The 55,887-nt window shown below is 58.8% G+C and carries 55 protein-coding genes and 2 pseudogenes (1 of these 57 only partly in view); 33 read left to right on the forward strand and 24 right to left on the reverse strand.

Annotation, left to right across the window (positions count from 1 at the left end; translation table 11 throughout):
* From C9411_RS00005 to C9411_RS00020, 4 genes and pseudogenes are all read left to right on the forward strand, one after another.
* Positions 1–1,197: RHS repeat domain-containing protein (locus tag C9411_RS00005; RefSeq protein WP_146158845.1), on the forward strand; the 1,197-nt coding region annotated here is incomplete at its 5' end.
* Complete coding sequence (locus C9411_RS00010) at positions 1,197–1,886, forward strand: hypothetical protein (RefSeq protein ID WP_107226149.1); 690 nt, start codon at positions 1,197–1,199, stop codon at positions 1,884–1,886. The genes C9411_RS00005 and C9411_RS00010, both read left to right, overlap by 1 nt.
* Before the next feature lie 6 nt (positions 1,887–1,892).
* Positions 1,893–2,426 (forward strand): annotated as a pseudogene (locus C9411_RS00015) (RHS repeat-associated core domain-containing protein); the annotation flags it as partial.
* Positions 2,426–2,896, forward strand: coding sequence for an immunity 26/phosphotriesterase HocA family protein (locus tag C9411_RS00020; protein ID WP_107226150.1), 471 nt, complete (start codon positions 2,426–2,428; stop codon positions 2,894–2,896). The pseudogene C9411_RS00015 and the gene C9411_RS00020, both read left to right, overlap by 1 nt.
* Positions 2,897–3,251: 355 nt before the next feature.
* Here C9411_RS00020 and C9411_RS00025 read toward each other — a convergent pair whose 3' ends face one another.
* Positions 3,252–4,148: a PhzF family phenazine biosynthesis protein gene (locus C9411_RS00025; RefSeq protein WP_107226151.1), complete on the reverse strand. Its 897-nt coding sequence runs from the start codon at positions 4,146–4,148 to the stop codon at positions 3,252–3,254.
* Between the two features lie 54 nt (positions 4,149–4,202).
* Complete coding sequence (locus C9411_RS00030) at positions 4,203–5,120, reverse strand: DMT family transporter (protein WP_107226152.1); 918 nt, start codon at positions 5,118–5,120, stop codon at positions 4,203–4,205.
* Positions 5,121–5,301: 181 nt separating this feature from the next.
* Between C9411_RS00030 and C9411_RS00035 the strand changes: the two genes are divergently transcribed.
* The 4 genes from C9411_RS00035 to C9411_RS00050 all read left to right on the forward strand — a co-directional run bounded on the left by C9411_RS00035 (position 5,302) and on the right by C9411_RS00050 (position 7,887).
* Positions 5,302–6,171: a helix-turn-helix domain-containing protein gene (locus C9411_RS00035; protein WP_107226153.1), complete on the forward strand. Its 870-nt coding sequence runs from the start codon at positions 5,302–5,304 to the stop codon at positions 6,169–6,171.
* Between the two features lie 17 nt (positions 6,172–6,188).
* A complete protein-coding gene (locus tag C9411_RS00040; protein WP_107226154.1) occupies positions 6,189–6,623 on the forward strand; it encodes a glyoxalase in 435 nt (144 codons plus the stop codon).
* Between the two features lie 310 nt (positions 6,624–6,933).
* Positions 6,934–7,386, forward strand: coding sequence for a MoaF N-terminal domain-containing protein (locus C9411_RS00045; RefSeq protein WP_204275775.1), 453 nt, complete (start codon positions 6,934–6,936; stop codon positions 7,384–7,386).
* Between the two features lie 9 nt (positions 7,387–7,395).
* Entirely contained in the window at positions 7,396–7,887 is a 492-nt protein-coding gene (locus C9411_RS00050; RefSeq protein WP_107226155.1) for a nuclear transport factor 2 family protein, read from the forward strand.
* Between the two features lie 171 nt (positions 7,888–8,058).
* Here C9411_RS00050 and C9411_RS00055 read toward each other — a convergent pair whose 3' ends face one another.
* A complete protein-coding gene (locus tag C9411_RS00055; protein ID WP_063989820.1) occupies positions 8,059–9,258 on the reverse strand; it encodes a multidrug efflux MFS transporter in 1,200 nt (399 codons plus the stop codon).
* A gap of 251 nt (positions 9,259–9,509) precedes the next feature.
* Here C9411_RS00055 and C9411_RS00060 point away from each other — a divergent pair, with 251 nt between their 5' ends.
* Complete coding sequence (locus C9411_RS00060; protein WP_107226156.1) at positions 9,510–9,959, forward strand: MarR family winged helix-turn-helix transcriptional regulator; 450 nt, start codon at positions 9,510–9,512, stop codon at positions 9,957–9,959.
* A 37-nt stretch (positions 9,960–9,996) separates the two neighbouring features.
* On the opposite strand, the gene C9411_RS00065 is transcribed toward C9411_RS00060, so the two are convergent.
* Positions 9,997–10,278 (reverse strand): YjcB family protein, encoded by a 282-nt coding sequence (locus C9411_RS00065; protein ID WP_107226157.1) that lies wholly within the window; start codon positions 10,276–10,278, stop codon positions 9,997–9,999.
* A 294-nt stretch (positions 10,279–10,572) separates the two neighbouring features.
* Here C9411_RS00065 and mrdA point away from each other — a divergent pair, with 294 nt between their 5' ends.
* Complete coding sequence (mrdA, locus tag C9411_RS00070) at positions 10,573–12,498, forward strand: penicillin-binding protein 2 (RefSeq protein ID WP_107226158.1); 1,926 nt, start codon at positions 10,573–10,575, stop codon at positions 12,496–12,498.
* A gap of 107 nt (positions 12,499–12,605) precedes the next feature.
* Positions 12,606–14,324 carry a penicillin-binding transpeptidase domain-containing protein gene (locus C9411_RS00075; RefSeq protein WP_038875183.1) on the forward strand — a complete coding sequence of 573 codons (1,719 nt, stop codon included), beginning with the start codon at positions 12,606–12,608 and terminating at the stop codon, positions 14,322–14,324.
* 6 nt (positions 14,325–14,330) lie between these two features.
* On the opposite strand, the gene C9411_RS25920 is transcribed toward C9411_RS00075, so the two are convergent.
* Together C9411_RS25920 and C9411_RS00085 are read right to left on the reverse strand one after the other, a co-directional pair.
* Complete coding sequence (locus C9411_RS25920) at positions 14,331–14,498, reverse strand: hypothetical protein (RefSeq protein ID WP_233221844.1); 168 nt, start codon at positions 14,496–14,498, stop codon at positions 14,331–14,333.
* Entirely contained in the window at positions 14,456–15,694 is a 1,239-nt protein-coding gene (locus C9411_RS00085) for a hypothetical protein (RefSeq protein WP_107226159.1), read from the reverse strand. The genes C9411_RS25920 and C9411_RS00085 overlap by 43 nt, the downstream gene beginning before the upstream one ends.
* A gap of 414 nt (positions 15,695–16,108) precedes the next feature.
* Between C9411_RS00085 and C9411_RS00090 the strand changes: the two genes are divergently transcribed.
* A complete protein-coding gene (locus C9411_RS00090) occupies positions 16,109–17,656 on the forward strand; it encodes a methyl-accepting chemotaxis protein (RefSeq protein WP_199200113.1) in 1,548 nt (515 codons plus the stop codon).
* A 156-nt stretch (positions 17,657–17,812) separates the two neighbouring features.
* On the opposite strand, the gene osmB is transcribed toward C9411_RS00090, so the two are convergent.
* Complete coding sequence (gene osmB / locus C9411_RS00095) at positions 17,813–18,025, reverse strand: osmotically-inducible lipoprotein OsmB (RefSeq protein WP_004940700.1); 213 nt, start codon at positions 18,023–18,025, stop codon at positions 17,813–17,815.
* A 231-nt stretch (positions 18,026–18,256) separates the two neighbouring features.
* Between osmB and C9411_RS00100 the strand changes: the two genes are divergently transcribed.
* From C9411_RS00100 to C9411_RS00110, 3 genes are all read left to right on the forward strand, one after another.
* Positions 18,257–18,652 (forward strand): DUF427 domain-containing protein, encoded by a 396-nt coding sequence (locus C9411_RS00100; RefSeq protein ID WP_107226161.1) that lies wholly within the window; start codon positions 18,257–18,259, stop codon positions 18,650–18,652.
* Between the two features lie 131 nt (positions 18,653–18,783).
* On the forward strand, positions 18,784–19,254 hold the full coding sequence (locus C9411_RS00105) for an Rrf2 family transcriptional regulator (RefSeq protein ID WP_063989826.1): 471 nt from the start codon (positions 18,784–18,786) through the stop codon (positions 19,252–19,254).
* Positions 19,255–19,447: 193 nt separating this feature from the next.
* The gene (locus C9411_RS00110; protein ID WP_033643027.1) at positions 19,448–19,582 is read left to right on the forward strand and encodes an AcrZ family multidrug efflux pump-associated protein; all 135 of its coding nucleotides are present in this window, start codon (positions 19,448–19,450) and stop codon (positions 19,580–19,582) included.
* Positions 19,583–19,665: 83 nt separating this feature from the next.
* On the opposite strand, the gene C9411_RS00115 is transcribed toward C9411_RS00110, so the two are convergent.
* Positions 19,666–20,553, reverse strand: coding sequence for a LysR family transcriptional regulator (locus tag C9411_RS00115; RefSeq protein WP_063989827.1), 888 nt, complete (start codon positions 20,551–20,553; stop codon positions 19,666–19,668).
* Positions 20,554–20,674: 121 nt separating this feature from the next.
* Here C9411_RS00115 and C9411_RS00120 point away from each other — a divergent pair, with 121 nt between their 5' ends.
* Positions 20,675–21,841, forward strand: a complete 1,167-nt coding sequence (locus C9411_RS00120; protein WP_107226162.1) for a serine hydrolase — start codon at positions 20,675–20,677, stop codon at positions 21,839–21,841.
* The gene (locus C9411_RS00125) at positions 21,832–23,049 is read left to right on the forward strand and encodes an MFS transporter (RefSeq protein ID WP_063989829.1); all 1,218 of its coding nucleotides are present in this window, start codon (positions 21,832–21,834) and stop codon (positions 23,047–23,049) included. Before C9411_RS00120 ends, C9411_RS00125 begins: the two co-directional genes overlap by 10 nt.
* On the opposite strand, the gene C9411_RS00130 is transcribed toward C9411_RS00125, so the two are convergent.
* On the reverse strand, positions 22,976–23,851 hold the full coding sequence (locus tag C9411_RS00130) for an alpha/beta hydrolase (RefSeq protein ID WP_063989830.1): 876 nt from the start codon (positions 23,849–23,851) through the stop codon (positions 22,976–22,978). The genes C9411_RS00125 and C9411_RS00130 overlap by 74 nt on opposite strands.
* Positions 23,852–23,999: 148 nt before the next feature.
* On the opposite strand from C9411_RS00130, the gene C9411_RS00135 reads away from it, so the two are divergent.
* The 3 genes from C9411_RS00135 to C9411_RS00145 all read left to right on the forward strand — a co-directional run bounded on the left by C9411_RS00135 (position 24,000) and on the right by C9411_RS00145 (position 27,340).
* Entirely contained in the window at positions 24,000–24,749 is a 750-nt protein-coding gene (locus C9411_RS00135; RefSeq protein WP_107226163.1) for a DeoR/GlpR family DNA-binding transcription regulator, read from the forward strand.
* A 12-nt stretch (positions 24,750–24,761) separates the two neighbouring features.
* The gene (locus C9411_RS00140) at positions 24,762–25,829 is read left to right on the forward strand and encodes an oxidoreductase (protein ID WP_063989832.1); all 1,068 of its coding nucleotides are present in this window, start codon (positions 24,762–24,764) and stop codon (positions 25,827–25,829) included.
* A 113-nt stretch (positions 25,830–25,942) separates the two neighbouring features.
* Complete coding sequence (locus tag C9411_RS00145) at positions 25,943–27,340, forward strand: MFS transporter (RefSeq protein WP_107226164.1); 1,398 nt, start codon at positions 25,943–25,945, stop codon at positions 27,338–27,340.
* On the opposite strand, the gene C9411_RS00150 is transcribed toward C9411_RS00145, so the two are convergent.
* The 7 genes from C9411_RS00150 to C9411_RS00180 form a co-directional block, all read right to left on the reverse strand.
* Positions 27,325–27,864 (reverse strand): dihydrofolate reductase family protein, encoded by a 540-nt coding sequence (locus tag C9411_RS00150; RefSeq protein WP_175089927.1) that lies wholly within the window; start codon positions 27,862–27,864, stop codon positions 27,325–27,327. The two genes, C9411_RS00145 and C9411_RS00150, sit on opposite strands and share 16 nt — an antisense overlap.
* A complete protein-coding gene (locus tag C9411_RS00155) occupies positions 27,864–28,265 on the reverse strand; it encodes a VOC family protein (protein WP_107226166.1) in 402 nt (133 codons plus the stop codon). Before C9411_RS00155 ends, C9411_RS00150 begins: the two co-directional genes overlap by 1 nt.
* Before the next feature lie 141 nt (positions 28,266–28,406).
* Complete coding sequence (locus C9411_RS00160) at positions 28,407–28,601, reverse strand: ribbon-helix-helix protein, CopG family (protein WP_004928567.1); 195 nt, start codon at positions 28,599–28,601, stop codon at positions 28,407–28,409.
* An 80-nt stretch (positions 28,602–28,681) separates the two neighbouring features.
* Positions 28,682–29,470: a spermidine synthase gene (locus tag C9411_RS00165; RefSeq protein ID WP_063989836.1), complete on the reverse strand. Its 789-nt coding sequence runs from the start codon at positions 29,468–29,470 to the stop codon at positions 28,682–28,684.
* Positions 29,471–29,500: 30 nt separating this feature from the next.
* The gene (fabZ, locus tag C9411_RS00170; RefSeq protein WP_049235064.1) at positions 29,501–29,956 is read right to left on the reverse strand and encodes a 3-hydroxyacyl-ACP dehydratase FabZ; all 456 of its coding nucleotides are present in this window, start codon (positions 29,954–29,956) and stop codon (positions 29,501–29,503) included.
* A 175-nt stretch (positions 29,957–30,131) separates the two neighbouring features.
* Positions 30,132–30,626, reverse strand: a complete 495-nt coding sequence (locus tag C9411_RS00175) for a TIGR00645 family protein (protein WP_033648490.1) — start codon at positions 30,624–30,626, stop codon at positions 30,132–30,134.
* Between the two features lie 105 nt (positions 30,627–30,731).
* Positions 30,732–31,931 carry an MFS transporter gene (locus tag C9411_RS00180; RefSeq protein ID WP_107226167.1) on the reverse strand — a complete coding sequence of 400 codons (1,200 nt, stop codon included), beginning with the start codon at positions 31,929–31,931 and terminating at the stop codon, positions 30,732–30,734.
* A 97-nt stretch (positions 31,932–32,028) separates the two neighbouring features.
* Between C9411_RS00180 and C9411_RS00185 the strand changes: the two genes are divergently transcribed.
* Complete coding sequence (locus tag C9411_RS00185) at positions 32,029–32,970, forward strand: LysR family transcriptional regulator (RefSeq protein WP_063989839.1); 942 nt, start codon at positions 32,029–32,031, stop codon at positions 32,968–32,970.
* A gap of 6 nt (positions 32,971–32,976) precedes the next feature.
* On the opposite strand, the gene C9411_RS00190 is transcribed toward C9411_RS00185, so the two are convergent.
* Positions 32,977–33,270 carry a SelT/SelW/SelH family protein gene (locus C9411_RS00190; RefSeq protein ID WP_004928553.1) on the reverse strand — a complete coding sequence of 98 codons (294 nt, stop codon included), beginning with the start codon at positions 33,268–33,270 and terminating at the stop codon, positions 32,977–32,979.
* Between the two features lie 133 nt (positions 33,271–33,403).
* Positions 33,404–34,642, reverse strand: a complete 1,239-nt coding sequence (locus C9411_RS00195) for an FAD/NAD(P)-binding oxidoreductase (protein WP_107226168.1) — start codon at positions 34,640–34,642, stop codon at positions 33,404–33,406.
* A gap of 191 nt (positions 34,643–34,833) precedes the next feature.
* Between C9411_RS00195 and C9411_RS00200 the strand changes: the two genes are divergently transcribed.
* From C9411_RS00200 to adhP, 3 genes are all read left to right on the forward strand, one after another.
* Positions 34,834–35,619, forward strand: a complete 786-nt coding sequence (locus tag C9411_RS00200) for a sulfite exporter TauE/SafE family protein (RefSeq protein ID WP_080473392.1) — start codon at positions 34,834–34,836, stop codon at positions 35,617–35,619.
* Positions 35,620–35,636: 17 nt separating this feature from the next.
* The gene (gene blh / locus C9411_RS00205) at positions 35,637–36,926 is read left to right on the forward strand and encodes a bifunctional sulfur transferase/dioxygenase Blh (RefSeq protein ID WP_063989841.1); all 1,290 of its coding nucleotides are present in this window, start codon (positions 35,637–35,639) and stop codon (positions 36,924–36,926) included.
* A 209-nt stretch (positions 36,927–37,135) separates the two neighbouring features.
* Entirely contained in the window at positions 37,136–38,152 is a 1,017-nt protein-coding gene (gene adhP, locus C9411_RS00210; RefSeq protein WP_004928541.1) for an alcohol dehydrogenase AdhP, read from the forward strand.
* Between the two features lie 52 nt (positions 38,153–38,204).
* Here the strand turns inward: adhP and C9411_RS00215 are convergent, their stop codons facing one another.
* Positions 38,205–39,725, reverse strand: a complete 1,521-nt coding sequence (locus tag C9411_RS00215; RefSeq protein ID WP_025159746.1) for an aldehyde dehydrogenase family protein — start codon at positions 39,723–39,725, stop codon at positions 38,205–38,207.
* 275 nt (positions 39,726–40,000) lie between these two features.
* On the opposite strand from C9411_RS00215, the gene C9411_RS00220 reads away from it, so the two are divergent.
* A complete protein-coding gene (locus C9411_RS00220) occupies positions 40,001–41,776 on the forward strand; it encodes a sigma-54-dependent Fis family transcriptional regulator (protein WP_107226169.1) in 1,776 nt (591 codons plus the stop codon).
* A 37-nt stretch (positions 41,777–41,813) separates the two neighbouring features.
* On the opposite strand, the gene C9411_RS00225 is transcribed toward C9411_RS00220, so the two are convergent.
* Positions 41,814–42,812 carry a colicin-like pore-forming protein gene (locus tag C9411_RS00225; RefSeq protein ID WP_107226170.1) on the reverse strand — a complete coding sequence of 333 codons (999 nt, stop codon included), beginning with the start codon at positions 42,810–42,812 and terminating at the stop codon, positions 41,814–41,816.
* 297 nt (positions 42,813–43,109) lie between these two features.
* Positions 43,110–44,027 (reverse strand): ABC transporter substrate-binding protein, encoded by a 918-nt coding sequence (locus C9411_RS00230; RefSeq protein WP_107226171.1) that lies wholly within the window; start codon positions 44,025–44,027, stop codon positions 43,110–43,112.
* A gap of 149 nt (positions 44,028–44,176) precedes the next feature.
* Between C9411_RS00230 and C9411_RS00235 the strand changes: the two genes are divergently transcribed.
* On the forward strand, positions 44,177–45,373 hold the full coding sequence (locus tag C9411_RS00235) for an MFS transporter (RefSeq protein ID WP_107226172.1): 1,197 nt from the start codon (positions 44,177–44,179) through the stop codon (positions 45,371–45,373).
* Here the strand turns inward: C9411_RS00235 and C9411_RS00240 are convergent.
* Positions 45,370–47,464 (reverse strand): annotated as a pseudogene (locus C9411_RS00240) (putative bifunctional diguanylate cyclase/phosphodiesterase). The gene C9411_RS00235 and the pseudogene C9411_RS00240 sit on opposite strands and share 4 nt — an antisense overlap.
* A 934-nt stretch (positions 47,465–48,398) precedes the next feature.
* Between C9411_RS00240 and C9411_RS00245 the strand changes: the two are divergent.
* On the forward strand, positions 48,399–49,838 hold the full coding sequence (locus C9411_RS00245; protein ID WP_107226173.1) for a serralysin family metalloprotease: 1,440 nt from the start codon (positions 48,399–48,401) through the stop codon (positions 49,836–49,838).
* Positions 49,839–49,936: 98 nt separating this feature from the next.
* Positions 49,937–50,251, forward strand: a complete 315-nt coding sequence (locus C9411_RS00250) for an AprI/Inh family metalloprotease inhibitor (protein WP_107226174.1) — start codon at positions 49,937–49,939, stop codon at positions 50,249–50,251.
* Between the two features lie 73 nt (positions 50,252–50,324).
* On the opposite strand, the gene C9411_RS00255 is transcribed toward C9411_RS00250, so the two are convergent.
* Both C9411_RS00255 and C9411_RS00260 read right to left on the reverse strand, forming a co-directional pair.
* The gene (locus C9411_RS00255) at positions 50,325–50,621 is read right to left on the reverse strand and encodes a DUF1330 domain-containing protein (protein ID WP_063989849.1); all 297 of its coding nucleotides are present in this window, start codon (positions 50,619–50,621) and stop codon (positions 50,325–50,327) included.
* 1 nt (position 50,622) lies between these two features.
* On the reverse strand, positions 50,623–51,417 hold the full coding sequence (locus C9411_RS00260) for a GntR family transcriptional regulator (RefSeq protein WP_233221847.1): 795 nt from the start codon (positions 51,415–51,417) through the stop codon (positions 50,623–50,625).
* Between the two features lie 338 nt (positions 51,418–51,755).
* On the opposite strand from C9411_RS00260, the gene C9411_RS00265 reads away from it, so the two are divergent.
* The 5 genes in view from C9411_RS00265 to C9411_RS00285 are tightly spaced (at most 19 nt apart) and all read left to right on the forward strand, a layout consistent with a single transcriptional unit that may run on beyond the window.
* Positions 51,756–52,358 (forward strand): amino acid synthesis family protein, encoded by a 603-nt coding sequence (locus C9411_RS00265; RefSeq protein WP_063989851.1) that lies wholly within the window; start codon positions 51,756–51,758, stop codon positions 52,356–52,358.
* On the forward strand, positions 52,330–53,160 hold the full coding sequence (locus C9411_RS00270; protein WP_063989852.1) for an alpha/beta fold hydrolase: 831 nt from the start codon (positions 52,330–52,332) through the stop codon (positions 53,158–53,160). The genes C9411_RS00265 and C9411_RS00270 overlap by 29 nt, the downstream gene beginning before the upstream one ends.
* A complete protein-coding gene (locus C9411_RS00275) occupies positions 53,147–54,076 on the forward strand; it encodes a flavin reductase family protein (protein ID WP_063989853.1) in 930 nt (309 codons plus the stop codon). The genes C9411_RS00270 and C9411_RS00275 overlap by 14 nt, the downstream gene beginning before the upstream one ends.
* Positions 54,077–54,095: 19 nt before the next feature.
* Entirely contained in the window at positions 54,096–55,133 is a 1,038-nt protein-coding gene (locus C9411_RS00280; protein WP_107226175.1) for an LLM class flavin-dependent oxidoreductase, read from the forward strand.
* Between the two features lie 11 nt (positions 55,134–55,144).
* Positions 55,145–55,887, forward strand: the 5' portion of a protein-coding gene (locus C9411_RS00285; RefSeq protein ID WP_107226176.1) for an aldehyde dehydrogenase. 724 nt of this gene lie beyond the right edge of the window; the window shows 743 of its 1,467 coding nt (coding positions 1–743); the start codon lies at positions 55,145–55,147; its stop codon lies off the right edge, out of view.

The following is a 55,887-nucleotide window of genomic DNA, read 5'->3' on the forward strand; positions in this document are numbered from 1 at the left end:
CTGCAACACCGCGAACCCAATCAGGGCAAACCGGGCGCGCGGCTGGTGTACGATCTGGCGGATAACCTGCTGGGCGAGCGCAGCCCGCAGAGCGACATCGACGCGCACCTGCCGCTGGCGCCGATCGTCGATAACCGGCTGACGCACTGGCAAAAACTGTTTTACCGTTACGACGCCTGGGGCAACCTGATCAGCCGGCGCAACGGCCTGTATGAACAGCACTACCGCTACGACGCCGACAATCGGCTGGTGCAGGCGCACGGCCGCGGCCCGCAGGGCGAATTCGAGGCGCAGTACCATTACGACGCGCTGGGCCGCCGCAGCCGCAAGGCGGTGCGCTACAAGGGCAAAACCGAACAGACGACCCGTTTCCTGTGGCAAGGCTACCGGTTGCTGCAGGAGCAGCGCGATGACGGCAGCCGCCGCAGCTGGAGCTACGATCCGGCCAGCCCGTGGAGCCCGCTGGCGGTGCTGGAGCAGGCGGGCGACAGCCGCTCGGCAGATATTTACTGGTATCACACCGATCTGAACAGCGCACCGCTGGAGGTGACCGACGCGGCGGGCAACCTGTGCTGGTCCGGGCAATACGACACCTTCGGCAAGCTGCAGGGCCAGACGGTGGCCGGCGCGGCGAAGCGGCAGGGCGCGCAATATCAGCAGCCGCTGCGCTACGCCGGGCAATATCAGGACGACGAAAGCGGCCTGCACTACAACCTGTTCCGCTACTACGAACCCGAGGTGGGGCGTTTCACCACGCAGGATCCGATAGGGTTGCGCGGTGGGTTGAACCTGTATCAGTATGCGCCGAACCCGCTGATGTGGGTGGATCCGCTGGGGTTGAGTACCAGAAGAGACCAACTCCCAGGGGATAAAACGCTTGAGACGTCTCGAGCAGCAAGACGGGAGGCTATGCGTTCGCAAGGTATCCCTACATCGCAAACATACCAAGTCCAAGTAGTCGAGGATATAACCCAATCTGAAAACTCAAAACTTAACTCAGGCATTTTGCATGAGGAACGGATTATGAGAAATAATTCTGAGGTTGGTCGTGTAAAAGTGCATCATCAAGGGCATGTTTTCACGGACAATGACACTTTTGAGAAACCACATTATCATGGTACTAAAGGCGAGCATTTCTCTTATGAGAAAGGCCGACCAAGGAATACTAATAAATACAAAGGTGATAGGTGCTTCTAATGAGAATAAAGCTGATTACTGATGCAAAAGCTAGTTTAAAAAAAATTGGTGTCTCAGTAAAAGACACGGATCTTTCTCTGGTTAATGTGTTCTCAAGCGACGAATATGAGCTATACATAAAAAAGTTATGGGAAACAATAAATAGCTTTAAGGTTAAAAGGATTGTATTCCTTGATGATGACTATTATGTGGATAACGTAAGTGACAAAATAAAAAGTATAAAAAGAGCTGTGGGTAAAAACGGTTTGATGGAACTAAAGAGAAATGTAACTAAAAAAGAAGATATTATTTTTAATAATAGAAACTATTTTATTGATATGGTTGAGGTTAGTGATGATGTGAGCCTTCTAACTGTGGAGAGGATTTATAAAGCAATATATAGTGGTGGTGGGGTTTATTTATTCTTGCAGGCGGATTTGATTTGTGAGAGTGATTCACTGTTAGGGTTGATAAATTCGTATGATGATGAGTGTAGTATTTCTTGTAAATTACACTTTGGCGAAACTCTGACATCAGAGAGATACTTCATTCTAACAGGAGTGAGTGAAGATAATAATTCTCACTTATTGAGTGGAGTTGCAAGGTTTACAGGTGAAGAGGTTGATAAACTCATTGAAAAAACATCCCATCATTACCCAATGGTATTTGAAAAGCAAATATTAAAGTTTGAAACTCGCTCGCTGAGATAGGAATAGGACGACGAAAGCGGCCTGCACTACAACCTGTTCCGCTACTACGAACCCGAGGTGGGGCGTTTCACCACGCAGGATCCGATAGGGTTGCGCGGCGGGTTGAACCTGTATCAGTATGCGCCGAACCCGCTGATGTGGGTGGATCCGTTTGGTTTAACGGCAATTGATGCTTCTGGTTATCATGTGTATGGGCTATATAATTTAGATGTGAATGGCATGCCAGTCGGTGACCCATACTATGTTGGCATCACCAATGATTTACCTAGACGTTCAGCAGAACATTTAGATACTGGTCGTTTAGGTGGCAATACGGGTATGATTCTTTTAGATGAAAACGTGAAGTATGGTCAAGCCCGTGGTTATGAGCAGTATTATATAGAAAAGTATAAAACCCGCACTGGCGTTATAGGTGAGGAAATATCTTCGACCAATAGAGGGAATAAATATAATTCATTCGATCATGGCCGTACAGATCCTCGCGCAGCAGCATTTAAAGATGCTTATGGGAATAAGAAAAGGTTAGGAGGTAAAAGTTGATGAATAAGCTAGAGTTTTGGGGTTGGGAAAAGAAACCAAGGACAATGCTCAGATTTATTAAACCGGGTGATGTATTCTGCTTTAAGCTAACAGATGAAAAGTATGGTTTTGGGCGGATTATATCTAAGGTTAGCATTGGTCACTCGGCAGAAATATTTGATGTATTCTCTAAAGAGCCGAAAGTGCCAGATGGTCTGTTCTCAAATCCACAAGTGGGATCACACCCAATAATTTTGGATGCATATAGTCTGTTTGATAAGAAAATCTCTGGTGAGTGGAGAATTATAGGTCATCAGGAAGGGCAGGTTAAAGAATTCGAAAATACCTATTTTGTGTATGGGGCTTTAGGGAATAGAAAGAAAGTAGATATGTATGGGAATAGTGAAAATGTTTCTGATAAAGACTCGGAACATTATCCGCCATATATGCCTAGTAATGACATGCACGTGCGAAAATTGCTAGCCATTTAATTTTCAAATGATGATGTCTAATAGATTATTCAATTGAGAGCCATCTAAGTATAAGGGTGGCTCGAATGGGGTGACGGAATATCTGGATGATGTGTCAGCGAAATTCACATCAGTCCATTCTCAGCTGATTTTCGGTGAAATAAATCGTGAAAGGTTAATATTTGGCTCTTTAAAAATTATTATAAAATCAAATAGTTAAAATTATATGGCAGGCCGCCTGCTGCAACACCGCGAACCCAATCAGGGCAAACCGGGCGCGCGGCTGGTGTACGATCTGTCGGATAACCTGCTGGGCGAACGCAGCCCGCAGAGCGACATCGACGCGCACCTGCCGCTGGCGCCGATCGCCGACAAACTAAATACCCAATGTCCCGTTAATCAGGGTGCGGCAGTGCCCGCCGATCCAGGGTTCGCCGTCAATAAAGCGCACGCTCACGCGGCCATCTCGATTCAGTTGGGTGCCCTGGCGCACCTGGTAGCCCTGTGCGGTCTGGCCGCCGTCGGGAAAGCGGTTGGCCTTCAATAAGCGCGCCAGGCAGGCGTTGGCGCTGCCGGTTACCGGATCTTCAATCAAGGCGCCGCATTCCACCATAAACGCGCGCATTTCGTAATCGGACGGTTCGGTTGTGGGGTAGGCGCCATAGATCACCACGCCATCCACATCGCAAGCCGTTTGCAGCCGTTTAATCGTGGCCTGATCCGGCGTCACCGCCAGGCAGGATTGTGCGTCCGGCAGGCGCACCATCAGCCAGCGAATGCCCATCTCGGCAATCACCGGCAGGGAGCCTTCTTCAATCACCGCGGGCCGTAAAGCGGCCATCAGCCGTTCTGTTTCCTCAGCCGCCATTGGGCGGAACTCAACTTCGGGCGCGGCGAACGCCAATGTGCCTTCCGGCTGGATATTGACCGCCACCAGGCCGACGCCGCATTCCTGCATCACCGCTCCAGGCCGTTTAGGCGTCAATCCGGCTTCCAGCAGGGCGTGGGCGGTGCCCAGCGTTGGGTGGCCGGCGAAGGGCAGCTCTTTTTCGGTGGTGAAAATGCGCACCTTATAATCCGCCGCCGGGTGCGTCGGTTTAAGCACAAAGGTGGTTTCCGAAAGGTTGGTCCAACGGGCTAATGCCAGCATCTGCGCGGTGCTCAGCCCCTCGGCCTCCAGCACCACCGCCACGGGGTTGCCCTGCAGCGGCGTACGGGTAAACACGTCCACCTGTTTGTAGGCGCGGGGTGTCACATCATCACTTCTGAGCATTTGCCATCGTCCGTTATCAACAAAACCTGATGATAACGATATTCACCAATGACTTCAAAGGGTTGAGTTTTGTTTTGAGATACCTGCCCGTCGCCATTTCAGCCCCGGCTTGGCGAACATCACCAGGTTGCCCAGCAGGATCAGGCACAGGCCCAGCACGGCGTTGAAGTGCCACTGATAGCCTTCGTAGATCGTTGAGATGGTCAGTGCCACCAGCGGGAATAGCAGGGTGCTGTAGGCCGCCGCGCCGGCGCCGATGCGGCCGAGCAGGCTGAAGTAAGCGGCGAAGGCGATCACCGATCCGAAGATCGCCAGGTACAGCAGGGAGCCGATATAGCGGCCGCTGTATTCTATCTGGAACGAGGCGCCCTGCGCCAAGGCGATCAGCGCCATCAACAGCGCGCCGTAGGTCATGGCGTAGGTGTTGGTCGAAAAGATATCCAGCCCGCGGCGCTGATGGCGCGTGCTGATCATGTTGCCCAGCGAGAAGCCGTAGGTACCGAGCGCGCTCAGGCCGATGCCTTTGAGCAGCTCCGGCGCCATGCGGGTGGCGGCCAGATCTTGCCAGAACAACGCCACGATGCCGGTCAAACCCAGCAGCGCTGCCGGCAGCAGGTTGGGGCTGGGGCGCTGGCGGAAAAACAGCAGGCTGTTGAGGGCGTTGAACAGTACCGCCATCGAGAAGATCACCGATTCCAGTCCGCTGCTGATGTAGGCCGCCGCGTGGTAGAAGCAGAAGAAGTTAAAGCCGAACACGCAGCAGCCCTGCAGCACGCAGAACAGATGATCGCGCGGAGCGAGGCGGCGCAGGCGGCGCGTTAGCAGCAGCACGGCGAACATCACCGCGGCGGAAATGGCGAAGCGGTAAGCGATCGATACGGGAATGGCCACCGGCCCTTCCTGTTGCAGGGTGATCGCAATCCAGGTGGTGCCCCAAATCAGCACCACGGCGAAGTACAACAGCGCATTCATTCTATTTGTTACTCCGAAAAAACCGATGGCGCAGTATCCGCTTTGGCGCGCGGCGGCGCTTGCAGCGCTTTGCGCCCAGTTGCATATTCTTGCGCTTTTTTTGCCAAAAGCGCGGGGCGGCGGCTGGTATGCGGCGGCGCCACTCTTTACACTGTCGGCATGTCGAACAACGGGGCCGGCGATGTCCAACTATCAGGCGTTTGAAACACTGCGTGAGCACAAGGCGCGGCTGCACAGCAGCGTGCTGCTGGGCACCGGCGTGGAGCTGGCCGCCTGGTCAAACTGCAACGATCGCGTCACGCAGGAAAGCGCCGATCACCATACCCTGAGCCTGTACGTCGCCGACGGCTATGAGTGCTACCAGCAGGTGCCGGGCGGCTGGCGCAACGGCGGCGGGCCGGATCGGTTCTGCATCATGCCGCGCCAATACGCCTCCACCTGGGACGTGCGCAGCGATCTGTCGTTCGTGCATCTGTATTGCACCGACGGGCATCTGCGGCAGCTGGCGGAGCAGACCTGGGATCGCAGCCCGGCGGCGATCAACGTAGAGCCGCGCAGCTTCGGCGAAGATCCGCAGATCACGCTGCTGTATCGCCAGTTTTTGCTTAACTGCGACTGGCGGGACAGCGCCAATCTGCTGGCGCTCAGCAGCGCGTCTAACCTGCTGATGTCGCATCTGATCCAGCGTTACAGCCAGCTGCAGTGGAAGCTGCCGCAGGCGCGCGGCGGCCTGGCGCCTGCGGTGGCCAGGCGGGTGCGGGAATATATCGAAAACCACCTCGATCGGCCTTTGCTGTTGGCGGATCTGGCGGCGCAGGCCGGGTTGAGCGAATACCATTTCGCCCGCATGTTCAAGCACGCCACCGGGCTGGCGCCGCACCAGTTTGTGATGCGCGCACGGCTGCAACGCGCGGAACGGCTGCTGCGGCACAGCCAACAGCCGATCACCGAGATCGCGCTGGCGTGCGGCTTCAGCTCCGCCAGCCATTTCAGCAACCGCTTCAAGGCGGCCTATGGATTTGCTCCGCTGCAGGTGCGGCAGGGGCGCTAACCGGAAGGGAGAGCAGCATGGATCAACAATTTGCCGGGCTGGGCGTGTTGTTTGTCGCCGGATTCGGGCCCGTCACGCGTGAGAGCGACGAGAGCAAGGCGTTTTATGTCGAGGCGCTAGGGCTGCCGCTCAAGCCGATGCCGGGCAACGAAACCTATCTGCTGTCGGAGCAAGGCGCGCTGGACGGTGTTAAGCATTTTGCCCTGTGGCCGCTGGCGCAGGCGGCGCAGTCCTGCTTTGGCGACGATCGCTGGCCGGCGGATCTCGCGGTGCCGCAGGCATGGATCGAGTTCGACGTGGCCGACATGGCGGCCGCCACCCAGGGGCTGGTCGATCGCGGTTATCGGCTGTTGGTCGCCAATCGCGAAGAGCCGTGGGGGCAGAGTGTTACCCGTTTGCTCAGCCCCGAAGGGTTGCTGGTCGGCGTCACTTATACGCCCTGGCTGCGGTAAACGCCACGCCGTTCGCCGCCGCCTGCCGGCGGTGGGCGGCTTAAGAACAAATACGCATTAGCTTAAAGCGATCTGCGCTATAGACCCATCAAATCCCCGAGTGGTTTCCCTTCCTGAAAGCAGAAATTCCGTTCATTGCGTAAAAACCAATGGCCAGAACGCGCTATTGCCATGGCATTTTACGGCGATTTCCCCCTGTCTTTTTTTGCCGCCAGGTGCCTGATAGGAATAGAGATTATTCTTATATTTCTGCCAATCGTTAAGAAATAATAATGATTCTCGTTTTCAACCACGGAAAGGAGAAGGAACGATGAAAACAGTGAAGCGAACGGGCATCGCGCTGGCGATAGCCCTGACTTTCCCCCTGGCATTGCCCGCCGCTACGGCGGCGCAACCCTCCCTGACTAACAGTAAGGCGGCAACGATGACGGAAAAACACGGGCAGTTCATTGCGGTCGGTAAAGTGGTGCAGGTGACCTTCGGCGATTTCGCCTTCAAGCTGGATTTTACCGATGACAAGACCATGACCTTCACCGGTATCGGCGAGGCGTCGCAGGGCATCACTGACACCGTGCAATACACTGCGGTGGAGATTCGGCCGAAGGTCTATATGGTCTATTGGCACGAACCTCAGTCCGGCGACAACGTGACGCATATCGAGGACTTCGAGCGCGGCGAGGTGTACACCAACATCGCCGCCAAGGACGGCAGCTTCACCCATCTGAAAGGGCAGCTGAAAATCGTAGGTCACTCAGGAAAATAAGGAGCAGTTATGAAAAAGGCATTGATCACCTGTGCGATCGTCGGCGGCTTGCTGGCGAGTTACCCGGCGCTGTCAACGGATCAGGCGGCGTCTTACAAATCGACCGGCAAAGGCGGTTATCATCATGCCCAGCAGAAGCTGAAGGTGGTGGAAGATCTGTACGCGGGCTTCTTCAACCGCCACGACATCGGCGTGGCGCAGAAGCTGATTGTGGAAAACTACAAGCAGCATAACCCGTTCGTCGGCGACGGCATCAAGCCGTTCCTGGATTTCTTCAGCCAGACCTTTAAAGACAATCCGCAGTACAGCGCCAAAATATACCGCAGCGCGGTCAACGGCGATCTGGTCTACGTTCACGTCAAATATCAAAATAACCCGCAGGATCGCGGCACCGCCAGCGTGGATATTTATCGGGTGAACGATCAGGGGAAAATCACCGAGCATTGGGACGTCAATCAGGATGTGCCGGAAAAATCGGCCAACGACAATACCATGTTCTGATCCGCAAGGGCCGCTGCGGCGGCCCTCAACACGCCCGCAACACTTTATTTACTTACATAAATATTAAATGACCGCCGCGTCGAGTAGGCTACGGCCGCCTTTGGCAGTGGTGGCACGGTTGATGGGCGTCATTGTCCCACCACTGCTTGAGGCGTTTCCCCGCATTTTCCGTTATCCCGCGCGTTGATTCTCCACTTTTTTGAACTGATGGCGCAGCTGCAGCGCATTGCAAAGCACCAACACCGCCGTCACGGCGAACACCCAGCGGAACCCCATCATCGCCGAAATGCCCGAACCCAGCAGCGGGCCAACCACGTTGCCCAAGTACATAAAGGATTGGTTATACCCGAAGATGCGCCCGGTCACCTGATCGGAGGAATACTTCAGCAGCAGCGCCTGCACCGCCGGCATCAGTGCGCCGTCGGCGAAGCCAAGCAGGAAGCGCAGAATGCCCAGCTGCAGCGGCGTATTGACCCAGGCCATCACGGCGAACAGGCCGGTGGTGAACAGCAGCGCGGCGATCAGGATGCGTGCGGTGCCGATGCGATCGCCGAGCCGCCCGAGGCGCGGTGCCGAGATCAGCGCCGCAATGCCGGGCACGGCGGCGATCATGCCGCTGACAAAGGCGATATTGCTGACGTCGCCGGACAGCTCGCGGATGAACAGCGTCAGGATCGGGCTGATGGACGAGTTGGCCAGCTGGATCATCAGGGTACAAACGAACAGGGTGACGATCAGTGTTGGATAGGGCAGCGAACGGAACACCGCCTTGCCGCTCAGCTGATCCGCTTTTTTCACCGTGATGCGCCGTTCTTTAATCAGGAACAGCGTCACCAGGAAGCTGACGAACATCAGCCCGGCGGTGACGAAAAACACCACCCGCAGCCCCAGATGATCGGCCATCAGCCCGCCCAAGAGCGGCCCAGCGATCACGCCGGAGATCTGCCCGGTAGAGAGCGTGCCCAGCGCCCAGCCGCTTTTATCGCGCGGCGCCTGCGAGGCGACCAGCGCCATGGCGTTGGGAATATAGCCGGATGTCAGCCCCATCAGCGCGCGCAGCGCGAACAGCTGCCAGACGTTGGTGGCCAGCCCCTGCAGCGCGATGACGATCGCCATGCCCAGCGAGGCGCGCAGCAGCATCAGCTTACGACCTTTGCGGTCGGCCAGGCTGCCCCACAGCGGTGAGACTACCGCCGAGACCAAAAAGGTGCCGCTGAACACCAGCCCGGACCACAGGCTGAGGGATTGCGGATCGCTGACGCCGAGCTGTTCGACGTACAGCGGTAGAAAAGGGAGGATTTGGCTCATCGCCAGCCCGGTGAAGAAACACCCGAGCCAGACCGAGATCAGATTGACTTTCCACGCTTCCATCGGCTTACCGTACCACGTTGAATAAGGAGGGATTTGCTAAGCAAAATAATAATAACACTGCAAATTAATCGGCGAGGGGCAAATGCGTGAGCAAACGTAACCCTGCCGATGCAGTGTCTTTTTTGCTATATATTAATAGCTATATTATCATAGGTAACTAGGTTAAGCCAGAGCGGCGCGGTAGCCAGGAAGGGCACCGCGCGATCCGGCGGTGTGAAAGCAGGGATAAACTGAACGCTAGATTGACGCCAATGAAAAAAGATCACCCTGAAGACGTGACGCTGCTGCGCACGCAGTTAATGTCGCTGGTGCGCCGTATGCGGCGCGAGTCGCGCAGCGACGAAAAATCCTGGGCCCAGCTGATGCTGTTGGGGGCTATCGATCGCCACGGCGGCGAGGCGACGCCGTCGCTGCTGGCGGAATCGGAGCGCATGCGCTCCTCTAACCTGGCGGCCGCGTTGCGTGAGCTGGAGGCCGATGGGCTGCTGGTGCGCACGCCGGATGCCGAAGACAAACGCCGGGTGCGGGTGCGCCTGACGCCCGCCGGGCTGGGCCTGCTGCAGCAAAGCCGCAGCCGGCGCGAGGCTTGGCTGCTGGCGGCGATGGAGAGCTGCCTAAGTGAGCGCGAGCAGGCGCTGTTGATTGAGGCGGGCGCGTTGATGGCGCGGCTGGCGGCGGCGCCGTCAACGGAAACGGAATAATCGACGGGGCGGCCGGTATGGCCGCCCTGCGGCGAGGTTACGGCATAGGCCAATCGACTGGCATGGTGCTGACCACGTCCACGTAGCGATCCCAGGCCGTAGACCAGAATTGGGTGAAGGCTTCCAGGGTCAGGTGGATGCCCATCAGGCCCATCACGAACCAGCAGGCGGTAAACAGGCCCAGGCTGCTGAACATGAATGCCATGCCGTTGCGGCTGGTATTACGGCAAACGACGTTTAACTGGCTGGCGAAGAACATCATCACGGCGCTCAGCAACTCCCAGCGCATCATGACTAAACCGGTGGCAATGGTACTCATCGAACTCGATCCTATGTAACAAAAAGCCGCATCCGGCAGGGCGCCGACAGGGAAATGCGGGGGAATATCGGGAATAGTGTGATTAAGATCACATTGTAGCATTGGGGCGAACGGCGGCTCAATGGGGATTGCGGTGAAAAAATCGCCGACGGTAACATTCCAATATGCTGAAACAGTTATGCTATTTCATTAGCAACCTTTTCATGGGGCGGTGCGCCCGATAACGCTATGCTTGCCGGCTTTTCAGTCCCCTGATTTTGCGGGGAAATGTGACGCAAAAGGTAACGGCACCGCATGGCCCTGTTAAAAGAAAAGATTCGCGACCACTCTGCGGAAGAAAGGCTATTTATCCGCCGGGCAGGCGTGGCGCTGGCGCTGGTGGTGGTTTGTTTTGGCGCGCTGATCGTCAACCTCTATCGGTTGCAAATCCGCCAGCACGGCTTTTACCAGACGCGCTCCAATCAGAACGACATCAAGATGCTGCCGATCGCCCCCAGCCGCGGGCTGATCTTCGATCGCAATGGCATTCCGCTGGTGCGAAACGTGACACTGTATCGTATTGAGATCACGCCCAGCAAAATCTCCGACATGGCGGCGCTGCTACAGGCGCTGACGCCAATCGTCGACCTGACGCCGGAAGACATCAGCGCGTTTCGCGACGACATGCACCACAACAGCCGCTACAAGCCGGTAACGCTGAAAACCGGGCTGAGCGACACCGAGGTGGCGCGCTTTGCCGTCAATCAATACCGTTTCGACGGGGTAACAATCGATACCTATCAACAGCGTGAATATCCTTACGGCGCCCAGTTGGCGCACGTGCTGGGCTATGTGTCGAAGATCAACGACAGCGATCTCAAGCGCCTGGACAAGGCGGGGCTGAGCGAGAACTACGCCGCCGACCGCAACATCGGCAAACAGGGGATCGAGGCCTATTACGAGTCCGAACTGCACGGCACCACCGGCTATCAGGAGGTGGAGGTGGATAACCACGGGCGCGTGATCCGCCTCCTGAAGGAGCAGCCGCCGAAGGCCGGCAAAAACATCTACCTGACGCTGGATCTGCCGTTGCAGCAGTACATCGAATCGGTGCTGAAGGGGCAGCGTGCCGCGGTAGTGGTCGAAGATCCGCGCGACGGCGGCATCCTGGCGATGGTCTCCAGCCCCAGCTACGATCCCAATCCTTTCGTCAAAGGCATCGGCTATCAGGCCTATAAGGCGCTGCTGACCAACCCGGATTTGCCGCTGATCAACCGCGTCACTCAGGGCTTGTACCCGCCGGCGTCGACGGTGAAGCCCTACATGGCCGTTTCGGCGCTGTTCGCCGGCGTGATCACGCCCACCACCACCTTTTTCGGCGCGCCGACCTGGACGCTGCCCGGCACCGAGCGCCGCTACCGCGACTGGCTGAAAACCGGCCACGGCATGCTCAACGTCACCAAAGCGATCGAGGAGTCCGCCGACACCTTCTTTTATCAGGTGGCATATGAAATGGGCATCGATCGTATCCACCACTGGCTGAGCCAGTTCGGCTACGGCCAGTCCACCGGCATCGATCTGAACGAAGAGTACCGCGGCGTACTGCCGAGCCGCGACTGGAAGCTGAAGGTACACAAAAAGGGCTGGTATCAGGGGGATACGGTTTCGGTAGGCATCGGCCAGGGGTATTGGGTGGCGACGCCGATCCAGATGGTAAAAGCGCTGACCACGCTGATCAACAACGGCCAGGTGAAAACGCCGCACCTGCTGTATTCGCTGCAGCAGGGCAACCGGGTGACGCGCTACCAGCCGCCAGCGCAAGCGGCGCAGATCGGCGATCCCCACTCGCCTTACTGGGGCATCGTACGCAACGGCATGTACGGCATGGCCAACTTGCCGAACGGCACAGGTTACAAACTGTTCCACACCGCGCCGTATCAGATTGCCGCCAAATCCGGCACCTCGCAGGTGTTCAGCCTGAAGCAAAACCAGACCTACAACGCCAAAATGATCCCGGTGCGGCTGCGCGATCACATCTTCTATACGCTGTTCGCGCCTTACAAAACCCCCCGGGTGGCGATGGCGCTGATCCTGGAAAACGGCGGCGGCGACGGCGTGGTGGCGGGGCCGACCGCGCGCGCGATCCTCGACCACATTTTTGACCCGGCCAACGCGCCGCAGCCCGGCGATCAGGTGCAAAGTAAACCGCAGTTAAACGACAGTGCGGATGTGCAACGGTGATGCGGTTTGTTTTTACTTTCTTACAAACTGCAATCTCCTGACCATTTCCGGCAAGGTAGACTGAAATAACACCATAAACCGAATAAAAACGCAGGGTTAACACAACAGTGGCGCCATCGACCAAAAAAAGCGGTAAAACCTATTCCACAGTTCGTTTCGGCTGGATTTGCGCCGGCATGCTGGTCTGTTTTTTTCTGTTGGCGTTCAGGGTCGGCTATCTGCAGCTGCTGGAACACCAGCAACTGGCGGATCAGGCTGACCAGCGCTCGATCCGCACCCAGGTGGTGCCGACCAACCGCGCCATGATCACCGATCGCAATGACGAGGCGCTGGCGGTCAGCGTGTCGTCCAAAGACATCGTGCTGGATCCGAAACACATTCTCGATACCCAGACCGACACCGGTAACGAGCGCTGGCAGAGCATGGCCAACGTGCTGAAGATCCCGCTGGCGGACGTGCAGCATCTGATCCAAAGCAACGCGCATAAGCGTTTCGTCTATCTGGCGCGCAAGGTGGAGGACGACAACGCCGCCTATATCAGCAAACTGCACCTGACCGGCGTCAGCACCGAGCAGGATTTCAGCCGCTTTTATCCGATGGGCCAGGACGCCGCCGGGCTGATCGGCATCGTCGGCCAGGACAATCAGGGTCTGGAGGGCATCGAGCTGGGCTTCAACCCGCTGTTGCAGGGCAAAAACGGCCTGCGGGTCTATCAGAAGGACGGCAGCGGCGCGGTGATCGGCGTGCTAAAAAGCGTGGATCCGGTGCCGCCGCCGAACGTGACGCTCAGCATCGACAAATTTATCCAGTACGTGCTCTATGCGCAGATCCGCGACGGCGTGGTGGCCAACCAGGCCGACTCCGGCTGTGCGGTACTGGTCAAGATCGACACCGGCGAGATCCTCGGCATGGCCAGCTACCCGTCGTTCAACCCGAACAACTATGGCAGCACCCCGGCGAAAGACATTCGCAACGTGTGCAGCAGCGACAGCTTCGAACCGGGCTCGACGGTGAAACCGGTGGTGGTGATGGTGGGGCTGGAGCATAAGTTGATCCGGCCGGATACGGTGCTGGACACCACGCCGTATCGGGTGAACGGTCACCTGATCAAAGACGTCGGCCACTGGTCGAAGCTGACCATCACCGGCGTGCTGCAAAAATCGAGCGACATCGCAGTATCGCACATTGCGCTGGCGCTGCCGGCCACGGTGCTGCCGGCGGTCTATCGCAGCTTTGGCCTGGGGCGGCCGACGGAGCTTGGCATCGGCAACGAGAGCAGCGGCTACCTGCCGCAACACCGTGAACGCTGGGCCGATATCGAACGCGCTACCTTCTCCTTCGGCTATGGGCTGCGCGTGACGCCGCTGCAGATGGCGCGCGAGTACGCCGCTATCGGCTCCTTCGGCATTTATCGGCCGCTGTCGATCACCAAGGTGACGCCGCCGGTGATGGGGCAACGTATTCTGCCGGCGGATACGGTACGGTCCGTGGTGCATATGATGGAGAGCGACGCCTTGCCGGGCGGCAGCGGGGTAAGCGCCGCGGTGCCGGGCTACCGGCTGGCGATCAAAACCGGTACCGCCGAGAAAATGGGCCCGAGCGGCAAATACGACGGCGGCTACATCAACTACACCGCCGGCGTGGCGCCGGCCAGCGATCCGCAGGTGGCGCTGGTGGTGATGGTCAACAACCCGAAAGCCGGCAAGCACTTCGGCGGTTCGGTGGCCGGGCCGGTGTTCGGCAAGATCATGGCCCAGGTGCTGGAGCACATGAATATTCTGCCGGACGCCCAGCCGCTTAACGTGGTGTCGTCGGTCAAGGGGTGATGGGGATTAGCGCGATTCCAGCAGGCGCTTTAGCGCCTGCTGATCGGCGTTCACCAGCCCGGCGTCGCGGGCGAACAGCGCGTCGACCATGCCCGGCTGGCGGCGATGTTTCAGTGTAGATCCCGCCGCGCTCAGAAGTAGTAACCGATGTTCACGTTGGTGCGAAAATACCATTTATTGCTGCCGGAGGACTGGGTGCCGGTCCAGCCGGTGGCGTTTTCCACGCCGCCCCACGGGTTAGCATTTTGCGCCCAGGTCAGATCTACCCACAGCATCACCGGCATGGCGAACACCTGCACCCCCAGCGTGTTCATTTTAGAGTCGGATCCGCCGTGCCGGTCCTTCCAAAGCACGCTGTAGTCGTTGTAGAACCGCAGCTTTTTCACCGGTCCCCAGGGCACGTCGACGTCACGCGCCAGGTTGATGGCGGCGGTGGTGGCCTGCGACGGGATCAGATAGGCCGGCGTCAGGCCGTTGCCCCCCATCAGGATCACCGAATTGTTGGCCCCAGCCGGGCCTTTGGCATCGTAACCGTAGCGGATCACCTGGCCGGACAGATGCCAGGGATCGTAATTCACCAGCGTATGTAAACCCGCCGCCCAGAAGCTGCCGTTATCGCCGGTCGCCTGGTTATAGAGCCGTGAGGCCGCCAGCGAACCGCCGAGTTCATTGTCCCAGCCGCCCTGATGGAAAGCGCGCGTCAGCCGCAGATTCACCTGATCGCGTTTTTCGTTGCGCTGCAGGTGCTGCGACGCAAAATTGGTGTTTTTCAGATCGTCGTAGCTGGCAACGTCGGGGGCGTAACGCACGCCGGTCGGCATCATGCGCGGGTAGTAGGCGGCGTCGAAGGCCCAATCGTCATGCTGGTATTGGTATTTTGCGCCCAGCCCGGTGTTGACGCCGAAGCCGAGGTAAAACGGAATGCCGTACGACCAGCCGAACTGCGGGTAGGGCATCAGGCCGAACGGTTTGAACGGTGCGCCAAGCTGCACGGCGGAACGCTCAGACAGGTGGTAGCCCACATAGGCGCGATCGATGGCGTATTTGCGCCGATCCTGAAACCAGAATCCGCTATCGAAAAACGCGTCGTTTACCTGGCCGGTGGCATCGATGCGAAAGGCGTCAAAGCGTAAATGCGGAGGATTTCGATAATTGCTGCTGTGCCAATCTTCATAGCGATAATTGGCGCGCAGCGCGCCGCCGATATCAATATTCTTTTTATTATCCTCGCTTTGCCAATGAATATGCGGAAATGCCGGGCGGCTTTTTTTTACCGGCGCCGCGGTGGCGGCAGCGTCGTTGGGCAATGCGACGGCAGCCGCATAACTCACTGGTGAAACAAGAAAAAAACAAAGCGTAATCTTGCGCATGCCTGGCCCCTGAAGAAAGTAGACTGTTTATTAAGGCGAGCGAGTTTCACCTGTGAACAGGGTGTTTACGCGCATCGGTTTTATATTTGAGACGATTTTATCGAGCGTTTCATATATTAAATTCAATGTCGGTTAATATATGAAACTTTGTTTCTTGTTTAATGAAAAAACTATAAGTCCGGTATTAAACAAGTCAAGAAATAAAAATGAGAGTTGACGAGCAATGCCGATTATTAGCTCGTCTTGGTCTGCGGGGGCGACACCAGGCAGGCTGAAATATTAGTGTCATCAATGCCCGTTAGACTCGCGGCATCCTGGTATTACTGACTAAAAATCATGAACATAAAACTGACACTGGGCCGCAGGGTAAAATCTGCGGCGGCGCTGCCGCGCGCGTTTGGCTTCGGCAAGAGCATGGGTTTATTAAGCGGCGTAATTTGCGTTATTGCGCTATTTTCTCTGCTGCAATTGTTTTCTACCGTATTTATTTCCAATATTCTACGCGACGCCAAGGTTAACCTGGTGACGGGGGACGCGCTGCATCGCCAGCAGGCGATGATGGATCGCGCCAGACTGTCGCTGCTGACGGCCAGCGATACCCTGAATCGCGCGGGCATCTATTATCTGCAGGACAAGGCCACCGGCTCCGACGGCAGTTGGCACAGCCTGCTGGACGAGTCGTTGGCGGCGTTGCAGGTTTCAGCGCAGGCCTTCGCCCAGTTCGAGCGTTTGAGCGCGGATGCGCCCGAGGCCGTTGATGCTCTAAAGGGTAGCTATCGCCTGTTCTATGACGGCCTGAAAGAGCAGGCGCAAGGGTTGCAAAGCAGCGACAGCATCGATGCGTTTTTCGCCGTGCCGATCCAGGCGTTTCAGGCGGATTTCAACGAGAAGTATCTCGCTTACCAGGCGCTGAACGAACGGCGTGGCGATGACGTCAAGGTACGGCAATTGGCGGCGCTGGAGCAGGCGAGGACCTTTGCGCTCGGCGCGCTGGCCACGCTGGCGCTGATCGCCGTGGGGGTATGGTTCGGTGTTTCTCGCTGGGTGATCGCACCGCTTCAGCGGGCAATCGCGCACCTCAACGTGCTGGCCGCCGGCGATCTTTCGCGGCCGCTGCCGCCTGAGCGGGCATGCAACCGCGAGATGCAACAGCTGCAGACCAGCATTGGCCACATGCAGGGCGGTCTGCAGCGCCTGGTCAGCGAGGTGCGCGATGCGGCGAGTGGGATCCTGAACGGCGTCGGGCGGCTGGCGGACGGCAATCGACAGTTGACGGCGCAGTCGGCGAAGCAGGACGGCGAATTGCAGTTGGCGACCGAGCACGTGCAGCAGCTGGCGGCGCGGGTGGAGGAAAACGGCCAATACGCGCAGCAGGCCAGCCAACGAACCGAACAGGCCCGGCAGTGCGCCGGCGCCGGTGAGCAGATGATGGAAACCGTCAATGTTTCGATGCAAGGGATCGTCAACCAATCGGCCGAAATGCGCGGCATCGTCGCACTGATCGACAGCGTGGCGTTCCAGACCAATATTCTGGCGCTGAATGCGGCGATCGAGGCGGCGCACGCCGGCGTTCATGGCCGCGGCTTTGCCATTGTCGCTAAAGAAGTGGGTTTGCTGGCGCAAAAGAGCAGCCATTCGACGCGCGATATTCAGCAGTTGATCAACCGTTCGCTGCAGCAAATCGATCAAGGTTCGCAGGCGGTGGATCTGCTGACGGGCAACCTGCACCAGATTATCGATCTGGTGAACAAATGCAGTGCGCTGATGGGGGAAATTTCCCTGGCGTCGCTCAATCAGGGGGAGAGCATTCAGGACGTGACGGCGCGCATCTCGGCGCTGAATCAGGTGGCGCGGCAAACCGGTACGGTGGTGAACGCGGTGACCGAGGCTTCGCAGCTGTTGCAGAGCGAGTCGGAACGGTTGGAAAAAGCGATGGCGCGTTTCAGGCTGCCGGCGCAATAAATAACCCTGCCGCAGATTAATGAATAATAAAGCTGCGCTTAACGTTATTTATTATTTTTCATGCTCAGAGAAAGTTCTGCGGTTAAATAAAAGAACAGGCCGGCGTTTATCGGTTAAAAAAACGCCGGCCTGCAGAGATTATTTTTGACGGGATGATTAACGGCTGGTCTGGTGGCCGATAATGCCGCCGAGCGCTGCGCCGCCAAGGGTGCCCAGCGTGCTGCCGTCGGTCAGTACCGCGCCGCCGACGGCACCCACGCCGGCGCCGATCGCCGTGTTGCGATCGCGATTGGACATATGCCCACATGCGGTAACGGAAAGCGTTGCCATCACCACCACCAACACACCTGCGGCACGTTTAATATTCATAATGAGTTCCTGGTAAATTGACTGATTAATGGATTAAAAATAATCCGATTAATCCGCCGGTAGAAGTTGGGATGAATGTATTCCTCTGCAAGAAAATCGAACAGGTAAAAATTCTTAATTTTGCGACGGCGAAAAGCGAATGCTCGCCGAATGCGCGGCCGCCGGCAAAACCGCTGGGCTATACTGGGAAGACGTCTCGCGAGGGGCGAGGCGAACACTCTGGAGGCCGCCATGTCCGATCTCGTTTCCGCATCCGGCAAACCGATAAAAATCCCCGGTCCGGACCACCCGATCACCTTGACCCGTCATCCGGCGCGGGTTGTCGTGCGTGCCGCCGGGCAAACCCTGGCCGACAGCCGCAACGCGCTCATCCTGCAGGAAGCCACCTATCCGCCGGTGTTTTACTTTCCGCGTGAGGACGTGAATAGGGCGCTGTTGCAGAAAAACGAGCACGTCAGCTACTGCCCTTATAAGGGTGACTGCAGTTATTTCTCCTGCGTGTTGAACGGCGAGCAGGGGGCCAATGTGGCCTGGAGCTATGAAATGCCCTATAACGCCGTGCTGGCAATCAAGGATCATCTGGCATTTTATCCCGATAAAGTGGCGGAGATCCGTACCGAAGCGTGAGCCGCAGCGGGCATCGGGCGGGGGCAGGTTGACATTCTCATTATCCCTACTCATTATGTGTATTACCGGGAATTGATACGCTTTCCTTATGTTTTAATCCGACATAAACGAAACTCTGAGCAGGTGCCAAGGTGTCTACCTCTACGCGATTTGCCGTTGCCATCCACATTCTGACCAACATCACGCTGTGTCGCGGCCAGACGGTGCGTTCCGAAGATATCGCGCGCAGCGTCAACACCAACCCGACGGTGGTGCGCCGCATCCTCGGCGCACTGGCGGAGGCCGGGCTGACCTATTCACAGATGGGACAAGGTGGCGGGGCGCTGCTGGCGCGGCCGGCGGAAGCGATCTCGCTGCTGGACGTGTATCGCGCGGTAGAGGATCAACCGTATTTCATGCTGCACCGTGCCCGGCCTAACGATGCGTGCTATATCGGCCACGCCATTACCCCGGTGCTGGAGCAAGAGTTCGAGCGCGTTGGTCACGCGTTGGAAGCCAGCCTGGCGCAAACCAGCATCGCCGAAATGGCCGGGCAGGTCGAGCGGCGCGCAGGCTATCCTTTTGTCCCTTGTTCACCGCAATATCAAGCGGATACGCAATAAAAAAACACGCCAATCCCTGCCTCGCGCAGAGCATTTTTTGCATTGCGTTAATGTAATTGTGTAAGTTACATTAGCTCGCATCAAGTGTGATGTAGCTCACGTTTTAGACTGCCTCCCCACGATACTCAACCGATTGGCCGGAAACCTTTTCTTCCGGCACAGATTCGCTGTGCTTATAAACCAGGAGAGAACGATGTTAGAAATGATTGAAAGCTTGGCCACCGTAGTGGTCCTGGTGCCGGTAATGGTGGCCGTCTTGCTCGGCGCGATTTACGGCCTGGGTGAAGTGTTCAACGTCTTTTCCGCTATCGGCCGCAAAAACGGCTAATGGCACGCCAGGGGGCGGCTCTCGTCCTCCGGCTCCCCCCGCATTTTCCTGCCCCATCCTTGTTCCCTGGCGTAAATCCCCCTCTAATCCCGAAAAAGCCGGGCGCTCAGCGTATCGATGAACACCCTGAGTTTCGGCGTCAGATGCTTGCTGGAAGGCCACAGAACTTTAAAGCTGCCGCTGTGGTGACAATGCTCAGACAAGATCGCTTGCAATCGCCCCTGTTCCCGCGCGCGCTTCACGGCAAAATCCGGCAAACAGGCAATGCCTTGGCCGCTTTCCGCCAGGTAAATCAGGGTATCGACGGTGTTGCAGACCAGCCGGGCATTGATCCCCTCGGCGAGCAGCTTTTCCCATCCGGCGATCGGCCAGGGTTCCACTTTGCCGGTCGAGGGAAATTTGTACAGCAGGCAGGCATGGCCTTGCAGTTCCGCCGGTTGATGCGGGATCCCCATCTGGCGCAAATAATCCGGCGAGGCCACCAGTTGCAGATGAAACGTGCCCAGCTGGCGGCTCATCAGCCGTGAATCCTCGGTCTCGCCGACGCGAACCACGGCATCAAAGCCGTCTTCGATGACATCGACCCGACGGTCGGAAAAATCGGTTTCCAGCTCAATCTCCGGGTAACGCCGGACAAATTCCGCCAGCACCGGATTCAACAGGCCGCCCACCTGCGGCAAACTGACGCGCAGCTTGCCGCGCGGCGCGCTGTGCGTATCGCTGATTTCCCGTTCCGCTGCCGCTAATTCCCCGAGAATACGCTGGCAGCGGAGCAGAAACAGCCGGCCTTCGGCGGTCAACGTCATGCTGCGCGTGCTGCGGTGGAACAGGCGTGCACCCAGCCGATTTTCCAGGCGGGCGATGCTTTTCCCCACCGCGGAAGCGGAAATGCCGAGCACGCGGCCGGCCTCAACGAAACTCAGCGTCTCGGCGGCCTGCACAAAGACGCTCACCCCAGACAGATTATCCATTGCTTACCCCATTACGGACGTGAATGTCCGCTATGAAAGGAAATCTAGCCTGTTTTTCCGTTAATCGCCACGCTCTATGCTCGGTGGCGACAGCATGGGCTGACTACCTGGAGCAATAAAGATGAGTGAATACGGATCCTCCGCCAACGCGATCGACGGCGTGATAGAGAAAGCCTTGTGCGAAAAACGATTGGTTGGCGCGGTCGTTTTGGTGGCGCAGGGCGGTGAGATCGTTTATCGACGCGCGGCGGGCATGGCAGACCGCGAAGCGGGCAAACCGATGGCGTGCAATACGCTGTTTCGGCTGGCTTCGGTGTCCAAACCGATCGTGTCCACGGCGGCGCTGGCGATGATGGCGAGAGGAGACATGCAATTGGACGATCCCGTTACCCGCTGGCTGCCGGATTTTCGTCCGCGACTGGCGGATGGCACCCAACCGTTGATGACGCTCTGGCATTTGATGACCCACACCGCCGGGCTAAGCTACCGTTTTTTTCAGCCGGAAGGCGGATGCTACGCCCGATTGGGCGTCTCCGACGGGATGGATGAGGCGGCGCTCAGCCTGCCGGAAAATGTGCGGCGTATCGCTTCCGCGCCGTTGCTGGCACCGCCCGGCGCGGAGTGGCGTTATTCCATCGCCACCGATGTGTTGGGCGCGGTGATTGAACGGGCGAGCGGCCTGCCGCTGGCGCAGGCGGTCAAAAAATGGGTGACCGGGCCGCTGGCGATGACGGATACCGATTTCCTGGCGGTGGACGCCGCGCGCCTGGCGGCCGCTTACGCTGACCATCCCGGCGAGCCACGCCGCCTGCGCCAGCCGGATCGTTTACCGTTCATCGACGGCAGCGCCGGTTTTCATCTGTCGCCGGCGCGTGCGCTGGATCCGCAGGCGTACGCCTCCGGCGGCGCCGGCATGGTCGGTTCGGCCGAGGATTTCCTGCGCCTGCTGGAAACGTTGCGCCAGGGGGGCGGGCAGGTGCTGCCGGCTGATTGGGTGGCGGCGCTGACCACCAACCAAATCGGCGATCTGCCGATGCCGTTTTGGCCAGGGCGCGGCTTCGGCCTGGGTATCACCGTGCTGAAAGATCCCGTCGCTGCGCAAACGCCGGAGTCTGTGGGCAGTTGGCGAATGGGCGGCACCTATGGCCACTCGTGGTTCGTCGATCCTGCCCGGCAGCTCAGCGTGGTGGCGTTTACCAACACGGCGCTGGAAGGGATGTCCGGCACCTTTGTCGGCGAGATTTGTCAGGCGGTTTATGCCGCCACGGGAGTGCCGTCATGGGCCTGATGCCACCGATTTTCTTCATCGCGCTGGGGCTGTTCGGCGTTTACTGCATCGAGTTCGGCGTGGTGGGCATCTTACCGCAGATCATCGTGCGCTATGACATCTCCACGGCGCAGGCCGGCTGGCTGGTCGGGGTCTTCGCCCTGACCATTGCGCTGTTCGGGCCGCTGTTGGTGCTGCTGGCGTCGCGGTTCAATCGCAAACGCATGCTGTTGATCGCGTTGACCGTGTTTGCGGTAGCCAGCGCGCTGGCCGCGCAGGCCGACAGCTTCGCCATGCTCATGCTGCTGCGCATTTTGCCGGCGTTGTTTCATCCGATCTACTTTTCACTGGCGATGGTGGCGGCCGCGGCGCTTTATCCGCCGCATCAGGCCACCAAAGCAACCGCTTATGCGTTTGTCGGCACCAGCATGGGCATGGTGTTGGGGATACCGTTGACGCAATGGATCGCCGGGCAGTTCAGCTATGAGGCGTCGTTCCGGTTTTGCGCGCTGGTCAACCTTCTGGCGGCGCTGGGATTGCTGTGGCGCTTGCCTGACACGGCCGTGCAGCGTCTCAGCTACGGCAAACAGTTGGCAATCCTGCGCAGCGGCACGCTGTGGTTGAATATCACTACCTGCGTGCTGATCTTTGCCGCCATGTTTGCCGTCTATGCTTACGCGGCCGAGTACCTCAGCCGTGAAATCGGCCTCAGCGACGGCGTCATCGGCTTGCTTCTGGTGGCGTTCGGTGTGGGCGGCGTCGTGGGCAACCTGTTGGCCGGCAGATGGCTGAGCCGCCATCGTGCGGTGACGGTGCAGCTGCATCCGATAGCCTTGATGGCGGCCTATGCGCTGCTGTATCGCTACGGCAGCGCGAATATCGGCGCGATGACGGCGCTTTGTCTGTATTGGGGGGCGGCGCACACCAGCGGTTTGATCGTGACGCAGATTTGGCTGACCTCCGAAGCGCCGCAGGCGCCGGCGTTCGCCACCGGGCTGTATATCGCCTTTATCAACCTGGGCGTGGCGGTGGGGTCGTTGGTGGGCGGTTGGTTTATCGCCGCCTGGGGGCTACAGGGCAGCCTGCTGTGCGGTGCCATGTTTGCCGCACTGGCGGCGATCGCGATCGCCGCCAGGCTATGGCTGCAACGGCAGGCTACGCTTGCGTTGCGTCAATCATCGCCATCACCTGCCGAAACATCGCGCTTTCCGCATCGGCCAGTTCGTTGACCAACGTAAAGTGATTGCAGTGGCGATCGGCCAGCAGTTGGACGTCGAGGCCGCGCGCCAGGCAGGCGTCATAGTAGGCCTGCGTCTGGTTTTTAAACCCTTGGGTTTCCCGCTGGCCGACGTCGAGCAATATCTGCGGCGCATGGTCCTTCGCCGGCAGTAAAAACAGCGGGCTGAGGGTTTGCGCCTGCTCGGGCGTCAGGTGCAGCCAGTCGTTGATGTAGATATCGCACAGCGGGCGCAAATCGTAGAGGCCGCTCAGCGCCAGCGCGCCTTTGATCGCGTCGGGCGGCAGGCGATAGCGTGGCTGCCAGCCGTCGGCGATCAGCATGCCGCACAGGTGGCCGCCGGCCGAACTGCCGCTGACGAAAATGCGTGCCGGATCGATGCCGAAGGGTGCCCCGTGATGATAAAGCCAGGCGACGGCGCTGCGCACCTCGTGCACGATCTCCGCCAGCGTCGCTTCCGGCGCCAGCGTGTATTCCAGTGTGGCGACCGCCACGCCGCGACGGGCAAACGCGGCGGCCATCGAACAGGCTTCCTCTTTGCGCTGCGAATGCCAGTAGCCGCCATGAATAAAGATCAGCAGCGGGGCGGGCTGCGTGCAGGCCGGGAACAGATCGAGGCGCTCTGCGGCGCTCATGCCGTAGCGCAGGTCGTAAATGCCGGGTGTCTGCGCCCTGGCGCGCTGGGCCAGCGCGGCGTATTCCGCCATGCAGGCGTCAAAATCCTCCACCGAAGCGCGGGCGTTGTATTGCATGGCGCGTGCGCTCAGGTCTTCAAACGTCAGATCGATGCTCATCACTTCTCCGGATTGTTATGCGTTATGCCTTCATCATCGTCCCGCAGGGGAAAAGATGTTTGATCTCCGGTGCGCATCATTGCGGCTTCTCTGATGCTGTTTTCTGCTGTATATTGCTGTTTTATGCTTTTTACTGCGGAATAAACCCATGCACAAAGCGGCACGACAGCGCCATTTACTGGATTTGCTCAGCGAACGCGGGCAGGCGGCGGTGGCGGAATTGGCCGGCGCCATCGGCGTTTCGGTCGATACCGTGCGCCGCGATCTGGCCGATCTCGAGCGGCAAGGGTTGGCGCAGAAACATCACGGCGGGGCGATCGCGCTCGAACCGTCCGATATGCCGCGCCAGGCGCGCGCGGCGCTGTTGCCGCAGGTCAAGCAGCGGCTCGGCCGCGCGGTGGCCGCGCAGATCCCACCCGGCAGCACCCTGATGCTGGATGCGGGCAGTACGCTGCTGGCGGTGGCGCAGGCGCTGCGCGGGCCGGCGACGGTGATCACCGCTTCGCTGGATATCGCGCAGTGCTTGAGCGACAGGCCGGAGGTCAACCTGATTCTGCTTGGCGGCCAGTGGGATGCGCGCCAGCGGCTGTTCGCCGGCAGCGCCACCCTGGCGTTGTTGCAGCGCTACCGCGCGGATATCGCCTTGTTGGGCGCCTGTGCGGTGCATGCGCAGCTGGGGCTGAGCGCCGGCGAAGAGGCCGATGCAGAGGTCAAACGCGCCATGCTGGCCAACAGCGGCGAGCGCTGGCTGGTGGCCGACCATATGAAGCTGGATCGCTGCGAACCGCATCACGTTGCGGATCTGGCGCAGATCCAACGGCTGTTTACCGATCGCCCGTGGGACAACCTGGACGAACAGTCATTGATTGAACTTTGTGTCGTCGCCGACGACCGCTAGAGGAGAACACTGATGAACGATACCGCTCGACCGTTGCAGGTGGCGCTGATTGGCTACGGCTTTGTCGGCAAGGCGTTTCACGCGCCGCTGATTAACGCGGTGCCGGGGTTGGAACTGAGCGTGGTGGCTTCGCGCGATGCCGCCAAGGTGCATGCCGATCTGCCGCACGCGCAGGTGATCGCCGATCCGCTGGAGGCGATCCGCCGGCCGGAGGTGGATTTGGTGGTGATCGCGTCGCCGAACGACACCCATGCGCCGCTGGCGCTGGCCGCGTTGGAGGCGGGTAAGCACGTGGTGGTGGATAAGCCGTTTACGCTGGATTTGGCGCAGGCGCGCACGCTGATTGCGGCGGCGGAAAAACACGAACGCCTGCTGTCGGTGTTCCAGAACCGCCGTTGGGACAGCGACTACCTGGGCGTGAAGCAGGTGATCGAACAGGGGCTGATCGGCAAGGTGACGCACTTTGAGTCGCACATCGATCGCTACCGCCCTGAAGTGCGGGTGCGCTGGCGCGAACAGAACCTGCCGGGCAGCGGGCTGTGGTTCGATCTGGGGCCGCACATGGTCGATCAGGCGCTGCAGCTGTTCGGCTTGCCGCACAGCGTGCAGGCCAACATCGCCACGCTGCGCCCCAACGCGCAGATTAACGACTGGGCCCACGTGGTGCTCAACTACCCGACGCACCGCGTGATCCTGCACGGCAGCATGCTGGTGGCGGGCGGCGTGTCGCGCTTTACCGTGCACGGCGAGAAAGGCAGCGTGGTCAAAGCGCGCGCCGACGGGCAGGAGAGCCAACTGCTGGCCGGCGTGACGCCGGGTTCGGCGGAGTGGGGCAAAGACGACGACGCGATGAGCCTGTTTATCGGCACAGAGCCGGTACGCACGCTGCCGACGCCGGATGGCGATCAGCGTCAGTATTACGTCCAGGTGCGCGACGCGCTGCGCGGCGCCGGCAGCAATCCGGTTACCGCCCCGCAGGCGCTGGCAGTGATGGCGGTGCTGGAGGCGGCCACCCTGGCGGCGGAAACCGGCGTCACCCAAACTCTGCCGCTCACCGAGGCGGAGATCGCCGCCTGGTAACGGCTCGCGTCAGATAAGGCGTCAGACGCATGGATACAGTGCATGCCGTGCGTCTTCCGCCATCCCAACCCCTGGCATAGGCTAACCCTCAGTCTATGTCAGGAGTGTTTATCATGTTATCCCATCCTTCGCCGCAGGGCGTCCGCGGCATATTGGCCGCACTGTCTCTGAGCATGCTACTGTCATCGCTCGGTATCAGCATCGCCAACGTCGGGCTGCCGGCGCTCGCCACCGCGTTCCATGCTTCGTTCCAGGCGGCACAGTGGGTATTGCTCTGTTATTTGCTGGCCGTCACCACCTGCATCATCGGCATCGGCCGCTTGGGCGACAGCCTTAATCGCCGCCGGCTTCTGCTGGCGGGTATCGCGCTGTTTACCGCCGCTTCGCTGGCTTGTGCGCTGGCCCCGCAGCTTTGGCTGCTGCTGGCGGCGCGCCTGGCGCAGGGGCTGGGGGGCGCGGTCATGATGTCGATCGCCATGGCGCTGGCGGGCGAAGCGCTGGGCACGGAAAAAATCGGCCGTGCGATGGGGCTGCTCGGCACGATGTCGGCAGTGGGTACTGCGTTGGGGCCGTCGTTGGGCGGCGCGCTGATCGCCGGATTCGGCTGGCGGGCGATGTTTCTGATCAATCTGCCGCTGGGCCTGTTGGCGCTGTGGCTCGCCTGGCGATACTTGCCGGAGGGGGCTCGCCCGGCAGCGCGCCAGGAACCGTTCGATCGCGCCGGTACGCTGCTGCTGGGCGGCGCATTGCTCTGCTATTCGCTGGCGATGACCCTTGGGCGCGGCAATTTCGGCGCGCTCAACCTGGCGTTGATGCTGGGGGCCCTGTTGGCGGGGGCGCTGTTCATCGGCGTGGAACGCCGCGCCGCATCGCCGCTGTTGGCGCCGACGATGTTCCGCCATCCGGCCCTGACGGCGGGGCTGGCGGCCAGCGCGCTGGTGATGACGGTCATGACCGCCACGCTGGTGGTCGGCCCGTTCTACCTGTCACGCGCGCTGGGGCTTAGCGCCGCGCAGGTCGGGCTGGTGATGTCGGCGGGGCCGGCGGTGGCTATCCTGACCGGCATTCCGGCCGGTTATCTGGTGGATCGTTTTGGATCGCAGCGCATCGCCCAGTTTGGGCTGGCGGCGGTGGCCGCCGGGGCGGCGTTGTTGTCGTTGCTTAGCCGCTGGGGCGTGCTCGGCTATGTCGCCCCCATAGCGCTGCTGACCGCCGGCTATGCGCTGTTTCAGGTGGCCAACAACACCATGCTGATGAAGGATCTGTTTCCCGAGCGACGTGGGCTTATCGCCGGCATGGTGAACCTGGCGCGCAATCTCGGGGCGATCACCGGCGCTTCGGCGATGGGGGCGCTGTTTTATCTGGCTTCGCTGCGGGTGGCGGGCACCGCGGCGGCGGCCGCGGCTTACGGGATGCAGATGACCTACGGCGTGGCGGCGCTGTTGGCGCTGGCGGCGTTGCTCATCGCCCTCGGCGGCCGCCGGCTGATGCTGCGTTACGACGCGCGCTGAACCGCGTAGCGTTCTTGCACGAACCCGTTATCCGAGGGGGTGACGGCGAGCAGGCGCAGGCGCTGCTCCGGGCCAGCGGCGCCGAATAAGGGAATGCCGCCGCCCAGCAGCAGCGGTACGCGGGTAATCGTCAGCTCGTCGATCAACCCGACCTGCAGGAAGCGCTGGATGGTCTGGCCACCGTCGATATACAGGTGACGGCAGCCTTGATCGGCCAACTGCGTCACGATGGCCATCGGTTCGCCAGTCATCCAGCGAACGTGCCCGGTATCTTGTTGTGCGGGCGGCTGCGTCGACAGTACCACCACCGGCAGGTCGCCATAGGGCCACTCGGGAAAGGCGCGGACTTTTTCATAGGTATGGCGGCCCATCACCAGCGCGTCGATGTCGGCGATAAACGCCTCATAGCTCAGGCCGTTAAGTAACGAAACCGCGTACTCGGGGCGCAGCAACCAGTCGATGTCGCCGTCCGCACCGGCGATGAACCCGTCCACGCTGGTGGCGATATAAACCGAACATTTCATCAGGCGAGATCTCCACGGTATACCACATGGACCTTGTTGCCGTCGGGGTCGCGCAGGTAAGCGCCGAAATAACCCTTGCCGTAATGCGTGCGTTCGCCGGGCTCGCCTTCACTGCTGCCGCCCGCCAGCAGGCCGGCGGCGTAGGCGCGTTTGACCTCCAGCTCATCGGCGGCGAGGAAGGCCAGCATGCTGCCGTTGCCGGCGCTGGCGGGCTGCCTGTCGAAGGGTTGGTAGGCGTAGAAACGCGGCAGCGTTTGGCCCGGCCTCACCCAGCAGCGGGCAGCGGGGCCGCCGTCCGGCGTCACTTCTCGCCGCTGTAATCCCAGCGGCAACAGAATGGCGTCGTAGAAGGCGGCGGCGGCGTCCAGATCGCTGACGCCGACGGTAATATGGCTGAACATGGCGCTTCCTTTCCGAAGAGAGAGTATGAACGGAAACAGTAGCAGCGATATTGCAGAATGGACAGACCGCAACGGAGGATTCGGATTAGGGACGCGCGCAGGGGCAAAGCGCGCTTCACGGTAGGCGGGACAGGCCGCCGTTCAATTGCTTTCGACGCGCGGATTGGCGTGAGTCGGTTGGCTGGGATAGTCCACCTGATGCTTGTGCAGATAATCGCGGATCAGCTGGCGCACCACCTGGGAAGGGGTGACGTCCTGCTGCAGGCACAGTTCTTCCAGGGCTTTCTTCTTGTCCGGGTCAATCAGCACCGTTAGCCGCGCCGTTTTCTTTTCCATCAGGATCCTCCAGAGAATGATAACTGAATGATAATACCACGTGGGCGAAGCGGCCAGCCAGACCGCGTCGCCGCTCGTCTTTAGCGGAAATGCAGCCGCTCTATTTTACGCGACAGGTAGCCGAGTTCGCAGTTGAACAGCTCGCCGCTGCCGGCGGCCAGGTTGCGCAGCGCGCTCAGCGGCAACGTCACCTTGCCCGGCGTGGCGTAAATGATCACGTTGCCGCTGGGGGCGACGCAAAACAATACGGTGCCGAATATCCGGTGCAGGCTGTGGTACAGCAGGCTGCTTTCGTCGGGCAGATCGTGATAATTCAGCACCAGCCAACCGCCGTCATTCAGCCGCGCGGCGCAGTTTTCCAGGAATGTCTGGGTGCCTTGCTGCGGATCCATGGCGAACGCCGAATAGAGATCGGAGAAGATCAGATCGTAACGCGTCTCGGCGGGCGGGCGCACAAAGTCCATGGCGTCGGCGGTGCGCAGGCTGATGGTGTCGGTGGCCGGCAGTGTAAAATAGCGGCGCGCGACGGCGATCACCGCAGCGCGCAGCTCGACAACGTCGAGGCGCATCGCCGGATCGAGTGCGTGCAGCGCACGCAGCAAGCTGCCGCCGCCCAACCCCAAAATCAACGCCGAGGCCGGCGGCTGCCAGGCCACCGCCATCAGCATCGCTTTGATGTAGTTGTGGATCGGCTGCGCGGGGTTGCTGAGGCTCATCTTGCTCTGTTCGCAGATGCCGTCAAACCGTAGCGTGCGATAGTCCTTGTGGTCGGAAACGATGATTTCGCCCCAGGCGTCGGTTTCGCGAGCGATCACCTGGCCGCGCGGAGAGAAATCGAGGGTTTTGAGTAAACTGTCAACCAGAGACATGGTATTCGCAGGGCTCCTTCGGCAAGCGGCCTATTTACGGGCGCACATGAAATCGGCGGTGCAAATGCGCCGGCCGTCGATGCTGGCGCGGCCGGTAAAGCGGGCGATCGCCCCACGGCGGCGCACAAAGGCGACCTCCATCAGCACCTGGTCGCCGGGGCGGGCGGCGCGATAAAACCGCGCGCGCTGAATGGACGCGAAATAGTAATGCTCCCCCTCGTTCAGCGCCCCGAGATAGTAATGGGCCAACAGACCGGTGCTTTGCGCCAGCGCTTCCACCAACAGCACGCCGGGAAAACCGGCGAAGTGCGCGTGGCCGTTCCAGAACGTCGGCTCATTGGCGGTGATGTTCTTGATGGCGCTCAGCCTCCCTTCGGCAATGCAGGTGCCGGCGGGCAGCACGCGATCGACCAACAGGCAGGGATAACGATGAGGCAAAATCGCCTGAATATCGTTGAATTGCAGGGGGTGACCAGTCAATGGCATGGGAGAGCGTGATCCTGTCTGCGGCGAAACCGGTGCGAGGGCCGGCGTTCAGTCCATGATGAGTGTAATAACATTATAATAAAATTATCATCAGATGTGCCAGATGAAAAACGACGGCGAAGAAGGGGGCGTGAGGGAGGCACCCGATCATGACGACCGGGTGTGGCAGTGCGTTTTAGTGCTTGGAGCGGGTCACTTTATCCAGATAGCCCATCACGAAAGCGGACAGCACGAAGGTGAGATGGATGATCACATACCACATCAGCTTGTTGTCCGGCACGTTCTTGGCGTCCATAAACACCCGCAGCAGGTGAATGGAAGAGATGGCGACGATGGAGGCGGCGACTTTGTTTTTCAGCGAGGTGGCGTCCATTTTACCCAGCCAGCTCAGTTTTTCTTTCCCTTCGGTGATATCCAGCTGCGAGACGAAGTTTTCATACCCGGAGAACATCACCATGACCAACAGCCCGCCCACCAGCGCCATGTCGACCAGCGACAGCAGGGTCAGGATCAGATCGGCTTCGGCGATAGAAAAAATGTTGGGCAGGACGTGCAGGATCTCCTGAAAAAACTTGATCGACAGGGCGACCAGGGCCAGTGAAAGGCCGACATAAACCGGTGCGAGCAGCCAACGGGAGGCGTACATCGTGTTTTCGAGCAAGCGTTCAATCATAAAATTTTATTAATTACGTGGCTAAAAGAGCGCTCAGTATAACGCAGGAGACCCGGGCGAAATCAACCGGTTGCGTTATCCGAGCGCCTATCACGGCGCGGATCAGGCTGTTGCACGCAAAGAGTGGCGCGTCATGCGGATCAGCCAAGCAACGCCCGCCGCGGCCGTCGTCAGCGCCACTACGCCCGGCCATCCCAGGTGTTCCAGTACGCGGCTGCCCAGTAAGGCGCCGGTGGCCATGCCGATGAACACCAACGTGAACAAAACGGCGTTAAGGCGGCTGCGGGCAGCCGGATCGAGGCCGTAAATAATGGTCTGGTGCGCGATCAGCGTGGCCTGAATGCCGAGATCAAACCCGATGGCGCTCAGCGCGATCAGTCCCAATTGTGCCGATTGCGGTAGCAGTGGCAATAAAAACATCAGGGCGAAAGAAACCGTTACCAGCGCAGCGCCGATTTTAGTGACGGCGTCAGGGCCATGTCGGTCAGCCAAACTACCCGCCAACGGTGCAGCCAGTGCACCCGCTGCGCCGGCCAGGCCGAACGCGCCGGCGACTGCGCTGCCCAGCTGATAGCGATCGGCCAGCATCACCGCGAGCGTGGACCAGAAGGCGCTGAAGGCGACGGACAAAAAAGCCTGGGACAACGCTGCGCGCCGCAATTCAGGGTAGGCGGCCCAAAGCCGGCTCATCGAACGCAGCAAGGCGGGGTAGCTCAGCGTGCTGTGTGGCTGAAAGCGCGGCAAAGCTCGCCATATCACCAGCGTGATCGGTAAAACAGCCAGCGCGGCTAGCGCATAAACGCTGCGCCAGCCGAAATAATCGGCGACCAGCCCGCTGAACACACGCGACAGCAAAATACCGGCCAGCAACCCGGTCATCACAGTGCCGACAATTTTACCGCGTCGGGCGTCCGGAGCCAGAGCGGCAGCGGCGGGGATGATGTCCTGCGCGACGGTGGCAGCCAGACCGAGCGTCAGGCTGCTGAGCAACAGCAGCGAAAAAGAGGAAACCAGGCTGCACAACAGCAGCATCATGGCCAGCAGCACGCCCTTCACCAGAATGATCCCGCGGCGATCGTGGCGATCGCCGAGCGGCGCCAGCAACAAAATACCCAAGGCATACCCCAATTGGGTCAGGGTCGGCACGAATCCGGTATCCCCAACGCCGACATGGAAGTCGGCGCCCATGACGCTCAACATCGGCTGACTGTAGTAAATAGAGGCGACGCTAAGACCGGCACCGGTGGCCAACAGGAAAACGGTTTTGGCAGAAAGCGCACCGCCGGTGGGTGAAAGGCTCATTCGATAATTCCTGGCAAGGTGGATGTGCGGCTATTTTTGTCGTGAATGTTATCGGTGGGTAGACCCGATGCGGGCAAAACTGTTATACGTAATGCGTATGAATAAAATTAATTTGTCCAACGGCGACCGTATAAACCTGCTGCAAACCCTGGTGCGTATTGTCGAGAGCGGGAGCCTGTCGGCGGCGGCGCAGCAGCTGGGCACCTCGCAGCCGACCATCAGCCGACGTCTGCGGGCGTTGGAACAGCTGTTGGGCGCCAGGTTGATCCAACGGACGACGCATGCGCTCCATCTTACCGATGATGGCGAACGCTGCTATCAGCAAGCGCGTGGCCTGCTCGCGCAATGGCAAAGTCTGGAAGATACGCTGCGCGGCGCGCGCGACGAACCGGTCGGCGCACTGCGCGTGCGCGCTCCGCACGCCTTTGGGCAGGATCAGCTGATCGGGCCGCTCGGGGAGTATCTGCGCCGCTATCCCCAAACCAGCGTGGAGTGGACACTCAACGATCACTCTCCCGACTTCATTTCCGAAGGCGTTGACTGCGCCATTCATGTGGGCGCGGTGACCGATCCTTCGGTAGTGGCGGTACTGTTGGCGGAAGTGCCGCGTAGCACGGTGGCGTCACCCGCACTGTTGGCTGGACGACCGGCGATCGCCAATCTCGATGATTTGGCATCATTGCCGTGGCTGGCGGTAAACAGTTTTTATCGCAATGAGGTCGTCCTGACCCACGCGACCAGCGGCGAACAGCGGCGTTTCGATATCGCGCCCAGGTTGAGCACCGACAGCCTTTATGCGGCGCGCAAAGCGGCGTTGGAAGGGCTGGGCGTAGCGATCGTGTCGTCTTGGGTGGTGAAAGAAGAATTGACGCGAGGATCCTTGCAGACGCTGTTACCCCTGTGGCGAGCCGAGCCACTGCCTATCTACCTGCTGTATCCCTACGCCAGCTATTATCCCGCGCGTTTACGTAAATTCATGGAAATGATGAAAGAAACGATGCCGCGCATTATCGGCGCGCAGCCGCCGACGGGGCGCTGACGGCCTTCAGTGCCTGGCTTTTTTACCGTCGCTGTGGCCGAGAGAACGATCGGGGAAGCTGTGATCGCGCAGCCGCTGCTTTAGCTGCGCCGCATCGGGGAAGCCGCCGTCAATCTTGCGATCCCAAATCATCACGCCATCGACGCTGATTTGATAGACCCCGCCGGTGCCCGGCATCAGGGTGACGGAGGCGAGATCGTCGCCGAAGGTGTTCAGCAGCTCTTGCGCCATCCAGCCGGCGCGCAGCAGCCAGTTGCATTGTGAACAGTAGTGGATCGTCACTGCGGGGGCATTTTTCATCGATGATCGACCGGTAGTAACGGCTTGCACTCAGCCTGAGGGACCTGCAAGCGATGGTGGCTTTGTCTCGCCAAATAGTCAAGCGTCTGCTGCGGCCAGAGCGGCCAGAGCGGCCAGGGGGGCCGAGTGTGCGTCACGGCCGCTTGCTGCCGGCAAACCATTCAACCCCACGCAGCATGCCCGCCCAATAAAACCGGGGTAAAAACCAGGCTTTCAACCACCAGGCCAGGCGGCTGGGCTGGGTTGCGTCGAGCAGGGGAAACGTGGGCAGCAATTTACCGTCATAGCCAAACTCCGCCAGCACAACTTTGCCTTTCTCGACCGTCAACGGACAGGAACCGTAACCATCATAATGGGCAGTGAGAGGCGCGCCATGAATCAGCGCCGCGACGTTTTCCGCCACCACCACCACCTGCTTTCGGGCTGCCGCCAGGGTTTTGGCGTTTGGCGTTGAGCAACAGTCGCCTACCGCAAAAATATCCGGCCAATGCCTATGCTGCAGCGTCAATTTATCCACATCGCACCAGCCTGATCCCTCAGCGAGCCCGCTCTGAGAAATAAACGCCGGGGCCGATTGAGGCGGCACCACGTGGAGCATATCGAAGGGCAGGGTTAACTCGCGTTTTCCCTCTTCATTTGTCTCTACGGCAAATGTCGCTCGCCGATTTTTGCCATCAACACGGATTAAATGATGATGGAAATTGACCTGCGCACGGTATTTTTCCAAATACTCGCTCAACGGGGGGACAAATTGCGGAATGCCGAAAACCGCCGCGCCCGCAAGGCAAAAATTGACGTTAATATTATTCAGGATGCCTTGACGGCGCCAGTGGTCGCATGAAAGATACAAGGCTTTTTGCGGTGCGCCGGCACACTTTATAGGTAACATTGGTTGGGAAAATATCGCCTGGCCGCCTTTCATTTCCCGGATCAGTTTCCAGGTATATTCGGCAAGATCAAAGCGATAATTAGACGTGACGCCGTTTAATCCCAGGGTGTCTTCAAGGCCCTCTATTTTATCCCAGCGTAAAACGAGGCCGCACGCAACAATAAGAAAATCATAGTTTATTTTCTGACCTTGGCGGGTCTCGATGTATTTCTGACGGGGCTCAATCCTGACAACGCTATCCTGTACCCATGCGGTTCCTGAGGGCAGGACAGCGCGCATGGAGCGCCGTGTTTTATTGATATCAAAGAGCCCGCCGCCCACCAGAGTCCATGCCGGTTGATAATAATGACAGTCATTAGGTTCCACGACCGTTATATCAATGTCTTTAACTCGCTTCCTTATGCTTGCCGCGATACCTATTCCGGATGAGCCGCCGCCAATAACAACGACGCTTTTCTGGGTGTTTATTTTTTCTGGTTTCATGCAGGCCTCCTTTCATAAGAAAGTAGGGGGTTACCGTCCAGATTAAAAGCGAATTCATAGAACTTGTGGTTATATAAAAAATCATATATTCCATTTTGCTATATGTAATAACAAATCGAAATAAGTTATTTGACATTGTCGGTTAACTGATCGTTAATAATTGGCATGAGCATCATTAAGGGATTAAGGCAGTGGATTTTTTCCATTTCAGTTTTTATATCGTGATGCTGTTAGTGGTCACCGGAGGAATTGTGGGGTTCCTCTTGGCCCTGACCGGCAGCGGCGGGTCAATCGTCTGCGTGCCATTATTGCTGTATATGGTGAAAGTGCCGGATACGCATTTGATTATAGGAACCAGCGCCATGTCGGTGGCCATTAACGCGCTGATCAACCTGGCCGCGCACGCTGCCAAAGGCAACGTCAGGTGGCAGACCGGGCTTGTCGTTTCGCTGGTCGCTGTCATGGGCGCCCTGGCGGGATCTCAGATGGGAAAAATCACGGACGGACACTACTTAACCCTGCCTTTCTCCCTGTTGATGCTGGTTGTCGCCGGATTGACGCTAAAAAGAAATCACCTTGCCGACACCCCCTTGTCGTCCTCCCATTCTGCCGTTCATCCCGCCATCGTATGGCCTGGCGTCCTCGCTCTGGGGGGGCTGGCGGGTTTTCTTGGCATTGGCGGCGGATTTTTGGTTGTGCCGGCGCTGGTCTGGTTTTTCCGCTTCTCGATGGTTGAGGCGGTGGCAACTTCACTGGTGGTCGTGGCGGCCATGGGGCTATCGACCAGCGCCAGCTACGCCATGTCCGGAAAGGTGTCGATCGCCATTACGTGCTGGCTCATCGTCGGCGGCGTTCTGGGGGGCGTGGTAGGGGTGGCGCTCGCCGAGCGCCTGAAAAAACGCGAGGACATTATCAATGTGCTCTATGCCGTCATGCTCCTGGCGCTGGCCCTGTATATGTTATTTAAAAGCCTATGAAACGGAAGGAAAAAAACATGCGCATCCGCACTTACCACCCTCAGCTCTCCTTTTCAGGCGCACCTGAAGCGAGTGATTTCAAGGCGCTGTCTCAACAGGGCTACCGTCTTATCGTCAACAATCGGCCGGACGAAGAGCCGGGGGAGTATCTTGACCATCAGCAAGAGAAAGCGTTGGCTGAACAAGGGGGAATGCGTTACGTCTATCTCCCTTACACGTTCGATACGCTGACCTGGGAGACCGTTTACACCTTCCAGTTTCTGCTGCGGCAAGGCCGGAAGACCCTGGCGCACTGCAGGAGCGGGGCTCGCTCTGCCTGCCTTTCCCTGCTGTATGCGCTGCGCGAAGGTCAGATAGATGAAGCGCAGTTTCGCCGCCAATGCGACAACTACGGCGCGGACGCCGATAAGGCGCTCAGCTGGTATGGCAAGCATCGGTCCGTGCGGGCCACTGCGGAAGTTCACGCGTTTTATGAGCCGGAAAGCGGCAGCCTGCAGTATGTTGTCGCCGATCCCGAGGCGCGCCGCTGTGCGATTATTGACCCGGTGCTGGATTTTGACCGCCGATCGGGCACGGTCTCGCATCAACAGGCCAAGAATATCCTGAATTTTATCCATCAACGGGGGTGGGGAGTGGCCTGGGTGCTGGATACGCACCCGCACGCCGATCATTTTTCGGCCGCCACCTGGCTGGCGCAGAAAACCGGCGCCTTCACCGGCATCGGTGAAAAAATTACCGCCGTTCAGGGGCTGTGGGAAGAGATCTATAATTTAAAAGGCCTGCCTGCGGCCAATACCGTCTGGGATGTGCTGTTCGCGGATGGGGACGTCTTTTTTATCGGCAACCTGCGCGCTGAAGTCCTGCTGTCTCCCGGGCATACGCTGGCGTCCGTCACATATTACATTGCGGATGCGGCGTTTATCCACGATACGTTCTTCATGCCGGACAGCGGTACCGCAAGGGCCGATTTTCCTGGTGGCAATGCGGAAGCCTTGTGGGAGTCATTGCAGCGCATCTTGAGCCTGCCGGCGGATACCCGCCTGTTTACCGGCCATGATTACCGCCCGGCGGGGCGTGAGGCCCGCTGGGAAAGCACCGTGAGAGAGCAGCGCGAGAACAATCCCTGGGTGGTCAACATGGATAAATCCCGGTTCGTTGCGCAAAGAAAACAGCGGGACGCCACGCTGCCGCACCCGGAACTCATGCTGATGGCGCTGCAGGTCAATATTCGCGGCGGCGTTCTGCCTGACTGCGAAGACGATGGGCAACACTATCTGAAAATCCCCGTGAATCGATTTAAGGGGTGAATCAAGCCAGAGAGGCGCGATCGTTCCCCGCCGCTGGGGCGGCGGTCAATCCGAATGAGATCGCGCCGTCTGTTAATTGTTTTTTATGAAATAATCATGCTGATTCATATTTAATTATTTGTTTTTACACAAAACACGCGGCGCTTGCCCTCACTGAATACAGTCACTACATTAACAACTGTACTTCCCATTCTGCTAAGGAAAACACCATGAAAGCTGCCGTAGTGACGAAAAACCATACTGTAGACATTCAGGATAAAGTGCTGCGCCCGCTGAAACACGGCGAGGCGGCATTGAAAATGGAGTGTTGTGGGGTGTGCCACACCGATTTGCACGTGAAAAACGGCGATTTCGGCGAGGTGCCGGGCATTACGTTGGGGCATGAGGGCATCGGCGTGGTCTCCGCCGTCGGTGAGGGCGTCACCTCGTTAAAAGTGGGTGACCGCGCCAGCGTCGCCTGGTTTTACCAGGGTTGCGGCCATTGCGAATACTGCGTCAGCGGCAACGAAACCCTGTGCCGTTCGGTGAAAAACGCCGGCTACAGCGTTGACGGCGGCATGGCGGAAGAGTGCATCGTGGTGGCGGACTACGCGGTGAAAGTGCCGGACGGGCTCGATTCTTTCGCCGCCAGCAGCATTACCTGCGCCGGCGTCACCACCTATAAGGCGGTGAAGATTTCCGATATCAAGCCGGGGCAGTGGATCGCCATCTACGGCCTGGGCGGGCTGGGCAACCTGGCGCTGCAGTACGCCAAGAACGTGTTTAACGCCAAAGTGATCGCCATCGACGTCAACGACGGCCAGCTGGAGTTCGCCAAACAGATCGGCGCCGATCTGACCATCAACTCCAAAACGCAAAACGCGGAGGAGATCATTCAACAGCAAACCGGCGGCGCTCACGCGGCGGTGGTGACGGCGGTGGCGAAAGCGGCCTTCAACTCGGCGGTGAATGCGGTGCGCGCCGGCGGTAAAGTGGTGGCCGTGGGGCTGCCGCCGGAGAGCATGGATCTGAGCATTCCGCGCCTGGTGCTGGACGGCATTCAGGTGGTGGGCTCGCTGGTGGGCACGCGTGAAGATCTGAAAGAGGCGTTCCAGTTCGCCGCCGAAGGAAAAGTGACGCCGAAAGTGACCAAACGGCCACTGGGCGATATCAACGCCATCTTCGACGAGATGAAGGCGGGCACCATTCGCGGTCGCATGGTGATCGATCTCGGCATGGCGAAATAAGCATCGCTAAAAAAGGCCACCCGCGGGTGGCCTTCTTGTTGTTACGCCCTAATCAGAACAGGCCCAGCGGTTTGGCGTCGTAGCTGACCAGCAGGTTTTTCACCTGTTGATAGTGCGACAGCGCCGCCTTGTGGGTTTCGCGCCCGATGCCGGAGTTCTTGTACCCGCCGAACGCGGCGTGCGCCGGATACAGGTGGTAACAGTTGGTCCACACGCGCCCGGCCTTGATCGCACGCCCCATGCGGTAGGCGCGGTTGATGTCGCGGGTCCACAGCCCGGCACCCAGCCCGAACTCGGTGTCGTTGGCCAGCGCCAAGGCTTCGGCCTCATCCTTGAAGGTGGTGACGCCAATCACCGGCCCGAAGATCTCCTCGCGGAAGAAGCGCATGCTGTTGTTGCCGGTAATCAACGTCGGCTGCAGGTAGAAACCGTTTTGCACTTCGTCGCCACGTTGGGCGGGTTCGCCGCCCACCACGATTTTGCCTCCCTCGTTTTTAGCGATGTCGATGTAGGACAGGATCTTGTCGTACTGCTGTTTTGACGCCTGGGCACCGATCATGGTCTCGGTGTCGAAGGGATCGCCCTGGCGGATGGCGGCGATGCGCGCCAGCACTTTCTCCATAAACTGCGGGTAGATGGATTCCTGGATCAACGCGCGTGAAGGGCAGGTGCAGACCTCGCCCTGATTGAAGAAGCCCAGCACCAGCCCCTCAACCGCCTTGTCGATAAACTCCGGCTCCGCCTGCATGATGTCTTCAAAATAGATGTTCGGCGATTTGCCGCCCAGCTCGACGGTGCTGGGGATGATGTTCTCCGCCGCACAGGCGAGGATATGGCGGCCGACCGGTGTGGAGCCGGTGAACGCGATCTTCTCAATGCGTTTGCTGCGCGCCAGCGCTTCGCCGGCCTCGGCGCCGAAGCCTTGCACCACGTTGAGCACGCCCGGCGGCAGCAGATCGCCGATCTCTTCCATCAGCACGCTGATGCCGAGCGGGGTCTGTTCCGCCGGTTTCAGCACCACGCAGTTACCGCCCGCCAGCGCCGGCGCCAGTTTCCAGGCGGCCATCAGCAGCGGGAAGTTCCACGGAATGATCTGGCCGACCACGCCCAGCGGCTCATAGATGTGGTAGGCCACGGTGTTCTGATCGATCTCCGCCGCGGTGCCTTCCTGCGCGCGCAGGCAGCCGGCGAAGTAACGGAAATGGTCGACAGCCAGCGGCAGATCGGCATTCAGGGTTTCGCGGATCGGTTTGCCGTTGTCCCAGGTTTCGGTCAGCGCCAGCATCTCCAGCCGCGACTCGATGCGATCGGCGATCGCCAACAGCACGTTGGAACGCTCCTGCACGCTGGTTTTGCCCCAGGCATCCGCCGCCGCGTGCGCCGCGTCGAGTGCCAGCTCGATGTCTTTGGCGTCGGAACGCGGGAATTCGGCGATCGGCTGGCCGGTCACCGGCGAGGTGTTGGTGAAGTAGTTGCCGGATACCGGTTCGACGAATTTGCCGCCAATGTAGTTGCCATAGCGTTTGCGGAACGAAACCAGCGAGCCAGGCAAACCGGGGTGGACATATTTCATGTGAAGCACCTCTCTGCAGATGAAAATCAGCGCTATTGGGCTGCGCCTGTGAGTGCGGCATACCGCCGCAGCACGGAGAAGCACGGCGCGTGCCAGATTAACGAGGGGCGAGGGTGCTCATTAAAAGACTTTATTTATTAGAGCGTTAAAAATGGGTATAGCTTAGCGAATCGAGCGGAGCCACCGCCGTCGATGTTTTTTTGTGTCCCGTGTCGCAACGCCTGATACACATTCGTGATACATATTTGCAACACTCGCGAACGGGGGAGAAACGCATGTTGCCTGACGACCGCTTGCCCACCGAGGGCGCCAGTTTGTTGACCCATCCGCTGGCGGAATCCTGGCAGCGCAGCCGGGGCTACGGCCTGACGCGCGCCGATCAGCATATCTCGTTCATCAAAGCCGGGTTGCTCGATGAGCTGCGCAGCCGCAACGACTGGGTACCGCAACGGGTACAGCCGCTGATCGAGCAACTGGGCGCGAAAATTACGCGCCAGCCGGCCATTGTGGTGATCGCCGACGCCGATGGGCTGGTGCTGGAAACCCGCGGCAACACCGACTTTCTGCACAAGGCGTCGCGCTTTGCGCTGGCGCCCGGCAACCCGTGGGGAGAAGCGGAGCGGGGCACCAACGCCATTGGCACCGCGCTGGCGCTGGGCGCGTTCTGTGAAGTGCGCGGCGACCAGCATTACCTCAACCAAAATGCCGGATTGAACTGCACCGCCGCACCGATCTACCGGCCGGATGGCCGCATTGCCGGGATATTGGATCTTTCCGCACCCGCGCAGCGGCCGTACCGCGATGCGCGGCACCTGATCATGCAGGCGGTGCGACATATCGAACACCGCTGGGTCAGGAGCGCGATCGCCGATCGTCACTGGACGCTGCGCCTGCATGCCGACGCCGGTAGCCTGGGCAGCGCGCAGGAGCTGCTGCTGGTGTTTCACGACGAAGTGTTGGTCGCCGCCAATCGGCTGGCGATGCTGGAGTTCCAGCTCCCACCGGCCGCATTCGGCTCGGTTGAGTTTGCCCAGCTGTTCCCCGATCTGCTGCGACAGCCTTCCGGCGCACCGCACCAGACGCTGGCCGGCAATCAACGGCACTATTATTCGCTGCTCGAGGCGCCGCAGCGCCGCATCAGCGCCCTGCGTTCGGCACCGCCGGCGGAAAGGCATGACGAACAGCATCAGAAAGCGCTGCGGATCCTCAATGCCGGCCTTTCGCTGTGCGTGACCGGCGAAACCGGCTGCGGTAAAGAGCACTTCAGCCGACGCCTGTTTCAAGAGAGCCGCTGGCGCAACGGCAACTTCGTGGCGATCAACTGCGCGGCGCTGCCTGAGCCGCTGATTGAGTCCGAGCTGTTTGGCTATGCGCCGGGGGCGTTTACCGGCGCCAACCCGAAAGGGTATATCGGCAAGATCCGCGAGGCGGACGGCGGCGTGCTGTTCCTCGATGAAATCGGTGACATGCCGGCGGGCCTGCAGACGCGCCTGCTGCGGGTGTTACAGGAAAAAACGGTCACGCCGCTCGGCAGCCGCAGCGCTTATCCGGTCGAATTCGCGCTGGTCTGCGCCACGCACCACGATCTGTCTCGGCAGGTACAGGCGGGGGCGTTTCGCGAGGATTTGCTGTACCGCATACAGGAATACAGCCTGCGCATTCCGCCGCTCAGAGAGCGGGCGCAGCTGGAGGCTTTCATTTTGCAGCTGTGGCGAGAGCTGGGCGGCGAGCGGCGCGACATTCGCCTGCTGCCGGAGGCGCTGGCGATGCTGGCACGGTATCCATGGCCCGGAAACGTGCGGCAGCTGTTGAGTACGCTCAAGGTGCTGCTGGCATTGGCGGACGATCATGCGGTGCTTACCCTGGACGATCTGCCGCAGTCCATCGCGGTGTTGGCGCCGCGCCAGGAGAACGCCGATACCGACCTGGGAGAGCTGCAGGCGGCGATCGACAGGGCGGGCGGCAATCTCAGCCGGGCGGCGAAGGCGCTCGGCGTTTCGCGCAGCACGCTGTACCGCAAGCTGGGGAGGCAGAAAGCAGCGGCGGAATGAAACCAAAGAAAAAGGCGGCAATTGCCGCCTGATGTGCTTAATAAGCCGAAGGAATGAGCTCGCGATTAAGTTTATCCACCAACTTGTCGTCGATGAGCGAACTTAACAGGCTAATCGCGATGATGCTGGCAAAGGTGAGCGCTGTCAGCACTAATCCTGACAAAGAAAATAAAGAGAGCGTCGTGGCCAATATCCCTAACGCGACACCAGAAGCCAGTCCACTAATGGCCATGGATTCAACTTCAAGCAACAGGGGCTTCCAGTCGCCCGTGGCATAACCTACCAGGCTTTTCTCCCGAATTTTCTCTACTTTCATTGCTGCATCTGCCACTTTGAAAAACTTGCCAACGTTACTCAGCTTGCTTGCCATGTCATTGGCATTAATATTTCGCCAGGCATTGAGCAACGCTTCTTTATCTGCAGGTTTAACCTTCATGTTGGGATTAGCCAGCACTTTTTCTAGTGATTTCATTGCGTCATCAAGGGTGCGTATTCTCTTGCCCTGGAAGTTTTTAATATCGCTCGCGATCTCATTGGCGAAGTCTTGATAGCGCTTGCCGAGATGCTGAGCGATTTCTTTGGCTGAGTCGGCAACGATAGCCGATGCAGATAACAAAAACTCTTTGTCTCTTTTCTCTTGGGCTTCTCGCTTTTTTTTCAACGCATCGGCGAAATTTGCTCGATTCATACCGCTAAATTGCGCGAATTTGGTCATGTGGATTTTTTTTGCAGTCTTCATATCACCGGCTCTTATCGCATCGCGCAACAATTGGTATGACTTTTCCGTTTTGATATAGGGACAGTTTTTCTTACCACAGACCAAGCAAATGTCGTTATCCAACAGCTCTTTGGTTTCTTCGGAAAGTGATGTGTCACCTGTTGGCCAGACAACCAGAGTTTCTTCCGCACCACCAATGCTGATGCCGGTAGTCGGCCATCCCCAACTTTCACCGCTCCAGACCAGACCCGCTTCAGGCGCTATGCCACCGTTGTAACGGTAGGGATCATAATTGATAGTTGAACTGTGTTTCTTCATGTTGATTCCTTAGATGTTAGCAATAAAGTACTGTATTAATAAACAGTAAATGGGAATCTACATGCGGCTAGGTCAGAACTCAATAATTGATAATAATTATCATTTGTGTTGTTTTTGGCACAAAACTGTCTGAAAATTAACGGTAATGGAAGGTGGAGGATCGGTAGCGATTAACAGGAAAAAGTTTTAGGTAGCAGGCAAGACAAACAAAACAAATAGAGGGCTATCTGGGAATATTCGACAGGCATAGTATCGAGCGGTTCATCAAAGCCCCGCAGTACGGGGCCTGTTGCTCTCTCAATCCCCCAGTCCCGGCGGGTTAATCTCCGAATGGGCGATCTTCTCGTCGCTTTCCGCCCAGCGATCCAGCACCTGCAGATAGCTGCCGTTGGCGATGGCGCTGTTGAGCGAAGCCTGCACCGCGTCCACCAGACCGTTGCCTTTCTTCAGCGTGACGGCGATGTTGGCGGTCTTCGGCCAGCCGCCGGGCACGATGCCTACCAGCCGGGTTTTGCCGGTCAGCCGCGCCTGATAAGCGCCGGAGACGTTGGGCCCGAAGGTGGCGTCGGCGCGGCCAGATTGAATGGCCAACGTGGAGGCGGCCTTGTCGGTGACGTACACCGGCTGCAGCGGCGCTAATCCCTTGGTGCGGTTCTCCTTGTCCCAGGCCAGCAGCACCGCTTCCTGATTAGTGCCGGAATCGACGATGATCTTTTTACCGGCGATATCCGGCGCCGTTTTGATCTGGGTGATCTTGCTGTCGGACTTGACGTAGAAGCCCAACGTATCCTGCCGATAGGTGGCGAAATCGAATTTGGTCTTGCGTTCGTTGGTCACGGTGATGTTGTAAACCGCGGCGTCATATTTGCCGGAGGCCACCCCCAGTGGCCAGTCTTCCCACGAGGTGGGCACCAGCTTGAGTTTCAACCCCAAACCGTCGGCCACCAGGCGCGCGATGTCCGCCTCGCTGCCGATCACCGTTTTATTGTCGCGGGCGTACAGGCCGAATGGCGGGCCGCTGCCCAGCAGGGAAATGGCGACCGTCAGCGTGCCGGGTTCCACGAACCGGAAGCCGGTGGGGATTTTGGCCACGGCTTCGGCGCTCTTCACCGTGTGGATAGGCGTTTCGTTGGCGACGAGATCCACGCCCGGTGCGGCGGCGGCGGAAAAACTCAGCAGCGCCGCCATCACTATCATCTTTTTGCTATCTATCATTATGTTAATTACCTTCATTATTATGGGTGTCACACGGTCGTTGCACTATCTCTAAAGGCTGCAGATCTGTGAACGAATAAAATCAACTAACCAATCTTGGAAAAATCATGAGGCGCCTCTGGCGGCGCTGAATCTTTCGGGGATGAACCATGTCGTCGCGTTTCGCTACGTTGGGCCGCATACCGCGCGGCGTGTGGGTATTGGGTGGCGTGAGCCTGCTGATGGACGTTTCCTCGGAAATGATCCATAGCCTGTTGCCGCTGTTTATGGCGACGACGCTCGGTGCCAGCGTGATCGTCATCGGGCTGATCGAAGGGCTCGCAGAGGCGACGGCGTTGATCGTCAAGGTGTTCTCCGGCGTGCTCAGCGATTACCTCGGCAAACGCAAAGGGCTGGCGCTGCTGGGCTACGGGCTGGGCGCCATCAGCAAGCCGTTTTTCGCCATCGCATCGTCGTCCGGCATGGTGATGAGCGCGCGCCTGCTGGATCGCGTGGGCAAAGGCATCCGCGGGGCGCCGCGCGATGCCCTGGTGGCCGACGTGACGCCGCCGGAAATTCGCGGCGCGGCCTTCGGGCTGCGGCAGTCGCTGGATACCGTCGGCGCCTTTTTAGGGCCGCTGCTGGCCGTCGGCCTGATGCTGCTGTGGCACAACGATTTTCGCGCCATCTTCTGGGTGGCGGCGATCCCGGCGGCACTGGCGATTGCGCTGTTGTTTTTCGGGCTGAAAGAGCCGGCAGCCGCGATAACCCACAAGCGCACCAACCCGATCACCCGCGCCAACCTGCGGCTGCTGGGGCGCAGCTATTGGTGGGTGGTGAGCATCGGCGCGATCTTTACGCTGGCGCGCTTCAGCGAAGCGTTCCTGGTATTGAAGGCGCAGCAGGGCGGCACGCCGCTGGCGCTGATCCCGCTGGTGATGGTCGCCATGAATCTGGTCTACGCCTGCTCGGCCTATCCGTTCGGAAAACTGTCCGATCGCATGAGGCATGAAGGATTGCTGAAAGCCGGGCTGCTGGTGCTGATCGCCGCCGACCTGGTATTGGCGCTGAGCGATCATTGGGGCGGGGTGCTGTTTGGCGTAGCGCTGTGGGGAGTGCACATGGGCATGACCCAGGGGCTATTGGCGGCGATGGTGGCGCATACCGCGCCGGCTCATCTGCGCGGCACCGCGTTTGGCATGTTCAATCTGATCAGCGGCGTGGCGCTGCTGCTGGCGAGTCTCGGTGCTGGAACCCTGTGGGAGCTGTTCGGTTCCGCCTCCACCTTCTACGCCGGGGCACTCATCTGCGTGGTGACGCTTATCGGTATGCAGCTGGCGCCGTTCGGCGCACGGCAGGGTGTTTAACAGCCGTCGACAGATTGCGGCACCGCTTGCAGCAGCTCGGGCACCCGCTGGGAGTCCACCGCCCGGCTGAATAGAAAACCCTGGCCGATATGGAAACCGGCTTCGCACAGCGTTTGCCGCTGCTGCTCGGTTTCCACGCCCTCGGCGATGATATCGATCGACAGCTTTTGACCGAGGATGCCGATGCTTTCCACGATCGCCAGGATCGCCGGTTCGGTGTTCATACGTTGTACGAAGTTGCAGTCCAGCTTAATGCAGTCCAGCGGGTAATCCATGATATGGCTGAAGGAGGAGTGGCCGGTGCCGAAATCGTCCAGCGCGATGCGGATGCCCATCTCCTTAAGCATTTGCAACGCGCGCAACACGTACTTCGAGCCGTGCTTGTTGAACGCGTGCTCGGTCACTTCCAGTTCGATCAGGTGGTGGGGAATGTGGAACTTCAGCAGGCGCTGCAGGAAAGTTTCGGCGTAGTTGTCGCGTAAAAACTCGATCGGCGACACGTTCAGCGAGATAGGCCGCACCGCCACGCCTGCCGCGCGCCAGCGGGCGATATCGGCGAAGACTTTCAGCTGCATGGCTTCGCTGATCTTGGTCGCCAGCTCGTAGTCGTTGAACGCCTCGCTTACCGTCGCCGGCAGCTGCACGCCGTTGATCGGGCAGTGCCAGCGCAGCAGCGCTTCAAAGCCGACGATGCTGCCGTCGATCAGACAGACCTTCGGTTGATAGCTCGGGCGGATGCAGTTGTCGCGCACGATCTGGCGCGCGTAGTTGAGCTGGCTGGCGCGGGCGCGGGCCTTGTCCATCATTTTGCGATCGAACATGTAGACGCCGCCGCGGCCGCCGTCTTTGAGTTCATACAGCGCGGTATCGGCGCATTTCATCAGCTCTGAAGCATCGCGGGCGTCTTTGGGGTAGATGGCGCCGCCGATGCTCATGCCGCAATGCAGCGTCTTGCCGCCGTGGGTGATCGGCGTCTCCAGCTGCAGCAGAAACTTGTTGGCGATGCGGAAAATGTCCTGCTCGTTTTCGACGTCGCTGATCACCACGGCGAACTCGTCGCCGCCGAGGCGGGAGACGAACGAATGCGCATTCATGCAAGCGCTGAGCCTTTTACCCAAGACCCGCAGCAGATGATCGCCCGCCGCGTGGCCCAGCGTGTCGTTCACCAGCTTGAAGTGGTCAAGATCCAGCAACATCAGCCCCAGTGACTTATTGCCGTGCAGGGCGCGCTTCATCTCTTGCTTCAGCTTTTTCTTGAACAGGCGCCGGTTGGGCAAGCCGGTCAATTCGTCATATTCGCTGGCGAGCAACAGACGTTGCTCCATCACGCGCTGCGAAGTCACGTCGCGCGAGACGCACAAGATCTCGGCCACGGTGCCGTGCTCATCGCTGACCGGCGTGAGAATGTTGTCCCAGTGCTGTTTTTTACCCTGCGGCGTCACGCTCAATCCCGTAAAGCGCGCATTCTTTCCCGCTCTGACGCTGCGCAGCGCCTTACTGCCGCGGCGACGGATCTCGGGCGACAGTAGCCCCAGCCAGGGCATGCCAAACTATTTTTTGCGCCGGATCAAGGCCGAGCGCCAGGCTGCCGGAGCGGTTCATATGGCGCAGCGTGCCATCGTGATTGATCACTTTGATGCAGTCGACGCTGGCGTCCAGCATGTCTTGCTGGATAGAGAGCGCCTGAACGTTTTGCTGGCGCTGCAGCATTTGCGGATGGATGTCGGTCGCCGTGAGATACCAGCTGGGTTCCAGCGCCATGCCGTCCTGACGGGCGTTAAACGCCAGCATAAACCAACGGTAGGCGCCGCTGCGATCGCGCAGGCGGGCCTCGCCGGCAAATGAAGAGAGGGCAACGATCGCCTGGCGCCATTGCGCGGCCAGCCGCTCGCGATCGTCGGGATGCAGGGCATCGAGCCAGTCGGCGGCGCCGTGTTCACCGGCGATGGCGCCGGTATAGTCGCGCCACTGGTTATTGAAGTAACCGCCAAGGCGGTTGCCGAAGCAAATCAGGCCGGGCAAGTCATCTACGATTTCGCTATAGAGATCAATCGGATTTTTGTTATTGCTCTGCTTGGGCAACAGGGTCATGCGGTATTTCCTCGGAAAATTACCCATATTCTCGCTCTAGAGCAGAGCTTCTTTCAATATAGTCTTGCCAATGAAAATGGGAATAGCCAGCGGGCGCGGCTAAAAATCGGCCCGCTAGCATGGAATACATCCAGCGTGAACGCATTAGGAATACTCCTGTTATTTATAAGCATCCCTTATATTGCAGCGAAAAATAAGTGATCGGACCACGCCGTGTTATTGCCGTGAAAATTAATCATTCTTGATGTTTCTCTATGGCTAAATGTTCAGTCGCCATCATGTACTCCCGAACGGCATTCTGCCTGCTCTATGCGACAATACTGACAAAAACCGCAGTCCAGACGGGGGTAAACGCCATTTTATGCACTCTGCAGCGCCCGTTCACTGGGGCTTAGCGGAAAAATCATGATGCAAATCAAGAAATGTTTTGTTTCATATGTTGACACTTTACTTACGTGTGAGATAGCCTCGCGAATGATAATCATTAGCAAAACTGGATGGTGGCGCAAATGCATTCACGCAATTATCTCCGGGTAACCGTTCGGATAACAGGCCAGATTCACAGCACAAGACCCTGCCTGATGTGGTCTCTGGCAACGAGACAATGCACCGAACGGCCGTTGTCATTAGACCTCTTGAGCGGCATCTCAACGTAGCCTCAACGCGCAGACACTGGAATCACACCCTTGCCGGATCAATGCGGCCTGTTACTTTCGCGCATTTTGTACGGACATATCGCGATCTCATGCAGTTGCATCAGTTCTCAATCATGGGTAAGGAGGCTCGGGTAGTTAAAAGTAAATTTACTCTCTGGGTGTAAAGGGATAGGAAAAAGAGTGGGGCATATCGGGTTATCGCTATTCTCAGGATTTTGATTATCCCTAAGAGACATTTCGGATGTCATATTAATACTAGCTACTTTGTGGAGAAAGTTATGGGTAATACCATGAATGGAAACGAAACGGGTTGGGACAGTGTTAACGATCTTATTCACTACCATGAGCGCGGGAATGGCCTGACGATAAATAACAAACCGTCTTATGACATAAATGAGGCGGGGTTGCAGATAGCGCGCGGCGATAAAACCTGGAATGGCGTTCACGTCACGGGAAAAGAGGCAACGGTGACCTATTCCTTCCCGGATTGGGATTATAACGAACTGAACCTGGGCCACCGCTCCCCGGAGCGCGATACGGGGCTGAGTGCGTTCACGCAACAGCAACAAGAACAGGCGAAGCTGTCTTTACAATCCTGGGCCGATGTTGCCAACATCAAATTTGTCGAAGTGGCTTCAGGTCAACCCTCCAATATTACCTTTGGGAATTATGAGGGGACGGGACAAGCGTATGCTTTGAAACCGTACTCATATAATGGCAATGATTACAGAGGATACAATTCTGATGGGCAAAGTTGGTACAACATTAAGAATCACTCCGAAAATTTGCATCCTGAGCTAGGTAATTACGGCCGCTTAACCATTACCCATGAAGTTGGCCATACTCTCGGGTTAGATCACCCGGGCACTTATAATGCGGGGCAAGGCAGCCCAAATTATACCAAGGCAGTTTACGCCGAAGATACCCGGCAGTTTAGCGTAATGAGTTACTGGAATGAATCCATTACCAACGCGGATCATGGCCATTACTATGCCGCTGCACCGCTGGTTGATGATATCGCGGCCATCCAGCATCTTTACGGCGCCAACATGACCACCCGAACCGGCGACACCGTTTACGGGTTTAATTCAAATACAGGCCGAGACTTCTATACGCTCAAGGACAGCCACGACAAGCTGGTGATGTCTGTTTGGGATGCAGGTGGCAATGATACCCTCGATTTCTCGGGGTATAGCCAAAATCAACGTATCAATTTGAACGAAGGCGCTTTCTCCGACGTCGGTGGATTAAAAGGGAATGTTTCCATCGCTGCCGGCGTCACCATCGAAAACGCGATAGGGGGGGCAGGTAATGACGTCATTGTTGGAAATCACGCAGACAATACGCTCAAAGGCGGCGCCGGCAACGACGTTATCTACGGTGGAGCGGGCCAGGATCAATTGTGGGGAGGGCAAGGTAACGACATTTTTGTCTTCTCTGACCTGAATGACTCGCCTGTTCAGGCTCCTGATACAATTTGGGACTTTGAGTCAGGCAAGGACAAGATCGATCTGTCCTTCTTCAACCAAGGCGATAAAGGCAATGATTTTATTCAGTTTGTCGATCATTTCAGCGGGCAGGCCGGTGAGGCGCTGGTATCCTATGATACCCAAAGCAATCTGAGCGAACTGGCCTTAAACCTCCATGGCGGTGCAAATCCAGACTTCCTGGTGCACATCGTCGGGCAGGCTGACGTCGCTGTTGACTTTATCGTGTAAAACGGCAACGGTGGGCGATGATGCCCACCGTTTTGCATGGGCCAGCTATGTGTAAATCTATTCTTGTCAGAATAATTTTCTTGTTTTCAGGAGCCTCTATGGCAAGCAGTCTGGTTTTACCTTCCGCCGAAACGCTCTCCGGGCAGTGGACGGTCAGCGATAAATCAAAGTCCTGTGTTGTACAGCTCAACACGGAGAGTGTGGAATCGGTCGGCGGCTATAGCCTGAAATTTTTGTCTGATTGCACGCCCGACGTCTTGCCGCAAGAGCCAGTGGCGTGGCGTCCTGCACCCGATGGCATTGCGTTGTTAGACAAGGAAGGGCTGACCGTACTTTTCTTCTCTCAGGAAGACGATCATTACCGCAGTCAAATCTGGGCCGAGACGGGAAAGATCCTGAAGAGAAATGACTAGCGGAAAACGCCGGCCTGACCCGGCGGTTATCCCACCTCACGTCACCCAGCCTCCGCCGTAACGGTGGGGGCTTTTATGGGGCGGTCGGCAAGCCGTCGACGATGGCAATCATGGCTTCCGCCACGTGGCGCCGCTGTTGTTTCGCCAGCTGATAGGCCGGCGAATGGTAGCAGGCTAACGCGGTGGCGTAGTCGTCGAACTCGATCAGCACATGTTTCACAAACGCCGGGCCTTCCAGCGTTTGCGCCTGTTCACCGCGGGCGAGAAAACGGGCGTTGAACTGGCGAAACGCCTGGGGTGCCAAATCCATGTAATGCTGATATTGCTGCGGATCTTTCACGGTGACATGGGCAATCCAGTAAGCGGGCATCTCAGGACTCCTGTTGCAGAATGCGCTTGGCCAGCGCGGCGGCCTCGGTCAGGTGATCGATGACTTCTTGTCTGGCCTGCGCCGGATTGTTTTGTTCGATGGCGTGATAGATCCGCGTCATACGCTCGAAACCGGCCAGCTGACGCTCCGGGGTTTTCAGGGTCAGGGCGCGCAGGCGGCTGATGCGGCTATTCAGCCGTTGGACGATTTCCCAGGCGATGGCGTGATGAGCCACCTGGAATATGGTTTCATAAAAGGCCTGCGACGCTTCAACGCGCTGAATATCATCCTGCCCGGCCGAAGCCTGGTTAATCGCAATTAATTTTTCATGCAGTTTCTTTTTATCTTCCGGCCCGGCTTTCAAGGCGCAGTCGTGAGCGGCATCCTGTTCAAGCAGCAGACGAATGGTATAAATCTGCTCGGCAATATCCCAGGTCAGAATAGCGACAATCGGCCCTTTCTTGCCGAGCGTTTCAATGAGCCCCTCCGCTTCGAGATAACGGATCACCTCGCGCACCACGCTGCGGCTGACGCCCAGCTCCTCACACAGGCTGCGTTCCACTAAACGATCGCCGGCCTGAAAATACCCTGAGATAATCGCCTGCCTAATTTTCGCCAATGCCAATTCGCGCAAGGTGACCGGTGCATTCTCAATCTTCAATGACGCCTGAACCATAATTGTCTCTATTTTTTGTGGATCATCATTAATCCGGATAACGACGCGTATTTCCGTTTGCCCGGTACTATTAACATCTTTCCAACCCGCAAAGCAACGGCGGCCGATTTCGCGCCGCATCGCCAAAACGGCGAATGTTGCAGCAGCTCACAAAATCGAAAGATAGCCTAAAAAAACCGCTTTCCGTTGCTGATACCCGCTGGCTCAACGGGTTTGGCACGGGCACCGGCCGCTGAGCGGAGGCGGTCGTGGCCGGCGTTTTACCCTCGACCAAAGCCCATGCGGGTTTATTAAAATATTGATTAATAACGATTATTTTCAATTCCTCTTTACCATCCCAGATAAAAATAAGAATACCGTATTATGGTATACCAAACTTTGACATACCAATCTGCCCGATGCTATACCCTCGACTCGCGACATCTGATTAACATTTGATTTACTTTTCGAGGTCCCTTATGCATCAAGACATCCGCAAGACCCTGGTTTTGACAGAAACCCTCTACGCCGACGGTGGCAAGTCGGCGGCCAAACCGCTGGTGATGATCGCCGCGGCTGCGGTAATTAAAAACCCCTGGGCCGGGCAGGGCTTTGTTGAGGATCTGGCGCCAAAGATTCGAGAAATGGCGCCGGTGCTGGGTGAGCTGCTGACCGGTTTGATCCTCAAAGAGGCTGGCTCCGGCGAGCGGGTGGAAGCCTTCGGCAAAAGCGCGGTGGTGGGGCTGGGCGGCGAGTTGGAACACGCTTCGGCGTTGATCCACACGCTGCATTTCGGCAACCACTACCGCTCGGCGGTCAACGGCAAGAGCTATCTGGCATTCAACAATACCCGCGGGCCGGCCAACGCGCCGATCCTGATCCCCATGATGGGGAAAAACGACGAAGGCAGCCGCGAGCACTACCTGACATTCCAGTTCAACATCAACGACGCGCCTTTCGACGATGAAATCGTCATCGCACTGGGCGCGGCGCTGGGGGGGCGGCCGCATCACCGTATCGGCAACCGTTATTTGGATCTGAAAGAGCTGGGCCATGATCAGAACAATCCGGCAGCTGTCTGAACCCGCTCTGCGGGTAGGGTATCTGGAGGCCGGGCGTGGCGAGCCGCTGGTGTTGATCCACGGCGTAGGCATGAACGCGGAGGCCTGGTATCCCCAGCTCGATGCGCTTAGCGCGCGCTTTCGGGTCATCGCCGTCGATATGCCGGGCCACGGCGAAAGCGAAGGCTTCGCCCACGCCGCGACGCTGGAGGATTACGTGCGCTGGCTGGCGGCCTTCTTAAACACCCTGGATACGCCGAGCGTTGCGGTGGCGGGGCACTCGATGGGGGCACTGATCACCGCCGGTTTGGCAATCGATTATCCGGAGCGGGTCAACCGCGCGGTGGTGATGAGCGGCGTGTTTCAGCGCTCAGCAAAGGCCAGCGCCGCGGTCGCGCAACGCGCCAGCGCGTTGGCCAGCGGCCAGACGCAGCTCGACTCGCCGCTGAGCCGATGGTTTGGCGCCGATCCCGCCGAACAGCGTCTGCGCCGGCAGGTGGGCGGCTGGTTGCAACAGGTGGACGTTACGGGCTACGCCCGCGCGTATCAGGCGTTTGCTACCGGCGATCGGGTGTATGCCCAGCGTTGGCACCTTATCCGCTGCCCGGTGTTGGTATTGACCGGCGAGCACGACGCCAATTCCAGCCCGGAGATGGCACGGCAAATGGCGCAGGCCGCACCGAACGGGCGCGCGGTGATCATTGAGAACGCCAAACACATGGTCAGTCTGACTGATGCGCAACGCGTCAACGCGCTGATGCTCGATTTTCTGACCGCAGAGCAACCTTTGACTTTATTAGGAGCGGCAAATGGACGCGGATAAACGCAGGCAGTTGCGCGACGCTTTCGGCGCCTTTATGACCGGCGTCACCATTGTGACCTCGGTGGACACGCAGGGGCGGCCGATTGGCTTTACCGCCAATTCGTTTTCATCGGTGTCGCTGGATCCGGCGCTGCTGTTGGTGAGCATCGATAAACGTTCGGCGAACCTGGCGCATTTTACCCAGTGCAGCCATTTCGCCATCAATATTCTGGCGGAACAGCAAAAAGAGGCTTCAACCATTTTTGCGCAAAAAAACGAAGACCGCTTTGCGCTGATCGATTGGCGCTGGAGTGCATCACGGGTGCCGCTGATCGATAACAGTTCCGCATGGTTCGACTGCTCGCTGCATCAGGTGGTGGACGCCGGCGACCATGCCATTCTGATCGGCCAGGTCGAAGGGTTCGCGTCCAACGCCACCGCCGGTCTGGGGTATTACCGCGGCGCGTATTTCACGCCTTATCAAAACGCGCAGTCGCTGATTGGCGGGCCGCAGGTGGTAGTGAGCGCGCTGATCGAGTTTGAAGGGCACGCCGTGATGGTGCGGCAAAGCGACGGCGGCTATCAGCTGCCGTCCAGCGCGGTGGAGAAACGCAGCGTCAGCGAAACGTTGGGGGATTTACTGCAGCAGTTGGGCATCAACGCCCATCCGGGTTTCGTCTATTCCGTTTATGACGACCGGCAGAAACACCAACAGCACATCGTTTTTCTGTGCGCGCTGCCGACCGACGCCGGCAGCCTGACGCCGCAGCTGAGCACGGCGGAATGGTTCGACATGCCGACGCTGGCGCGGTTGCCGATCAAGGATCCGGCGCTGCGGTCGATGCTGGGCCGGTTCGTCAAAGAAAACGCCGTGGGCAATTACGGTATCTATTATGGCGATGAGCACAGCGGTGCCATCAAGCAATTCGCCGGTTGAGGCTGAACGGGAGAGTGTGATGAAACTGTCTTTATTCGTGCATATGGAACGAACGTTACCCGACGAACCGCAGGAAAAGCTCTACCAGGAGATGATCGAACTGTGTGAAATCGCCGATCGTGGCGGCATGCACGCCATCTGGACCGGTGAGCACCACGGCATGAATTTCACCATCGCGCCGAATCCGTTTATCAATCTGGCGGATATTGCCCGGCGCACCTCCAGGGTGCGGCTCGGCACCGGCACCATCATTGCGCCGTTCAATCACCCGATCCGTCTGGCGGGCGAGGCGGCGATGACCGACATCATCACCGGCGGCAGGCTGGAGCTGGGGATCGCGCGTGGCGCCTATTCCTATGAATACGAACGGCTGATGCCCGGTTTGACCGCCTGGGATGCCGGGCAGCGCATGCGCGAGCTGATCCCGGCGGTGAAAAAACTCTGGCAGGGCGACTATGCCCATCAGGGGGAATACTGGTCGTTCCCGGCGACCACCTCCTCGCCGCTGCCGAAACAGCAGCCGCATCCGCCGATTTGGGTGGCGGCGCGCGATCCTAACAGCCACGAATTTGCGGTGCAAAACGGCTGCAACGTTCAGGTTACGCCGCTGCATCAGGGGGAAGAGGAGATCGTGCGGCTGGTGACCTGTTTCAACGAGGCGCGTGCACGCTTCGCCGCCGAGCAGCCGCTGAAGATCATGCTGTTGCAGCATGGCTACGTGGCGGAAGGCGAGGCGGACGCCCGCCTGGCGGCGGAAGAGCTCAACCGTTTCTACCACTACTTCGGCGCTTGGTTCAAGAACCAGCGGCCGGTGCGGCAAGGGCTGATTCAGCCGCTGAGCGATGAAGAGATCGCCGCCAATCCTTATTACTCCGCCGACATGATGCGCAATAACCTGGCTATCGGTACCGCCAATGAGGTCATTACGCGGCTGAAAAAATATGAGGCGCTGGGTTATGACGAGTTTGCGTTGTGGATCGACAGCGGCATGAGTTTTGCGCGTAAAAAGGCCTCTCTGGAGCGGTTTATTCGCTGCGTGATGCCGGAATTTCACTGACGGAGGCGCTGATGGAATCGTTCAAACTCTACATCGACGGCCGGTTTGACACCGGCTCGGCGACCTTCGCCTCGCTCAATCCAGCGACCGGCGAACCCTGGGCGCAGGTGGCGGAAGCCCGCGCCCAGGATGTGGATCGTGCCGTTACGGCGGCGCGCCGGGCATTTCAGGGGGCCGAATGGCGCGACATGACCGCCGGCGCGCGCGGCAAGCTGTTGTTGCGGCTGGCCGACTTGCTGGAGCAGCATGCCCCCGAGCTGGCGCGGCTGGAGACGCTGGATACCGGCAAGATCATCCGTGAAACCCAGGCGCAGATCGCCTATGTGGCGGAATACTACCGGTACTACGCCGGCCTGGCCGACAAGATGGAAGGCAGCGTGCTGGCGATCGACAAACCCGACATGGAAACCTGGGTGCGACGCGAACCGATCGGGGTGGTGGCAGCGATCGTTCCCTGGAACAGCCAGCTGTTTCTTGCGGCGGTGAAAATCGGCCCGGCGATCGCCGCCGGCTGCACGCTGGTGATCAAGGCAGCGGAAACCGCACCTGCGCCGCTGCTGGCGTTCGCCAGACTGATAGACGAGGCCGGTTTTCCGCGCGGCGTATGCAATGTGATCACCGGCTTTGCCACCGACTGCGGCGCGGTGCTGACGGCGCATCCGCAGGTAGACCACATCGCCTTTACCGGCGGCGCGGAAACCGCGAAGCACATCGTCCGCGGCAGTGCGGAAAACCTCGCCAGTACTTCGCTGGA

It is taken from the genome of Serratia sp. Nf2 (genome assembly GCF_003028435.1).
GTDB lineage: Bacteria > Pseudomonadota > Gammaproteobacteria > Enterobacterales > Enterobacteriaceae > Serratia > Serratia marcescens_L.

Coding starts and splice junctions, on each gene's coding strand:
- C9411_RS00010 (WP_107226149.1), top strand. CDS start 1,197: ATGAGAATAAAGCTGATTACTGATGCAAAAGCTAGTTTAAAAAAAATT.
- C9411_RS00020 (WP_107226150.1), top strand. CDS start 2,426: ATGAATAAGCTAGAGTTTTGGGGTTGGGAAAAGAAACCAAGGACAATG.
- C9411_RS00025 (WP_107226151.1), bottom strand. CDS start 4,148: ATGCTCAGAAGTGATGATGTGACACCCCGCGCCTACAAACAGGTGGAC.
- C9411_RS00030 (WP_107226152.1), bottom strand. CDS start 5,120: ATGAATGCGCTGTTGTACTTCGCCGTGGTGCTGATTTGGGGCACCACC.
- C9411_RS00035 (WP_107226153.1), top strand. CDS start 5,302: ATGTCCAACTATCAGGCGTTTGAAACACTGCGTGAGCACAAGGCGCGG.
- C9411_RS00040 (WP_107226154.1), top strand. CDS start 6,189: ATGGATCAACAATTTGCCGGGCTGGGCGTGTTGTTTGTCGCCGGATTC.
- C9411_RS00045 (WP_204275775.1), top strand. CDS start 6,934: ATGAAAACAGTGAAGCGAACGGGCATCGCGCTGGCGATAGCCCTGACT.
- C9411_RS00050 (WP_107226155.1), top strand. CDS start 7,396: ATGAAAAAGGCATTGATCACCTGTGCGATCGTCGGCGGCTTGCTGGCG.
- C9411_RS00055 (WP_063989820.1), bottom strand. CDS start 9,258: ATGGAAGCGTGGAAAGTCAATCTGATCTCGGTCTGGCTCGGGTGTTTC.
- C9411_RS00060 (WP_107226156.1), top strand. CDS start 9,510: ATGAAAAAAGATCACCCTGAAGACGTGACGCTGCTGCGCACGCAGTTA.
- C9411_RS00065 (WP_107226157.1), bottom strand. CDS start 10,278: ATGAGTACCATTGCCACCGGTTTAGTCATGATGCGCTGGGAGTTGCTG.
- mrdA (WP_107226158.1), top strand. CDS start 10,573: ATGGCCCTGTTAAAAGAAAAGATTCGCGACCACTCTGCGGAAGAAAGG.
- C9411_RS25920 (WP_233221844.1), bottom strand. CDS start 14,498: ATGGTATTTTCGCACCAACGTGAACATCGGTTACTACTTCTGAGCGCG.
- C9411_RS00085 (WP_107226159.1), bottom strand. CDS start 15,694: ATGCGCAAGATTACGCTTTGTTTTTTTCTTGTTTCACCAGTGAGTTAT.
- C9411_RS00090 (WP_199200113.1), top strand. CDS start 16,109: ATGGGTTTATTAAGCGGCGTAATTTGCGTTATTGCGCTATTTTCTCTG.
- osmB (WP_004940700.1), bottom strand. CDS start 18,025: ATGAATATTAAACGTGCCGCAGGTGTGTTGGTGGTGGTGATGGCAACG.
- C9411_RS00100 (WP_107226161.1), top strand. CDS start 18,257: ATGTCCGATCTCGTTTCCGCATCCGGCAAACCGATAAAAATCCCCGGT.
- C9411_RS00110 (WP_033643027.1), top strand. CDS start 19,448: ATGTTAGAAATGATTGAAAGCTTGGCCACCGTAGTGGTCCTGGTGCCG.
- C9411_RS00115 (WP_063989827.1), bottom strand. CDS start 20,553: ATGGATAATCTGTCTGGGGTGAGCGTCTTTGTGCAGGCCGCCGAGACG.
- C9411_RS00120 (WP_107226162.1), top strand. CDS start 20,675: ATGAGTGAATACGGATCCTCCGCCAACGCGATCGACGGCGTGATAGAG.
- C9411_RS00125 (WP_063989829.1), top strand. CDS start 21,832: ATGGGCCTGATGCCACCGATTTTCTTCATCGCGCTGGGGCTGTTCGGC.
- C9411_RS00130 (WP_063989830.1), bottom strand. CDS start 23,851: ATGAGCATCGATCTGACGTTTGAAGACCTGAGCGCACGCGCCATGCAA.
- C9411_RS00135 (WP_107226163.1), top strand. CDS start 24,000: ATGCACAAAGCGGCACGACAGCGCCATTTACTGGATTTGCTCAGCGAA.
- C9411_RS00140 (WP_063989832.1), top strand. CDS start 24,762: ATGAACGATACCGCTCGACCGTTGCAGGTGGCGCTGATTGGCTACGGC.
- C9411_RS00145 (WP_107226164.1), top strand. CDS start 25,943: ATGTTATCCCATCCTTCGCCGCAGGGCGTCCGCGGCATATTGGCCGCA.
- C9411_RS00150 (WP_175089927.1), bottom strand. CDS start 27,864: ATGAAATGTTCGGTTTATATCGCCACCAGCGTGGACGGGTTCATCGCC.
- C9411_RS00155 (WP_107226166.1), bottom strand. CDS start 28,265: ATGTTCAGCCATATTACCGTCGGCGTCAGCGATCTGGACGCCGCCGCC.
- C9411_RS00160 (WP_004928567.1), bottom strand. CDS start 28,601: ATGGAAAAGAAAACGGCGCGGCTAACGGTGCTGATTGACCCGGACAAG.
- C9411_RS00165 (WP_063989836.1), bottom strand. CDS start 29,470: ATGTCTCTGGTTGACAGTTTACTCAAAACCCTCGATTTCTCTCCGCGC.
- fabZ (WP_049235064.1), bottom strand. CDS start 29,956: ATGCCATTGACTGGTCACCCCCTGCAATTCAACGATATTCAGGCGATT.
- C9411_RS00180 (WP_107226167.1), bottom strand. CDS start 31,931: ATGAGCCTTTCACCCACCGGCGGTGCGCTTTCTGCCAAAACCGTTTTC.
- C9411_RS00185 (WP_063989839.1), top strand. CDS start 32,029: ATGAATAAAATTAATTTGTCCAACGGCGACCGTATAAACCTGCTGCAA.
- C9411_RS00190 (WP_004928553.1), bottom strand. CDS start 33,270: ATGAAAAATGCCCCCGCAGTGACGATCCACTACTGTTCACAATGCAAC.
- C9411_RS00195 (WP_107226168.1), bottom strand. CDS start 34,642: ATGAAACCAGAAAAAATAAACACCCAGAAAAGCGTCGTTGTTATTGGC.
- blh (WP_063989841.1), top strand. CDS start 35,637: ATGCGCATCCGCACTTACCACCCTCAGCTCTCCTTTTCAGGCGCACCT.
- adhP (WP_004928541.1), top strand. CDS start 37,136: ATGAAAGCTGCCGTAGTGACGAAAAACCATACTGTAGACATTCAGGAT.
- C9411_RS00215 (WP_025159746.1), bottom strand. CDS start 39,725: ATGAAATATGTCCACCCCGGTTTGCCTGGCTCGCTGGTTTCGTTCCGC.
- C9411_RS00220 (WP_107226169.1), top strand. CDS start 40,001: ATGTTGCCTGACGACCGCTTGCCCACCGAGGGCGCCAGTTTGTTGACC.
- C9411_RS00225 (WP_107226170.1), bottom strand. CDS start 42,812: ATGAAGAAACACAGTTCAACTATCAATTATGATCCCTACCGTTACAAC.
- C9411_RS00230 (WP_107226171.1), bottom strand. CDS start 44,027: ATGATAGATAGCAAAAAGATGATAGTGATGGCGGCGCTGCTGAGTTTT.
- C9411_RS00235 (WP_107226172.1), top strand. CDS start 44,177: ATGTCGTCGCGTTTCGCTACGTTGGGCCGCATACCGCGCGGCGTGTGG.
- C9411_RS00245 (WP_107226173.1), top strand. CDS start 48,399: ATGGGTAATACCATGAATGGAAACGAAACGGGTTGGGACAGTGTTAAC.
- C9411_RS00250 (WP_107226174.1), top strand. CDS start 49,937: ATGGCAAGCAGTCTGGTTTTACCTTCCGCCGAAACGCTCTCCGGGCAG.
- C9411_RS00255 (WP_063989849.1), bottom strand. CDS start 50,621: ATGCCCGCTTACTGGATTGCCCATGTCACCGTGAAAGATCCGCAGCAA.
- C9411_RS00260 (WP_233221847.1), bottom strand. CDS start 51,417: ATGCGGCGCGAAATCGGCCGCCGTTGCTTTGCGGGTTGGAAAGATGTT.
- C9411_RS00265 (WP_063989851.1), top strand. CDS start 51,756: ATGCATCAAGACATCCGCAAGACCCTGGTTTTGACAGAAACCCTCTAC.
- C9411_RS00270 (WP_063989852.1), top strand. CDS start 52,330: ATGATCAGAACAATCCGGCAGCTGTCTGAACCCGCTCTGCGGGTAGGG.
- C9411_RS00275 (WP_063989853.1), top strand. CDS start 53,147: ATGGACGCGGATAAACGCAGGCAGTTGCGCGACGCTTTCGGCGCCTTT.
- C9411_RS00280 (WP_107226175.1), top strand. CDS start 54,096: ATGAAACTGTCTTTATTCGTGCATATGGAACGAACGTTACCCGACGAA.